Below are 56301 nucleotides of genomic sequence, written 5' to 3' on the forward strand. Positions count from 1 at the left end.
GGCCTACCAGCAAGGTTTTGAGATATGTCAAAACTGCGTGCAGATAATTCGGGACCTCGATCTGTTCGAGATCAACGAAGCATTCGCATCCGTCGCACTGTCCTGGGCTCAGGTTCACGAACCTGACTTCGACAACGTCAATGTCAACGGCGGCGCGCTCGCTCTCGGCCATCCGGTCGGCAGTACGGGCTCTCGACTGATCACCACCGCACTGCACGAATTGGAGCGTCGCAACGGCTCGACGGCTCTGATCACGATGTGCGCCGGCGGCGCGCTGGCCACCGGAACCATCATCGAGCGTATCTGAGATGACTACTCCCCCAGCTAAACCCAAGGGACTCGACGCTCCGGCGACGGTCAAGATCATCAAGTGGATGTCGAAGGCAAACGTCGCCATGTATCGCGCCACCGACGGGCGGCTGGGTAGCAAGTGGCGGGTCGGCAGCGCGTTCCCACGCGGGCTGCCGATCTGCCTGCTCACCACCACCGGTCGCAAATCCGGCGAGGAGCGGATCAGTCCGTTGCTGTTCCTCGAGGACGGCGAGAACGTGATTCTGGTGGCGTCGCAAGGTGGTCTTCCGAAGAACCCGATGTGGTACCTCAACATCAAGGCGGATCCGGTGGTGACGGTGCAGATCAAGTCTCGGATCCGATCGATGAAAGCCCGCGTCTCCACCGAGGACGAGCGTGCTCGGCTGTGGCCGATGTTGACGGCGATGTATCCGGATTTCGACAACTATCAGGCCTGGACCGACCGGGTCATTCCCGTCATCGTGTGCGAGCCGCTGAAGAAATAAACGGACTGTTTACAACAAAACGTTTACATTGACCCGGGTTCGTGCCAGCCTGGGTTCATGACCGATGACCAGTTCAGACCGATCGATTCCGGCCGCGAACGCGCACATCGCGAGTACGCCGGACTCTTTCGGATCAGCGAGCGCCACGGCGCGACCCAAAGCCAGCGCGCGCGGCAATCTCATCCGGAGATGCTCGAGCCCTACGGCGCGGTGCGCGTCGTGGCTCGTCTTGCCGGCGGCACCGACACACCGCAGGCGAACGAACCCGAGGTCGACGACGCCGATGTCATGGCTGCGTTGACTCTGATTCCCAAGGCCCGAGCCGAAATGGAACAGCTGGAAGCACTGTTCCTCGGAATTGCCCGCGAACGGGGCATGACCTGGCAAGATATTGCCTTCGGACTCGGGCTCGGCAGCACTCAAGCTGCCCGCCAGCGCTACGAACGGCTCGTTCGCCGCACCGGAGGCTGAACACGTGCCATAACGAGCGAGTTGGAGCACTATTGACTCGTACGGTCCGCACGGCGTTTCGACAGAGCCTCGAACACAGCAAGGAGTCGCATATATGACGACGCATATTCAAGATCAAATCCTGGACCGACGCGAGATCACCTCAGCCCTCGTGCGTGCGCTGGAGCGTCGCCACGAGGTGCTGGACGCAGTGGTCGACAGCAAGGACCACCAGGAGGCACTGACCACCGTCGCGGAACTCCTCGGCACGTCGGAAGCAAATGCCGAAGCAGTTCTGAGCCTCAAGTTCAGTGCACTCACCAAGGCTGCGCGCGATCGCATCCAGGGCGAGCTGGAGAATCTCGACGCCACTCTCGAATGGACGACGCTCGATCGTCCCGCGAGCAGCGGGCAGAACTTCACCCTGCGTCCGTTCAGCGACAGCGCAGAAGACAAGTCGCTGTTCACGATTCGTTCGGGCGAGCAGCTCGGCGAAGACGGCAAGCCGTGGAGCGAGGATCGGATCGAAGCTGAGCGCGTCGGTGGCCTCGGCCGGATCGACGACGAGACCGCTGCCTGGTTCGTCGCCGAGGACGTGTCCGGTGACGGCGCGAAGAGCGTCGGCCTGGTATTCGGCGAACTCGACGGCCAAGAGGTCAACGTGGCGATCTGGATCGCGCCGGAATCTCGCAAGAAGGGCTACGGCACAGCCTGCGTGAAGCATTCTCGGCGCGAGCTCGCCGCAGAGTTCCCCGGCACCGTGTTGGTGGTTCGGGCGCCTGCGTAGGCGGCACACCGCCTGTGAGTGGTTAAGGAGTCCCTGCACTCCTTAACCACTCACAGGGCCGGAGGCCCTACGCTCCGTACACCGGCGTCGGAATCTCCGCCTTCTCCAACAGCGTTGCCACGACGGGCCCGATCTCCTTCGGGTCCCAACGGTCACCCTTGTCCTCGCTCGGGCCGTGACGCCAGCCCTCCGCGACGGTGATCTTTCCGCCCTCGACCTCGAACACCCGCCCCGTGACGTCCTTGGACTCGGCGCTACCGAGCCAGACGACCAGCGGCGAGATGTTCTCGGGCGCCATGGCATCGAAGCCCTCTTCGGGAGCTGCCATCGACTCGGCCATCGCCCCACCCGCGCCGACGGTCATGCGCGTGCGCGCAGCAGGCGCGATCGCGTTGACACTGACGCCGTAATTCTTGAGCTCGGCTGCGGCCTGGATGGTCATCTCGGCGATACCGGCCTTCGCGGCAGCGTAGTTACCCTGGCCGATCGAACCTTGCAGTCCTGCACCCGAACTGGTGTTGATGATGCGTGCGTCGACGGTCTTGCCCGCCTTGGCCTCAGCGCGCCAGTAGGCAGCAGCGTGACGCAGCGGCGCGAAGTGCCCCTTGAGGTGCACGCGAATCACCGCGTCCCACTCGCCTTCGCTCATGCCGACCAGCATGCGGTCCCGCAGGAAGCCCGCGTTGTTCACGAGTACGTCCAGGCCACCGAAGGTGTCGATCGCGGTCTTGATCAGATTCTCGGCGCCCGCCCAGTCGGCGACGTCGTCTCCGTTGACCACTGCTTGGCCACCGGCGGCGATGATCTCCGCGACAACCTGCTCGGCCGGACTCTCACCGGTCTCGGAACCGTCGGCACCCGCACCGATGTCGTTGACGACGACCTTGGCGCCCTCGGCAGCAAACGCCAATGCATGCGCACGCCCGATCCCGCGACCAGCCCCGGTGATGATGACTACGCGTCCGTCGACCAATCCACTCATATTTGTCTCCTAATGCACTCTGCTCGGGCTTGTCGGCTCCGCTTGTGTGCTAACTTACCAAGCAATCGCTTGGTTTGGTACACAGACGTAAGGAATCCCGATATGGGCATCAGCACCTCCTCCGACGGAACCGGCATCACCACGGTCACCATCGACTACGCGCCGGTCAATGCAATCCCGTCCAAGGGATGGTTCGAGCTTGCCGACGCCATCCTCGACGCGGGCAAGGATCTCAACACTCACGTGGTGATCCTGCGAGCCGAGGGACGCGGATTCAACGCCGGCGTCGACATCAAGGAGATGCAGGCGACCGAGGGATTCGACGCGCTGGTCGCCGCCAACCGCGGTTGCGCCGCGGCCTTCGCAGCCGTCTACGACTGCGCTGTACCCGTCGTCGTGGCCGTCAACGGATTCTGTGTCGGCGGTGGCATCGGACTGGTCGGCAACGCGGACGTGATCGTCGCTTCCGACGACGCGATCTTCTCCCTCCCCGAGGTCGACCGCGGCGCACTCGGCGCTGCCACACACCTCTCACGACTGGTGCCGCAGCACATGATGCGCACGCTCTACTACACCGCACAGAGCGTCGACGCCCACACACTCAAACAGTTCGGCAGCGTCTACGACGTGGTCCCGCGCGAGAAGCTCGACGAGTGCGCTCGCGAGATCGCCGCAAAGATCGCCGCGAAGGACACCCGCATCATCCGGTGCGCCAAGGAAGCCATCAACGGCATCGACCCGGTCGACGTCAAGGGCAGCTACCGCCTCGAGCAGGGCTACACCTTCGAACTCAACCTCCTCGGTGTGTCCGACGAACACCGCGACGAGTTCGTCGCCACCGGCAAGCCGCGCGAGAACGCAACCCAGAAGGAAGGCTGAGACAAACATGGCTAGCAAGCGTGACAAGACGAAGTCGCTCGACGAGGTAGTCGGCGAGCTCCGCAGCGGAATGACGATCGGCTTGGGCGGCTGGGGATCTCGCCGCAAGCCGATGGCCTTCGTGCGTGCGATTCTGCGTTCGGACATCAAGGACCTGACCGTGGTCACTTACGGCGGACCGGATCTCGGGCTGCTGTGCTCGGCCGGCAAGGTCAAGAAGGCGTACTACGGTTTCGTGTCCCTGGACTCCGCACCGTTCTACGATCCGTGGTTTGCCAAGGCGCGCACCGCCGGTGAGATCGAAGTCCGCGAGATGGACGAGGGAATGGTCAAGTGCGGCCTCGAAGCCGCTGCCGCTCGCCTCCCTTTCCTCCCGATCCGCGCAGGCCTGGGTTCGGACGTTCGCAACTTCTGGGGCGACGAACTCAAGACCGTCACCTCCCCGTACCCCGAGGCCGACGGCCGTTCCGAGACCTTGATCGCGATGCCTGCACTCAACCTCGATGCGTCGTTCGTTCACCTCAATCTCGGTGACAAGCACGGCAATGCCGCGTACAACGGTGTCGACCCGTACTTCGACGACCTGTACTGCATGGCCGCCGAAAAGCGTTACGTCTCCGTCGAACGCATTGTCGAGACCGAGGAACTGGTCAAATCCGTTCCACTGCAGAATCTTCTGCTCAACCGCATGATGGTCGACGCCGTCGTCGAGGCCCCGAACGGTGCCCACTTCACGTTGGCCGGCGAAAGCTACGGCCGCGACGAGAAGTTCCAGCGTCACTACGCCGAGGCCGCCAAGACCCCCGAGTCGTGGCAGACGTTCGTCGACACCTTCCTCTCCGGCAGCGAAGAGGACTACCAAGCCGCAGTAAAGAAGTTTGCCGATTCATCAAAGGCAGGGGAGCAGGCAAAATGAGCGAATCCACCGTCACCCGCGCAGAGTACGTTGTTCTCGCGTGCGCTGAAATCTTCTCCGGTGCAGGCGAAATCATGGCCAGCCCGATGTCGACGTCGTCCACCATCGGCGCTCGCCTGGCTCGGCTCACCACCGAACCCGACCTGCTGATCACCGATGGTGAAGCCCTCATTCTCGAGGACACCCCGGCAGTCGGAACGAAGGGCCCCATCGAAGGATGGATGCCTTTCCGCAAGGTGTTCGACGTCGTCGCTTCGGGCCGTCGCCACGTAGTCATGGGCGCCAATCAGCTCGATCGCCACGGCAACCAGAACCTCTCCGCCTTCGGCCCGCTTCAGCAGCCGACGCGTCAGATGTTCGGTGTGCGCGGCGCCCCGGGCAACACCATCAACCACGCGACGAGCTACTTCGTCCCCAAGCACTCCAAGCGAGTGTTCGTCGACAAGGTCGACGTGGTGTGCGGTGTCGGCTACGACCAGATCGATCCCGAGAACCCGGCATACAAGTACCTGAACATCCCCCGCGTTGTCACCAACCTCGGTGTCTTCGACTTCGGTGGACCGGGAAACACCTTCCGCGCGCTGAGCCTCCATCCCGGCGTCACCGCCGAAGAGGTAGCCGAGAACACCTCGTTCGAGGTAGCCGGACTCGCCGAGGCCGGTATCACCCGTGACCCCACCGCCGAAGAGCTCCACCTCATTCGCGAGACCCTCGATCCGCGCAACCTCCGGGACCGTGAGGTCTCGGCATGACCCCCACTCTGAAGACAGCACTGACCGAACTGGTCGGTGTCGAGTACCCGATCGTGCAGACAGGCATGGGCTGGGTTTCCGGGCCAGCACTGACGTCGGCGACGGCCAACGCGGGCGGTCTCGGCATCCTGGCTTCGGCCACGATGACCTACGACGAGCTCGAGCACGCGATCAAGAAGACGAAACAGCTCACGGACAAGCCGTTCGGCGTCAACATGCGTGCCGACGCCACCGACGCGCCGCAGCGCGCGGACCTGCTGATCCGTGAGGGCGTCAAGGTCGCGTCGTTTGCCTTGGCTCCCAAGAAGGAACTGATCGCCAAGCTCAAGGACCACGGCATCGTCGTCGTACCGTCGATCGGTGCCGCGAAGCATGCGGTCAAGGTTGCATCTTGGGGCGCGGACGCCGTCATCGTCCAGGGCGGCGAAGGTGGTGGTCACACCGGCGGTGTGGCAACGACATTGCTTCTCCCCTCGGTTCTCGACGCGGTCGATATTCCGGTCATCGCCGGTGGCGGATTCTTCGACGGCCGCGGGCTGGCCGCAGCGTTGGCGTACGGCGCTGCCGGTGTCGCCATGGGGACGCGTTTCTTGCTCACCAGTGACTCTTCGGTGCCGGACTCCGTCAAGCAGGAATACCTCAAGCGAGGACTGACGGATACGACGGTCTCACGCAAGGTCGACGGCATGCCTCATCGTGTGCTCAACACCGACCTGGTCAACAGCCTCGAAGGTTCCAGCTATGCAACCGGTTTGATCGCTGCTGCCAAGAACGCCACCAAGTTCAAGGCAATGACAGGTATGAAGTGGTCGACTCTCGCCAAGGACGGCCTCGCGATGAAGCGCTCGGGTGACCGCACGCTGATGCAAATCATCATGGCGGCGAATACCCCGATGTTGCTCAAGGCCGGTCTGGTCGAGGGCAATACGGAAGCCGGCGTGCTTGCCTCGGGTCAGGTTGTCGGAATGATCAACGATCTGCCCAGCTGCAAGGAACTGATCGAGAACATCATGGAGGACGCGGCCAAGCGTATCGACGCGCTTGCGGCTCTTCGCTGACGCAGATTCATCCGAGTGCGTCTCCCCCACTGCGCTTTACGCGGAGTCGGAGGAGGCGCACTCTGCGCATTGCCGAGCTAACCGGTCTGCTGGTGACGACCACCCGGCACCTCGAAATACTGGGAGATTGCCACCGCGGCCATCTGTACCGGTGCAACGTGTCGATCGTCGATCTTGCCTCGAACGAGTGGGCCGCTGATCGACAGACCGACTTCCGCTTCGCCCAGCACACCCACCCGCACACCGATGCAGCCGAGACCCGAAGTACACGTACCGAATACGACACCGTACCGATGGTTGGCTATTGCGGAATGTTGCGCGACCGTCGAACGGCGGCCCGCTGCCAAGAGTGCCTTGCCGATTGCCGAGGATCGCGCCGGGATGCGAGAGCCAACGCCTGTCTGGAGGTCAGGTATCGCCTGGCTGCCGATCTTCTGAAGGTATCGCACGTTGCTTCCCTCGAGGACCCCGAGATGTACGGCCTGATTGGTGACGAGGTGCAGGTTGTACAACAACGGCACCACCACCCTCTCGAACTTGTTTCGATACAACGAGATTGCCCCAAGATCGCCGAGTTTGTCGCCGATTTCGTACTCGAGGCCTTCTCTGCGAAGCCAATCCATCCTCACTAGCTTCAGAAGCATCCTGTGCACGGACGATCGCGGAATCCCGGTTCGACGGGCCACCTCGCCCAGCGTCAACCGCGGCGTGTCTCGAAAGCAATCCACTACCATCGCCAACCTGTCGAGGGTTGACATAGGGATGGGCTCTTCTGTGATCGGTCCGACCGACATGGCGTCTCCGTTTCGGTGATCCGCCCGTCGAGAGGACAGCGCTGGGCGTGCTCTGCTGACTGCAAATCTGGGCCTTCACCGGACGAACCGCCAGGGCGTTTCCCACCGTGCGGGAGACAAACCTGCCTGGCCACTCCACCTGCAGCTATACCGATCACCGGTTACCCCCGTTGAACCTGGACCAACTCCTCACCACAGTGGCCAACACAGATCACTGAACAAAGGACGACGTTTTGACCACAGACGTGACGACCACAACGGACCTCGGCGAAGTCGACGACATCCGCATGATCGACGAGGGCGCTGCTCCCGAACGTTTTGCCCGCGGATGGCACTGCCTCGGACTTGCAACGGATTTCCACGACGGGAACCCACATCCGATCGAGGCCTTCGGCACCAAGCTTGTCGTATTTGCCGACAGCCAGGGCGAATTGAAGGTCCTCGATGCCTACTGCCGTCACATGGGCGGCGACCTCAGTCAGGGCACGGTCAAGGGCGATTCAGTCGCCTGCCCCTTCCACGACTGGCGTTGGGGCGGCAACGGCAAATGCACCGCGATCCCCTATGCACGCCGCGTTCCACCGCTTGCCAAAACTCGCGCCTGGACCACCCTCGAACAAGACGGACTGCTCTTCGTCTGGCATGACCCCGAAGGCAATCCGCCTCCGGCCGAAGTCGCCATACCGGTAATCAAAACTCCGGACCACGAATGGACCGATTGGGTATGGAAGTCAATCGTCATCGACACCAACTGTCGAGAAATCGTCGACAACGTCGTGGACATGGCGCACTTCTTCTACGTGCACTTTTCGTTTCCCACTTACTTCAAGAACGTCTTCGAGGGGCATGTCGCCATCCAGGAGCAGAGCGGTATCAACCGCGACGACATCGTGACCTGGACGGATCCCGACGTGCCGAAGTTGGTCTCGAACTTCTCGGTGGCCGCCTATCACGGACCGTCGTTCATGATCGACGATCTGGTGTACCAGTACGAAACGTTCAAGGTGGATTCGGTTTTGATCAACTGCCACTATCCGGTCAGCCCGAACAAGTTTGTCCTGATGTACGGCATCACCGTCAAGAAGACCGAGGAACTTCCCGCCGGGATAGCGGACCAAACCGTTGACGCGATGATCGGTTACATCGGCGTCGGATTCGAGCAGGACATCGAGATCTGGAAGAACAAGACCCGCATCGACAACCCACTACTCTGCACCGAGGACGGTCCGGTCTACCAACTGAGGCGGTGGTACGAGCAGTTCTACGTCGACGTCGCCGACGTCACGCCCGAGATGATCGATCGCTTCGAATTCGAGATGGACACAAGCAAACCCATCGAGGTGTGGAAACAGGAGGTTGCAGACAACCTCGCACGCCGTGCAGGAGCAGCGCAGTGACCATGGAACCAGTGGACTGCGAGAGGTGTGGAACATATGTCCTCGTCGAGAAGAACAGCTGGCAACATACCTCGACTCAATGGCGATCGGATCCGCACAACGTGTGTTCGGAGTATCGCGAAGACAAGGCGTCGCCGAAAATTCGCACCGGAACTTGTTCGGCATTAAGAGATTCCATCAACCGAGCTGCAGTCGACGGGAGACTCACCGTTCCAGATTGACCTAGCGCGCGCCCACCGCAGCCACCTCGTCGCCGGCCATCACAGCGGCCAGCTCTGATGCCAATGTTCCATTGTTCTCCACGACTACGGTGTCGCAGCCTTGCCACATTGCGGTTCTACGAAGGAGCTCAGCCAGACGCGGTGCAGTGTCGGCATCGGCGGTGGGCTCGGCCCAAGCAGCGCGCACGAGTAGCCGACGGCTCTGTCGGTCGTTCTTGAGATCGACTCGCGCGCAGATATTGTCGTCGATCAACACGGGGAGCACATAGTAGCCGTGAACCCGCTTGTGTGCGGGAGTATAGATCTCGATCCGGTAGTGAAAGTCGAAGAGCCGCAACGCTCGATCGCGCGCCCACACTACCGGATCGAAGGGCGACAACAGAGCCTCGGTTCGGATCGACCTTGGACGCTTTGCCTGTGGGTCAATCCATACCTCGCGAGGCTTGCCGCGACGCTCCCAGCCCTCGACGGAAATACTGCGTACATTGCCGGCGTCTTCGAGCTCACGCAAGGCAATTCGTGCCTCAGCGCTCGGCAGCCGAAAGTAGTCGGCGATATCGTCGAGCGTACCGAGTCCGTGGGCCTTCACACCGCGCAGCACCAGCTCACGGATCGCGTCCGATCGATCGATCCTCGCATCGAGGATCTCGGGCGCGAGCATGTGTTCGGCAAGGCCGTATCGACGTTCGAATCCTGCGCGACCCGCCGATACCACTTCGCCCCACCGGAACAGAGTCTCCAGCCCGACTTTCACGTCCGACCACCCCCACCACGGGCCGCGGCGTGTATTCGCTTCATGCTCGACTTCGCTCGCCGCCATCGGACCGTTTTCACGCAGTTCGTTGCGCAACCAGTCGAGGAAGTGGCGCCGATCAGACGCCCATCCGTTCTTGTCGCTCAACGCTTTGTCACGAAACTGGTCCATGCGCCAACGAAAGAGCGGCCACATGTCCACGGGCAGGAACGTCGCTTCGTGTCCCCAGTATTCGAGGTACCCCGACTCCGGGGAGAAGGTCAGCTGATCAAGCCTGGACTTGTCGTACGCGCCCAGTCGCGCATAAACGGGCAGGTAGTGACTGCGTTCGAAAACGTTGACCGAGTCGATCTGCAAGACCTGCAGCCGGTCCATCACGCTGACCAGATTGCGCCGCGTCACCGTTGCCGGGTGTGATTTGCCGAACCCTTGAGCGGCGAGCGCTATTCGGCGGGCAGCTGCCAGAGACACGACTTCGCTCATAGCCGACCACACTACGCACGCCGTCCGACAAGTTTCAGGGCGGCGAGAAGTTCAGGGCGGCGAGAAGTTCAGGGCGGCGGAGCCGGGCGGCCGAAGAGAACTGCTGACATGAACGTCTGAAGTGTGGAGGCGTTTTCTGCTGCAACATCGAACTTCATCAAGCGTCCGATGTCGGGGACCAGGTTCAAAGCAGCGTGAACCAGGAACTTCGCCTCTATCGCCGAAAGGTCGGGGCGAATTTCGCGAAGTATCCGCGCCCACTCGACCACGTACAGCTTCTGGCGATTCTTCAGATCGCTTCGATGTCCCGGCAGAAGGTTGTTCATCTCGGAAAAATAGACCGACATCAATTCATGTTGTGCAAACGACAACTCCACGTACATCGCCGACAGTGCGCGCAGCGCTTCCTCCGGCGACGTCGCAGACTCGAATACTGCTGCCGTCGCAAGGTCCAGACGGTCCGCCGCTCGATAGAACACCGCCCCGAGAAGTTCCGCTTTGCTCGGAAAGTAGCGGTACATCCCGGAAGCGTTCAAACCCGCAGCGGCTGCGATCTCTTCGATACTGACATCGTGGTAACCGCGAGAATCGAAGAGCCGCACGGCTTCCTGCAGCAGACGTTCACGCTTGTTCGTCGTCACCGACCGCGTCAACACAGTTTGCTCCGACCGCCGCGATGTAATTGCACTCCCACCGTGTTCGATCGACAGACAAGCGTCGAGAAGAACTTGCTCCATCCGACGTTGGGGCAGTATCAGATTGTGAGCGGTGATGCTGCCGATCACGCTGAACATCGCTGAGGTGAGGATGGTTTCGGCACGAGCATTCGCCGGCGGTTCGGAGCGTGAAAGATGCAGTGCAACTCGGCGATTGACAGCAGCTGCCTGAGCTCGGACCGATTTCCGATCGGCAGCGTCGAGAAACCGACTCTCCCACCGGTAGATCCCGGCTGTGCGCCGATTACGCACCGTCGTTCGGATCACAGCCAGCAAATCCTCGCGTAGGCGCTCCCGGTCAGTTGCATCGGCGGCGACGGAGACCGCATCGAGTGCACTCTCGAGCGCGTCGGTCAATTCCAGTGCCGCGTGGCGGAACATCGCATACTTGTTCGGAAAATGCCGATAGAGTGCCGAACCCGAAATACCGACGGACGACGCAATATCCTCGACGCCTACGGCAGGATATCCCCGTTCGCTGAACGCAATTGCAGCCGCAGCGGCGATCTTCGCCTTGCGGTCCTTCGGACGTCGCTTGACCGACTCCGATCCCGCCGCTCGAAGGATTACACGCGAGGTCTGTTCGTCAACTGTCTGCGCATCGACAGACTGCTGTCTCGGGCTCACTCGTGCACCCCTCTCTCAGCCCCACCAGACATCAAACCAATCCTTTTGCGAATAAGCATAATCATAATCGGTGCACGCCATCGGAAACTTTCGAGATTTCCACTGTATCAACGTTCCATATACGCAGCTAGCTGCCCTAACTCCAGGTTGCCATCAACTGCATCGCCCCGATCATCGATGCTGAAGCTCGAGAGAATTCTTGTTAACAAAGCCTTGCCCTGTGGTCGAAACCAGGGGTAGGGTCACCGCTCGAAGCGGCCCCCTCTCCCCGACCGGGACATCGGACGACGGCTTCCGGAATTTCGATGAACTTAAGCCGAGGACACCACCCGACGGAACTCATATTGGCACGTCAACACGCTGACCGTCGCTGTTACACCGAAAACTCCCCCGAGAATTTTCGTTCACATAATGCTTGCCACGTCACATATATGTGTGAGATGCTTCACAAGCAGTTCGCTCGACCGCCAGCGTCCGAACAGTTCGACTTTCGTGCTGAACCATGTTGATCTGCAAAGGAATTCAATTAGATGACGTACGAGCTACCAGCCCCGAAAGGCCCGGTACGAGACGTAGCGTTGCAGGGGGGCTATCTGATCGGATTCTCGGTGCAGGCACTGTTCGGCCTGTTCACGGCAATCCTCCGCAGGCGACTCTCGTTGCACGAGACGATCACTCAGACGCTCTTCATCGGTCGCGTCAGCACTGGTCCGTCGCTGCTCCTCATGATTCCGATCGGTGTCTTCATCGCGGTGTCGGTCGGTGAACTGGCCGGCCGCATCGGTGCCGGTGGCTACTCGGGCGCCGTCGTGGCATTCATCATCGTCGGACAGGCCGCAGCACTGGTGTGCGCGTTGATGATGGCCGGTGTTGCCGGGTCGGCGATCTGCACCGATCTTGGTTCGCGAAAGATTCGCGAAGAGATCGATGCCATGGAAGTGATGGGCATCGATGTGATCGAACGCCTGGTAGCTCCGAGATTGGTTGCGGCAGTGATCGTCTCCCTCGCACTGTGCTCGATGGTGACCTTCGGCGGAGTGATCGCATGCTATCTGTACCACATCTACGTGCAGCATCTTCCGGCCGGAACGTTCATGGCAACGTTCAGCCAATACGGTCGATCGTCCGACTTCGTCATGGCTTTGGTGAAAGCCGCGATCTTCGGTCTCGCTTCGACTTTGGTGGCCACTTTCAAAGGTCTCCATGCAAAAGGCGGCCCCCGCGGCGTTGCCGACGCAGTCAACGAGGCCGTCGTCATTGCGTTCGCGCTCGTCTTCATCGTGAACACAGTGTTGTCCGCGCTGTACACCGTAATCGTCCCGGCAGTCGGTGAATTCTGATGTCGCTCGTCGATCTCCGTGTTCGAGCCCGTCAAGCGAGCAGACCCCTGCGAACCGCAGGTGACGGCCTCGTCTCCCTCGGTCAGCACGTCACTTTCTACGTCCGAACCATCGCATCGATCCCTTTTGCGCTCACCAAGTACCGCAAGCACGTACTCGGTCAGATCAGCGAGGTCAGCTTCGGCACGAACTCCTTGCTGTCCGGCGGCGGCACCATCGGGATCGTCTTCGCGATGTCGCTCGCCGCGGCAATGATGTTGGGCGTCGAGACTCACCGGGGCCTCGAACTCGTCGGGATGACCTCGCTCTCGGGCATGCTGTCTGCGGTCGCGAACACCCGTGAGCTGGCCCCTGTTGTCGTCGCTATCGCGTTGGCCGCCAAGGTCGGAACGGGTTTCACTGCCCAGATCGGGGCTATGCGCATCTCGGACGAGATCGACGCACTCGACTCGATGGCGATCCGATCCATCCCCTTCCTCGCGGGTACGCGGGTGATCGCTGCCATGATCTGCGTCATCCCGATCTACATGATCGGACTGCTCGCCAGCTACCTGTCGACCCGACTGGTCGTCGTGTTCTTCAACGGTGCATCGGCAGGTACTTACGACTACTTCTTCCATCTGGCGATCTCGCCGCAGGATCTCCTGTACTCGGGCCTCAAGGCCGTGGTGTTCGCCGCTGTTGTCGCGCTGGTTCACTGCGCGTACGGCTACTATGCCTCCGGTGGTCCGGCCGGCGTCGGGCAGGCTGCCGGGCGCGCGCTTCGGACTGCGATCCTCGCGATCGGAATCCTCGACGTACTGATGACTTTCGCGCTGTGGGGCCTCGTGCCCCAGATCCCGGGAATGGGGGTCTGAGCCGTGGACAGACTCACTACACACACAAAGATCGTGTACGCCCTTCGCGGCGCGATCGCCGTAGTGGTAGCCGTCGCCGCCGCTGTGACAATGGTTCTACGCGGTTCGGGAAACCTCGAGCAGAGCACCGACATCTTCGTCGCTGTTCCAGCCACAGCCGGTCTCATCAGCGGTGAAGCTCCGGTTCGGTACCACGGCGTCAACGTCGGCCGAATCGGCGAAATCGAATCAGGCACCGCCGAATCCGTTGTGCAGTTGCAGATTCAGACCGATGACGCGTCGAAGATTCCCGCCGACGTGGTAGCCCGCGTCGTTCCGCGCACGTTCTTCGGCGACATCTACATGCAGCTCGTGGACAGTCCGAATGGGCAGGGCCAGACGACTCTGTCGGACGGAGACGAGATCCACATGGACGACGGTCCCGAAGCCGTTGCGCTCTACGACGTGTACACCAAATTGGTGGGAGTCCTCACGGCGATGCAGCCCGAGAAGTTGCAGACAGCCCTGACTGCGCTGGGCCAGGCACTCGACGGAAACGGAGCCGAGATCGGTACCACGATAGACAATCTCAGTGCCGCGTCCGGCGTACTGACACCCGCCGCACACCAATTCCTCGAATCGACACCCGAATTCAAGTCGGTCGTCGACGCGTTGGACCGCGCGACCCCCGACATTCTCGATACCTTGGCAGCCGCCACAACCGTCTCGAACAACATGGTCGCCAACAGAGCGAATCTCGAGTCCTCGATCGGCGCGGCCGCAGTCTTCGCCGCTACCGTCGACGATTTTGTCGTGGAGAACAACCGAAACATCATCACTGTGATCGATTCCGCCGGAAAGATACTCGCAACCACCGCGGCCAATCCCGGAGGACTGCGTTCCACCCTCGCCAATGCCAGTACGTTCGGCGCCGCGGGCGCGCGGGTCTTCGCCACCGGTAAGTTCGACATCACAGCAGTTGCCACGTTCGCCGAACCGCTCCCATACACCGGCGATGATTGCCCGCAGTACGGGGACTCGCGCGGCGCGCAGTGTTCAGGCTCCAACCTGACGCCTGCACAACCCGTCAGTGCCCCGGTCGTGGGCGGCGAAGCCGAAGCGGCCACGCTGCGCTACCTCGAAGATCAGCTACTGGGCGGATCGCCGGAACGCTCGGACACCCCCAACCCGGCAACAACACTGATGTTGGGGCCGATGGTCAGAGGCAATGAGGTGACCGTCCCGTGAAGGTCCGTCCTGGCCAGGTAATTCGGTTGTCACTCTTCTGTCTCACCGGCGTCGCTTGTGCGTCGTTCGTGGCGAACACGTTGTCGGTCCCGGTTCGCGGAAGCACCGATTCGTATTCGTTCGAGTTCACCGATGTCGAAGGCCTCAACCCGGGTAACCCGGTCACGATGTCCGGTGTGCGTATCGGCCGCGTGGACTCGGTTGCGTTTGCCGACAACGGCGGCGGCACGAGCAAGGCGATCGTCGACGTCGAAATCGAGTCGCAATATTCCCTCGAGTCGGATGTCCGTGCCGCCGTGCGCTACGGCGACATGCTCGGTGCTCGATATCTGGCACTGACGCAGGACGACAGCGCGACAACGGTATCCGCAAGACAGCTCGAACCAGGTGACACGATACCGCTGGCGCAGACAACACCGCCGATCAACTTGACGGCACTGATGAACGGGTTCAAACCGTTGTTCGCCGCGCTGCAACCCGAGCAGGTGAACACGCTCACGCGAAGTTTTGTCGAAACCTTCAACGGCCAGGGCCAGGCGATGACCACCCTCCTCGACCAGATCGCGACCATGAGCTCCGGCCTTGTCGACCGTCAGGACGTCTTCGCACAACTACTCACGAACATGAACACTCTTCTCACCTCCGTCGACGAACGCCAACCCGAATTGGTCGGTCTGTTGGACGGTTTGAACGATCTGAGTACTTCCGTCGTCGGGCAGAACGATCAACTGGTCTCGCTCTTGGATCAGGGAAACCGAACTGTCTCGTCGTTGGCTCAGATCATGGCCGGGTCGAACGGCGCATTCGGTCAGACCGTGCAACAACTCGAAAGTATCACCGGGAGTTGGATTGCGAGCACCGACGAGTTCAACAAACTTCTCGCCAACCTTCCCCAGTTCGCCGACGCCGCCAACCGGATCGGAAGTTACGGAAGTTTCATCAGCCTGTATCTGTGCAATTTCACTCTGAAGGCAGGCGACATGGAAGCCAACATCTTCGGTCCGACACATTCGCCGGTGTGCTCATGATGTTCCTGGTCAAGCTGATCGACGTGTTCGTCGGCATCATGCTCTTCCTGTTCAAAGGGGATCGCCGTCGCAGCGGTAGCGGCACCGCTCTCGCCCTGGGTAGTCTCGGAATCTTCGTTCTGGTGGTGGGACTCGGCGCCGCCTTGGGCATTCCGAAGCTCTGGTACAACGTACGCACGTCGGCATACACAGCGGAGTTGGCCAATGCCAGCGGGCTTTCCGACACCGATCCGGTTTACGTGGCCGGGGTTCCCGCGGGCCGAGTGGATTCGATCGACCTTGCCGGCGACCACGTCGTCGTCAACTTCCGCTTGGACAAGGACCAGCCTTTGGGAAACCAGAGCACGGCGACTGTCAGGCTCAAGACGGTCCTTGGCAAGCGCTACCTGGAGATCGTGCCGGCCGGAGTCGTCGACGACTCCGATGCGCGGGTCATCCCGCTCTCCCGCACAACCGTGCCGTACAGCCTCGACGACGTCAGCAGTGATGCCACCACTGCGGCCACCGGCGTCGACCTACAGGCGATGGAGTCCATGATGAACACCCTTTCGCAGGTGATTCCAACTGATTCCGATCAGGTGGGCCGGGCTCTGGCCGGAATCAGCGGCGCCTCGGCGGCTTTCGCGCAGAACAGTGAACAGATCGACCAGATTCTCATCATGTCCCGCGAGCTGTCGGACATGGCTGCGGCACAAACCGATTCGATAGTCGGTACTGCGGCCAATGCTCAGACGATCGTTCGTACTCTTGCGATGCGCAAGGACGCACTGACTCAGCTGGTCGACAACCTGACAATCATCATCTCGAAGCTCTCCACCACTTTCGTCGATCGTCAGGACGAGTTCGGAGCCATGACCGACAACCTCGTCGAGGTCACCACCACGCTGAAGAACAACGCAGATCAGATCGACCTGCTGTTGACTCGTCTTCCTTCCGCGCTGCGTTCGGTCACCGATTCCACCGGCACCGGCAATTGGACCGACGTCAACGCGCCGGCCGCCGTGATCCCGGACAATCTGCTCTGCGCGCTCGGCATCATGGAGGGCTGCAAGTGAATACACGAAAAGCCGTCACGGCCATGCTGGTCGTGACCCTGGCGATTGCACTCCCCGGTTGGTACATCTTCGGACGAACGGATCAGTCCAAGACCGTCTACGCCGATTTCAGCTACGTCGGCGGAATCTACGAGGGAAGCAAGGTCACCGTCCTCGGAGTCGGCGTCGGGACGGTCACGTCGGTGGAACCTCGCGGAACTTCTGTTCGAGTAGCGATGTCGATGCCCAACTCCGTGGACCTGCCCGCCGACGCCTCGGCCTATGTCCTTAATCCATCGGTGATCAGCGATCGCCACATCGAACTCGGCCCGGCTTACACCGGCGGAGAGACGCTGAAAGACGGCGACCAGATTCCGATCGAACGTGCCCACTCCCCCATAGATTTCGACGGCTTGATGGGAAGCGTCAGCACTTTGGCCGACGCATTTGCCGGGGATGGGGGCAATCTCGGCGATCTCGTGAGCCGCGGCGCTGCCGGATGGCAGGGTCAGGGCGATCAATTCAACACCGCAATTCGCAACCTCAGCACGGCAACCGGAGTTGTCGGCGCTCGGTCGGAAGACATCGGTGCCCTTGTCGACAATCTCAATACCTTGATGAATGCTCTGGACGCGAGGCAGGTCAGCCTCGACGAACTTGTCGGTGACCTCGGCACATTGGGCGATCAGTGGGCGAACCAGAACATGGACATCTCACAGCCTCTGCAGGATCTGCAGGTGGTCTTCGACCAGTTGAACAGTTTCATGACAACTCACGGCGATGATGTCGGTGCCATAGCCGACAACGTGCGAGTTCTCGGTGACACTCTGGCTGCCAAACAACCCGGCCTCGCAGAGTTCATGGACCTTGTGCCGTTGATGATGCAGAACCTTTCCCAAACAATCGGTCCTGATCAGCGCGGGCGCATTCGGCTCAACGTCTCGACTGCATTGACTCAGTTCGCGGTTGCGAAACCGCTGTGCGACACCTACAAGTTGCCGATCTGCACCGGAGCCGGGTTCACGAATCCGATTTCCTTCCCCCTCAGCACTTCTGATCCGCTCGGAATCGCCTCCGCGATTTCCGGCGGAGCCGTCCCCGGAGGTGGCAATTGACGCGGCAATCGGTTCGAATAGTCGCCGGTATCGTGATCATCGGTGTGGGTTCTGCGGCCGTGTTCGCCTTCGGCGGCTGTAGCGCAGGCATTCAAGACCTACCCCTGGGTCGTTCGGCCGACGGTGATGCGTACAACGTGGCGCTGCAGCTGGCCGGCGCCGACGGCCTGGTGTTGGGGGCAGACGTCCGCAGCGGCCAGAAAGTCATCGGTCGAGTATCCGCGCTGTCCGCCGACGTCGTCGGAGCCGATGTGACGCTGAGTCTGGACGCCGCGACGCCGTTGCCGAACAACGTCGAAGCATCCGTCGAACTCCCGTCCGCACTGGGCAACCCGTTCATCAGACTATTGGTGCCGGAGGTTCCGTCCGGCTCGATGCTCAGCGACGGCGACACAATTCCGGAGTCTCGCACCGAGATCGGTCCGCAAGTCGAAAGTGCGCTTGCCACGCTCGGTACGGTTCTGACCGGAAGCGGCATCGATCAACTCGATACCGTGGTGCGCGAGCTGAACACCGCGTTTTCCGGGCGCTCCGGTGAAGTTCGTTCTCTGACCGACACCCTGACCTCGCTCATGGCAGAGGCAAGCAGTCACCGCAGCGAGTTCGACGAGGCCGTCGACCTCGCTGCCCGGGTCTCCTCCCAACTGGCCGGCCAACGCGTAGTTGTCGACAACTACCTCGATTCCGTTCCACAGGTGGTGTCGATTCTCGTGGGACAGAAGGATCAGATTGCAAGCCTGTTGAACTCGACCGTTCAGCTCGCCACCAACGCAAACACCATCCTCGACTCGTCAACCGACGGCCTCGACGCGATGCTGCACGATGCGTCGACCGTTGTCGGGACTCTGGATTCGTTCAACTCGGAGATCGGTCAGACACTGGCGAATATGAACGGATTGCTCGAGAACTTCACCAGTGCAGTCCAAGGTGACTACCTCGTTTTCGACGGCGCCCTGGATATTCCGGGAACGATCGACAAGCTCTGGAGCGGCGGGATGGCCGGCCAATCGATCGCACCGGCGGGAACTCTCACCGATCTACTTCAGGGAGGTCTGCGTTGAGTCGCCTTGCGCTTGTTCAACTTGTCCTGTTCGCTCTGATCGCTGCTGTGGTAATCCCTTTCGGAATTGTCTACGTGGTCGGCCCTCAGGGTTTCGGTGGCCAAATCCGGCTGCACGCCAACATGTCCGACGCCTTCGGGCTGACCAAGGGCACGGTCGTCACGTATCGCGGCGTACAGGTGGGGAAAGTGAGTGAAGTCGAACTCGACGCAGGCACCCGCTCGGCTCGGGTGGAACTCTCACTCAACGACAACACCGAGATACCTACCGACAGCGTCGCCAAGGTGACGATGGGGACCGCAGCCGGAATTCAGAATGTCGACATCTATCCCAACACAGACCACGGCCCGTATCTTCGGGACGGCGACGAAATCGCCATGCCCGCGGATCAGCAACCGGTCCAGATGAGCCAGTTGATGCTTCAGGCGTCCGGTGTCCTGGAAGGGATTGATCCGCAAGCGATCAGCGACATCGGGACCGAACTGGGAAATTCGTTCAACGGGCTCGGCCCGAGCTTGGCGACGATGATCGACAACGGTGGGACCATGTCCGCGCAGTTGAACGACCAGTCTGCCGAACTCGCCGCGCTGCTGTCGCGAACCTCCACGTTGGTGGACTCCATGGCGACACAATCGGATTCGTTCGTCCGAGGAATGGCAGCTGCCAAGAACTTCACCGAACAACTCGAATCCAACGCTCCGGTGCTGATCTACCTCACCGATCATTCGCCCGCCGCCCTGAACAGCGCTCAACAGTTGTTCGACAAGTACCACAACACTTTCGGAGCGGTCCTGGCCAATCTCGTCACTGTCGCACCGATCATCTCCGACCGCACAGACGCCCTCGAAACCGGACTTGTCACGATTCCTGAAGGTCTCGCCAAACTGGCATCCATCGTCAAAGGCGATCGCGCCGACTTTGCCTTGGTTGCCACACAGGGGCCGGTCTGTAACTACGACACCCCTAGGCGTGAGGTCGGCGATCTGTCTCCCACCAGTCCAAGTCTGGCGATGTACTGTCCCCCCGCCGACGACCTCGTCCAACGCGGAGCACAGAATGCTCCCCGCCCGAACGACCTCGGATTGCAGAACTCGACGGTCCCCGGTACGCCGATCGGACCGCCCGTCGTCGCAGATCCGATTCTCGTCCCCACCGGAGTCGACGCCCTGAACTACTGGAGATTGATGTTGGAAGGACTGGGAAATGGCACACGGTGACAACGCACTACTCGACGAGGCTGAAGCCGAGGTGGCCGAACATCCGACTTCTCCGTCGCTACTTCGCCGCCTCAAGGAGCCACGCAACGCACTGATCTCACTCATAGCGGTAGCGCTGGTCGCAGCATTGGTGGTGCTCGGATTCCAGATGTACTCGGCGAATCAGGAAGACACGCTGCGGCAGGAGGCTTTGGACACCGCGCGGGATTACTCGACCATCATGTCCTCCTTCGACTATCAGAACCTCGATGCCAACAAAGACAGCATCGCCTCGATGTCGACCGACGAGTTTGCCGGCACCTACCGAACGATGGTCGATTCACTGCGCGAAGTCGTCGCCGGGGGGCAAGGCCAGGCGAGCGCAACGGCGACAGACGTCGGCATCGAATCGCTGGACAATTCGTCGGCCAAGGTGCTCGTGTTCGTCGACCAACAAGCGAAGAATGTCGCAGCGCCAGAGGGAAACACACAGAAGTACCGCATGGTCGTGTCCCTGGTCCGCTCGGACGACCGGTGGCTCGTGAGCAACGTCGAGACCAAGTAACTCACCACGCGCGGAGGAAGATCCATGCCCACTCACTACCTGGATTCGGAAAAGTCCGAGTCGTCTCTTCGGACCGATCAGACACGCATCACCATCACGGCGGAGCGTAGGCGGTGGGCACGTAAACCCGCACACATCACCGACGCACTCGATTTCTGGTCGTTCGCCGGAGCCGCTGCCAACGTCATCCTGCAACTCGGTTGGCCCGAGGTGGCGTACGGCGTCATGGAGAGCAAGGTCGAATCTGGTGCTCTGACAGCGCATCCGTGGAAGCGCGCACGAACCACAACGCAGTACCTGACGGTCGCGATCCTGGGCAACGCGGAAGAGCGAAAGGCCTACCGCGAGGCCGTGAATTCGGTACACCGACATGTGAAGTCGGATGCGAACAGCCCGGTCAAGTACAACGCCTTCAATCGCGAACTCCAATTATGGGTTGCTGCTTGCCTGTTCATCGGTTTCGAAGACAGTCATCAGTTGTTGCACGGCAAGATGTCGGAAGAACAGGCGGAGTCGTTCTATCAGTCCGCATCAACTTTGGGAACGACACTGCAGGTCACCGAAGAGATGTGGCCGGCCACACGCGCAGATTTCGAGCGCTACTGGAACCTCGGTTGCGAACGCGTCGTGATCGACGAACGCACCAAGCAGTATCTGATCGACCTGGTCAATCTACAGATGATCGCTTGGCCGATACGCCTGGTGTTCCGAAACTTGTTGCGGTTCCTGACGGTCGGATTCCTTCCACCGATCTACCGCGACCAACTCGACCTCGAGTGGACCGAAGACGACCGCCGCCGGTTCGAACACCTCTTCATTTTCGTGTCGTTCGTCAACAGGTTCATTCCACGCTCCGTTCGTCGGGCCGGCAACACCATTCAGATGCGCGACATCCGTCGTCGGATCAAGGCGAGCAAGAATCTCGTCTGAGCCAGCAGCGCGTAATTCGTTTTCAATTCTGCTGCCCCACAGGTAAATCGGGGCGGTCGGTCGACAACAGATCGCGGTTCGACACAGCCTCCTGTGTGACCAGAACTGGGGCCGGAACATCGACAAAACCGGCCGATCGAGCGCCACATTCGCCACATATCGACGCCATCAAGACGCTTTTCCAGTGACTTGCATCACACTTTATCTCGATTATGTAACGCCGAGCGAGGTGGCATATCGCCACGCGACCTGGGAAAACACTCTTTGATGCATTTCTGTTGCACAAACATGCGTCGACACGCCGACCCGTGACCAATCCGTAATCATCTCTTATGGTTGGTGACAGCCCGATCAACCGGGCATTACCGAATCGCCACCGCCCGTCCCACCCCGCGGTTCGGACTCGACAACATTCCTAGTGGTGGGAGCGGAGCTGAGACGGTCACCGTCCTCCGTCGGCGGGACTCGAGAGGATTTACCAAAAATGACCAAGACCACCGTTACCCGTGCCCTTGCCTCTGTCGCCGCAGCCGGAGCCCTCGCAGCCGGAGCCCTCGGACTGAGCGCCGGCACCGCATCCGCAGCCACCCACGACTGGTCGGGTGTCGCAGAATGCGAATCTTCGGGCAACTGGGCCGCGAACACCGGAAACGGCTACTACGGCGGGCTCCAGTTCAGCCAGAGCACGTGGGAAGCCTACGGCGGAGCCGGCAGTGCCGCCAACGCCAGCCAGGCAGAACAGGTCCGCGTCGCGGAAAACGTCCTTGCCGGTCAGGGTGCCGGCGCGTGGCCGGTTTGCGGACAGTACCTCCGCTGAGCCCAGCCCAAGTAGTGCGTCGCTGCCCGGTGTTCGTCGAGAATTCGACGGACCCCGGGCAGCGTCGTACCAGCGACCTTCATGCCCCGCCCGATCCAGCCCCTCCGCCGCTGCTGTTGAAAGACATTACGGCGGTACGTGATCCGTCGGGATGACGCGGTGCGAGCGAGGTGTACTGACTCGCCTTCCGATCACGCATCAGCCCTCGGAGAGCCATCCACAGTTTTTGGGCCGTCCTTGCCAACCGGTTGTGAGAACTGACCGGCGCAGCCGTAGACGCGTACGGGATGGGCTCCTTGCGCACGTAGTGCTCCATAACCCCAGTTTAGCCGTGTTTCGATGCCGAAATGCTCGAATACGGCGATGCCTCGCGGCCCTCATGGTGCCCGAACAAAATGTTCCAGCTAACTCGATGATCCATCCTTGACCAGGCGTGCAAACCGGTCGGGTAAATCGCGTGGCCCGAACACTTCTCGACCATTGTGCGGCCGCCACCGGCACGAGGAAGTAGTCGTTGATCGCACCGTCCCAACCCGGCAATATCGTCAGATCACGGATCTCCTCATGCCACACATGGGTGGCGGCGCCGCAGTCACGCAAGCCGATCTCCTCGTCCAATTCGCGCGCGAGCGCCTCGGGCGGGGTTTCGTCTCCTTCCAAGCCTCCGCCCGGAGGACACCAGACCATCAGCCCGCCCCCGGTGCGATGAATCGTTAGAGCAAGGCAGCAGGTCAGGCCACAACGGCCAACTCCGGCAGTCCGGCAACCACAACCGCGAGGTTGTAACCCGACATCCGCAGTTCTCCGTTGTCCCCGGTTCTCGCGTACTCCGCATGACCGAAAGCCCGCTCGTGCTTGACACCGTCCGGGGTGATCCCCTCGGCCGTGGACAATCGGTGGAACTCGGTGCGTGTCGGATCGCCACCGAAACGGCCGAACCCCGCGATACTGTCGCCTTCCGCTTTCATGACGTAGACGTGGCGGTCGGCGATACCGAGGTCCGACTCCACCTTGGCCCGCACGCCGGGTGAACCGTAGAACACCACGTCGTCGACCGCTGCGCTTGCCCCGCGTTGCAGCGCAAGAGAAGTCGCAAGCGATCCGTAGGAGTGGCCCAACGCGGTGATATGGACTCGGTCGTTGACCGACGCAGCACGAAGACCGTGAAAGAAGCTACCCAATGCGTCGGCGGCTATGCCTGCCTTGGACGATCGACTTACGTCGAAGCTGGCCCGACCGATGTCGAACTTTCCCGGCCCGATCACCTGTGGCGCGTCGTATCCGATCCAGGCGATGGTGGCCACGCTCTCCTTTCGGCCGGCCAGTTCGAGTTGGCGCATCGCCTCGGCTCGCAATCGTGTTGCCTCGCCGACCATTCCGCGCATCGAGTCCTTGACGTTGGTGTTCAGTCCGGGAATCGTCACGGAGATGTGATCCGCTGTGTCCGGATCACCGATCGCGATTGCCGCGAAGCCGCGTTCACCCGAGCGCATGTCCATGAGCAGTAACCGTCGACAAGTTTCGGTGCGAAACAACTCGTCGAGCGCGTCCAGATCCTCGAGTTTGCGTTCGGCGTACCACTGGCCCGCCCCTGTGTTACTCAGTCTGCCGCCGAAGAACTCACGGTGGAGTTCTTGCGAGATTCGGACTGAATCATCTTGCAGCCGTGCTCGTTCCGATTGAATTCGATCGAGATTGGCAGGACTGCGAACCGCAGAAGGAATTCCATCGAGGTTGGCGATCAGGCCGGGTGCATGACGCAACATCTGACGCTGCCGATCAGGGCTGAACGCTCGCCACTCCTCCCCCACACGCACAGCTTTGTCACGGAGGTCGGTGCCGACCTGAGACCGCAGAGACAACGCATGATGAAGATCCGCGCTGACCAGCAGTGCCTCACCGATCAGTTCTCGCACCGCGACCTCGAGCAACTGGGCATGCACGTGGAGCGGGTGACCGTCGGCGATGGGCGCAACGGCAGAAACGGTTCCGTCCTGACGAATATGCAAGTCGTCGGCGACGGCCTCTTTGCGCAGCGTATCCAGCCGTCGCCGGATGTCGCGGACACGATGAGCGACCAGAACGCCCTCCAGCCCAGCTGACAGCTGATCCAACGGTTCGACGTCCCATATGTCGATATCTGTGAGATCCACTCGGGTCAGGACGAACGAGCAGCGATCCGCGCCTGCACTTCCGGACGACGCAACGGCGGGACGGTCTGAGGTGGCTGTCTGCGAGGCGGCAATGCGCTGAGCAGGCGCGTCGTCGTTTCGGTCACCTCACGCACCGCCTGTTCGAAAGCGTCTCGGTTCGCGTCGGACACCTTGGCTATTCCACTCACCTTACGTACGTATTGGCGAGAGGCGGCCTCGATCTCCTCGGGCGTAGCAGCGGGCTCGAGTCCACGAAGTTCAGTGATGTTTCTGCACATAATTCGACGATAACCCTGCTCACCGACGCCGTCACGGTTCGATACACCAATGTATCCAAACTGCCACGCAGATCCGGGCATCACGGTAGTTTCAGTGAAATTCCCCCAGTGACTGGAAGTAGCCACTAACTCATGGACTCTGCACTCACCTCCGTCGGCCTACCCGCCGCACTCGCCATCATCATGTTCGGCCTCGGGCTTTCCCTGACGGTCGGAGATTTCGCCCGCGTGGCAAAAGCGCCGAAGGCCGTTTCGATCGCCCTGATCTGTCAGTTGTTGTTGCTCCCGGCCGCGGCCTTCGGATTGGTCACATTGTTCGACCTCGACCCACTGCTCGCGGTCGGCATGATGCTCCTCGCCGCATCACCGGGCGGCACGACGGCAAACCTGTTCAGCCATCTGTTCCGCGGCGATGTTGCTCTCAATGTGACACTGACTGCGGTCAATTCGGTGATAGCGGTGGTCACTCTCCCCCTGATCACCAACTTCGCGTTGGGTTACTTCGAACCCGAGGACGCGGACGGCACTCTCGGGCTTCAGTTCACGAAGGTGCTTCAGGTCTTTGCGGTCGTATTGATTCCTGTCGCCCTCGGAATGTGGGTTCGGTTGCGCTCGAGCGCCTTTGCCGAGCGGATGGACAAGCCCGTCCGCATCGGATCCGCGGTGGTTCTGGCACTGGTGATCGTCGGAACGGTTGTTTCCGAGCGCGAGAACATCGCGGACTATCTCGTCGACATCGGCGTCGTCGCTGCCTTGTTCTGCCTACTGAGCCTATCGATCGGTTACGTCGTTCCCCGGATATTCGGCATCGAGGATCGTCAGGCAATCGCCAGTTCCATGGAAATCGGCATCCACAACAGCACGTTGGCGATCACCATCGCCGTCAGTCTCCTGAACAACGTGCAATTGGCAGTGCCGGCTGCGGTGTACGGCGTTCTCATGTTCCCGCTCGCCGCTGCCTTCGGCGCAACGATCACCCGCAAGTCACGGACAATGGCCGAAATCGACTAATATCAGGCGGTTTTCGATATAGGTGATCTGGTATCGCCGACCCTACGATCGATACGGACTCAGACCGAAGGGTATCGAAAAATGCTGACCACCACACCTACCGTGCTGGACGAACGCGCCTGGCAAGAGCTAGTCGACGCACTGACCCGCCGCCAATTCGGCATCGGAGCCGGGATGGCAGCAGTAGCAACAATTCTGTCGTCCTGCAGTTCCAGTGACGGTTCGGGTACAACTGACGACACTCAAATGCGCACCGTCACCACACCGTTGGGAACTTACGACATACCGACCAACCCCAAGCGGGTCTTGGCCGTCGACGCCCGCACCGACCTCGAGCTCGCCATTGCCCTGGAACTACCGGTCTTCGGATACAACATCTCGCCCGCCACCGAGTGGGTCCCCGTCGACGGCTCGGCCGAATACCTCAGCGACAAGCCCAATCTGGAGCAGATCCTCGGACTCGCACCCGATCTCATCATCTGCGTCAACGCCGACAACGAGTACTGGCCCGCTGCAAAACTCCAAGCCATCGCTCCTGTCCTGACAACCGAATCAAAGCAGACGTGGCGAGAAAATCTCACGCGACTCTCCGATTGGTTGGGCCGAACACCCACCATGGATCGCCTGATCACCGACTATGACGCTCTGATCACCGACATCCGCTCTCGACACGCTTCGGCGATCGCGGAAAAGACCGTCGCGAGTTTGTCCTACAGTCCGGACAAGGCCACGATCTACATCGACAGCCTGCCCGTGTCGGAGGAAACCGGTAAGAAGAATCGCCAACCCACCGACATGACGCTCGCCGACATCGGTGGAAGAACATTGAACACAACCGGTTTCGACAATCAGGGGCGACTGAGCATCGAGGAGATGGATTGCCTTCGCGATTGCGACGCGTTCATGGTATCCGTCACCGACAGCAGCGACACCACCTTCGATCAGCTCTCGGACAACAAGTTGTGGCAACGACTTCCGGCTGTGCAGGCCGGGAACGTCACCGTTCTGCACGGCAGTACGTACTACGGATCCATCTACACCAACATGTACGTAGCCAAGGGCTGGGACGATCTCTATTCGACGCTCGACTGATCAGACTTGTCCGTGAAATGCCGGCCGCTCCCGCGCGGTCGGCATTTCACGTTTCGAGGTCGATGCCCAACGCTCCGGAGAGGGTCCGCAGACAAATCACTCTCAACTCTTCCTGCGGTATCGAAGGTTGATCGAGCCAGTCGAGGCAGACAGCCCGGACGAATGCGATCCATCCCCGAACTGCAACGGCAGCGAGCTGTCTTCTTTCGCCCTCGAATTCCAGTGCGTCGAGGATTCGAATCTGCTGCTGTTCGAGTTCGCGTTCGACAATCGCTCGAATACCGGCCTCGGCCGAGAGCGTCCCGACGTTGATGGCGCGCACTCCCCTGCTGTGCGACTTCACGTACGCGAAGTAGGCGTCCAACCCGGCCGCCACCTGTTCGCGCACCGGTAGCGTCGCGTCCGGTGCGGTCACCTCGAGCAGGTGCTGCGATTCGCGCTCGACGATTGCGGCGAAGAAGTCTCGCTTGGTCGGGAAGTAGTGGTACATCAACCCACGCGAGACGCCCGCAATCTCGGCGACCTCTTCGATCCAGACGTCCTCGTACGAACGATCGGCAAAAAGTTGCGCGCCGATGTCGAGCAACTGCGTGCGCCGCCGCTCTCGGTCCAGGCGTTTTCGTGGTGCGACCATAGACAAGTCAGATTACTACTTGACACCGATTCAGTAAGGCGTACTTTGCGTACTAGACACCAATTCAGTAAGCGATCTCACCCGGGGGACACACCATGAGCGTCGACACCACTCCAGAGGCGACGACCGATGCTCGGATTCCGCATCCGGCATGGCGCCTGCCAGTCCTCGGGGACGTCCTCGGGATCAATATCCGGACGCCGCTGCAGAACTCCGTGAGCATCGGGCGCGAACTCGGCCCGATCTTCGAGAGAAATGTCCTGGGAAATCGCTTCGTCTTCGCCTCGGGCGCGGACATGGTGGCAGAACTGTCCGACGAGTCCCGGTTCGCGAAGCACCTTGCGCCTGGAGTCAAAGCACTCCGCGGAATCGGCGGCGACGGACTGTTCACTGCGTACAACCACGAACCCAACTGGGGCAAGGCGCACAATCTCCTGGCCCCGGCGTTCAGCCAGACTGCGATGCGCTCGTACCACCGCACCATGCTCGACGTGGCCGGCGAGCTGGTCGATCATTGGGACAGTCGTGACAGCGACTCCCCCATCGACGTCTCGGCAGACATGACCAAGCTGACGTTGGAGACCATCGGACGCACTGGATTCAGCTACTCGTTCGACTCTTTCGAACGTGAAGAGCAGCACCCGTTCGTCAAGGCGATGGTCGGCGCTCTCTCCCATTCACAACGCACGACGTTCTTGAAGTCGACGGCCCTGGGGCGAGTCCTCGCACGTCGGGCCGATCAACGTGACGAGGTCCGCAAGGCGTACATGGCCGAGGTTGTGGACGAGGTGATCCGTGCCCGGCGGACAAGTACCGAACCGGGGCCGGAAGATCTTCTCGAACTGATGCTGCGGGCGGCACGCGAAAACGATCCCAACCGTATCGACGAACTGAACATCCGCCATCAGGTCGTGACCTTCCTCGTCGCGGGACACGAAACCACCTCCGGCGCGCTGTCGTTCGCGCTGTACTACCTGTCACGAAACCCTGACGTGCTGGCCAAGGCCCAAGCCGAGGTCGACAAGGTCTGGGAGGGCGAAGAGCCCGCCTTCGAGAAGATCGCGAAACTTCGATACGTACGACGCGTCCTCGACGAATCATTGCGTCTGTGGCCGACCGCTCCCGCCTACGGCCGTGCGGCGCTCGAAGACACCACGCTCGTCGGCAAGTATCCGATGAAAAAGGGCGATTGGATGCTCGTGCTCATCCCGTCACTTCATCGCGATCCCGTGTGGGGCAACGATCCCGAGGCTTTCGATCCGGATCGCTTCCTGCCTGCCAACATCAAGGCCAGGCCGGCGCACGTGTACAAGCCGTTCGGAACAGGTGAACGCGCCTGCATCGGAAGACAATTCGCCATTCACGAAGCGGTCCTCGTGTTGGGCACCATCTTGCAAAAATATACGATCGAAGCCGATCCGGACTACGAGTTGAAGGTGGCCGAACGGCTCACCCTGATGCCCGAAGGCTTCAACTTGACGGTCCGCCGACGCTGAGCTCGGCAAACGGCGTCGAGTAAGTCGGTTGAACAGTCCCGAATGCGGTAATCCCTGAGGTGGCAGCAGCGAGCACCGGCGCACCCTGGGAGTTCACATGACAAAGAGGCCTGCAGTTGGAATCGTCTTGCTCTCGGCGGCATTGGCCACGGGAGCTTGCTCGGCAAGCGTCGGGACGCCGCAAGTGGACAAGTCCGAAGTCGCAAGTCAGATCTCCACTCAACTCGCCGAGAAGATCGGCGAGCCACCTGACGACGTGACGTGTCCGGAGAACCTCGACGCAGAAGTCGGCGCATCGATCACGTGCATCCTGACCGAGCAGGGCACCGAATACGACGTCACAGCTACCGTGACCAGCGTTGACGGTGAAAGTGCGAACTTCGATATCAAGGTTGCGGATGCGCCGAACAACTAACTGCTGTGCGCCTTTATTAACCGCCGGCGGTTAATAAAGGCGCACAGCAAGGCGTCAGAGCCGCTCGATAATCGTCGCGTTTGCGGTGCCGCCACCTTCACAGATGGTCAGCAGGCCGTAACGGCCGCCCGTGCGCTCGAGTTCGTTGAGCAGTGTCGCCATCAGCTTGGTGCCGGTCGCGCCGAGCGGGTGACCGAGTGCGATCGCGCCGCCGTTGACGTTGACCTTGGCCGGATCTGCGCCGATCTCCTTGATCCAGGCCAGGACGACCGGGGCAAAAGCTTCGTTGATCTCGACGATGTCGATGTCCTCGATGCTCAGACCGGCCTTCGCGAGAGCATGCTTCGTGGCCGGGATCGGCGCACTGAGCATGAAGATCGGGTCGTCGCCGCGAGCGCTGAGGTGATGAATCCGGGCGCGGGGCTTGAGGTTGTACTTCTCCACCGCTTCCGCCGACGCCAGCAGCAGCGCACTCGCACCGTCGGAGATCTGGCTGGCCACCGCTGCGGTCATGCGGCCGTCTTCGACGAGAACCTTGAGCGTCGCCATCTTTTCGAGGCTGGTCTCGCGGGGTCCTTCGTCGACGGTCGCGTCGCCCATGGCGACGATCTCGTTGTCGAAGCGACCCGCGGCGATTGCAGCCTTGGCACGCTCATGGCTCTGCAGGGCCCACTTCTCGAGCTCTTCGCGGCTGATGTCCCACTTCTCGGCGATCATTTCGGCGCCCTTGAACTGCGACACTTCCTGGTCACCGTAACGCTCGGTCCAACCGACCGAACCCGAAGTCGGCGTGTCGAATCCGTACTGCTGACCGACGATCATCGCTGCCGAGATCGGAATCTGGCTCATGTTCTGAACGCCGCCGGCAACGATCAGATCCGCGGTGCCCGACAGGATGGCCTGAGCGCCGAAGTGCACTGCCTGCTGGCTCGAACCACACTGACGGTCGACCGTCACACCCGGAACGTGCTCCGGGAATCCCGCTGCGAGCCAGGACATACGGGCGATGTTGCCGGCCTGGCCGCCGATGGCGTCGACGCAACCGAAGATCACGTCGTCGACGTCACTGGGGTCGATACCGGTGCGCTCGACCAGTGCCTTGACGACGTGCGCACCGAGATCGATGGGGTGCACGCCGGACAGCGCGCCGCCCCTCTTGCCGATCGGTGTGCGAATGGCGTCGACGATGTAAACCTCGGACATAGCGTTAGCTCCTAGTTTCGTTGTGCAGCAATAGTTCTTGAAGTTGATTCAGCAATAGCGTCTGAAGTTGTAGCCGGATCGGAGAGCCCGTCGAGCACGATCGCGAGATATTGAGCCGCGACGGCGTGAGCCGACAGGGATCCACCCGGGCGGTACCAGCGAACCGCGACCCACACGGTGTCTCTCATGAATCGGAAGACCAATTCGACGTCGATGTCGGAACGGAAGGTCCCGTCCGCGACGCCGGCTTCGAGGACGCCGACCCACAGGTCCCGGAATTCGGTGTTGCGCTCGGCCAGGTAAGCGAAGCGCTCGTTCCCGACGAGGTGTTTGACCTCGTCCTGGTAGATCGCCACAGCCGAATGTGAGGCGTCGATGGCCTCGTAGGAAGTCACCACCAGCGCTTCGAGCGTCGCGCGACTGTCCAACCCCGCCGCGACGATCTCGCGGTATTTTCCGAAGAGTTCGTCGAGGAACTGGTGCAGGATCTCGTCGACCATCGACTCTTTGGAATCGAAATGGTGATACAGGCTGCCGGACAGGATCCCGGCGGCGTCGGCGATGTCGCGGACGGTCGTCGCGCGCACTCCGCGATCGGCGAACAGCCCCGCCGCGATCTCGAGCAGCTCGTCGCGGCGCCCGGACTTGCCGTTTGATTCGTCGGAATTTCGAGGTGGCGTCATGTATTCAATCCTATCCAGGGCCTTCCCCTGTGCGCGGTCAGCGAGTCCGGGGACTCCTTAACCGCGCACGGGGACGCTAGGCCCTCTGCGAAGAAACGGAGACGATCTCGCCGGTCATGTAGGTGGAGTAATCGCTGGCGAGCATCGCGATGACCGTTGCGATCTCCCAGACCTCCGCGGCGCGGCCGTAGGCCTCACCGGAAGCCAACTGGTCGAGCAGTTCCTCACTGGTGACCTTCGCCAAAAACGCGTGACGCGCGATGGAGGGCGAGACCGCGTTGATACGAACCCCGTACTCCGCGGCTTCGATAGCGCTGCACCGAGTCAGTGCCATGACGCCCGCCTTGGCTGCGGCGTAGTGAGCCTGGGAATGCTGCGCCCGCCAACCGAGAACGGACGCGTTGTTCACCAGAACACCGCCGTGCGGAACGCTCTTGAAGTACCGCAGCGCGGCACGCGTCGAACGGAAGGTGCTGTTGAGGGTGATGTCGAGAACGCGATCCCACTGATCGTCCGTCATGTCGACGACGGGTGTCTCGCCGCCCAGGCCCGCGTTGTTGACGACGATGTCGATGCGTCCCAACTTCTCGGCCGCGCCGACGAACAACGCGTCGACCTGCTCGGTGCTGGAGACGTCGCAGATGATGGACTCGACCTGCTGGCCGGGAAACTCGGCCTTCAGCTTCTCCACCGTCTCGCCGAGCCGACGCTCGTGGAAGTCGGAGACGAGAACGTCGCCGCCCTCGAGAAGCACCCGGCGCGCGGTAGAGAAGCCGATGCCGGTTCCGGCTGCGGCGGTGATGATCGCCTTCTTGCCCGCGAGCAGTCCGTGGCCCGGGGTTTCCTCGGGCGCAACGGAAAGCGGGGACGCGGCTTTGGTGTCAGACATTAACGAGCCTCTCGGGGAAGACCGAGCACGCGCTCGGAAATGATGTTGCGCTGAATTTCGTTGGAGCCGCCGTAAATCGTGTCGGCGCGGGTGAAGAGGAAGAGGCGCTGCCACTCGTCGAGTTCGAGATGCTCGGGGTCGGTGATGTCCGAGGCATTGCCTTCGGAATCCGCCCACGGTGCAACCAACGACGACGCACCCTGCACGTCCATCGCCAGCTGTCCCAGGTCACGATGCCAGTTGGCCCACAACAGTTTTGCGACGGACGCTTCTCCGCCACCGGTTCCGGCGTCGACCGCGTCGAGAGTACGCATCGCGTGGGCGCGCATCACGCGCAGTCCGACCCAGGCGCGAGCGATCTTCTCGCGAATGTGCGGATCCTGGTCACTGCCATTGGCCTTCGCCAGGTCGACGACGCCCTGGAGCTCGCGAGCGAATCCGATCTGCTGTCCGAGCGTCGATACCCCGCGCTCGAAGGTGAGCAGCCCCATCGCGATCTTCCAGCCCTCGCCAGGTTCCCCGACCACCAGATCGGCGTCGGTGACGGCGTCGTCGAAGAAGACCTCGTTGAACTCCGACGTACCGGTGAGCTGCTGGATGGGCCGAACTGTCACACCAGGCTGATCCAACGGGACCAGCAGGAAGCTCAAGCCCTGATGACGCTTGGAGCCCACCTCGGTGCGGCAGACCACGAAGCACCACTGCGCGACGTGAGCCAGTGAGGTCCACACCTTCTGGCCGTTGATGATCCACTTGCCGTCTTCGAGGCGTGCGGTGGTGGAGACGTTCGCGAGGTCTGAACCGGCGCCAGGCTCGGAGTAGCCCTGCGACCACAGTTCGCTGACCGTGTTGATGCCAGGAAGGAATCGGCGCTTCTGCTCGTCGGTTCCGTACGCGATCAGCGTCGGGCCGAGCAGCTCTTCACCGATGTGGCTGACGCGAGCGGGCGCACCGGCCTTCGCGTACTCCTGATGGAAGATGACCTGCTGAGAGATGCTTGCTCCCCGCCCGCCGAACTCCTTCGGCCACCCGAGGCACGTCCACCCTGCGGCTGCGAGGTGCTTGTCCCACTCGAGTCGTTGCTCGAAGAACTCGTGCTCACTGCCGGGGCCGCCCTTACCCTTGAGCTGGGCAAATTTGCCCGTCAAGTTCTCGGCCAACCACTGCGCGACCGTGGCCGCAAACTCGTCGTCCGTCATCTGCCCGTCCGGGCTCTCGCTCTGGTCCACATATGTAAGATAACCTACCAAGCACTTGCTAGGTAGCGTGTCAGGTAGGAGTCCAGTGACCGAACAACCGAGAACCATCCCATCAGCCCTCATCCGGGCCGCCGAGGAGTTCGGTGAGCGCGCGGCTATCGCCGATGGCGACACCCGACTGACCTTCGCACAGCTACATCAACGTGTCCGCGATTTCGCCGGCGCGCTGATCAACCGTGGGGTGAAGGCAGGCGATCGCGTCGTCATCTGGTCGCCCAACACGTACCACTGGGTGATCGCCCTGCTCGGCGCTCAATATGCCGGCGCGGCCATCATCCCGATCAACACTCGATACACCGGCACCGAAGCTCTCGACATCATCGAGCGCGTCGACGCCGCGGCCTTGGTGGTCGTCGGCACGTTCCTCAAGGCCGATCGCTATCAGCAGTTGCTCGACGCCAACCCGGACCTGTCGATCCCGACCGTCATCCAGGTACCGATCGACGGGGACGACGACCGTGACGGCGTCATCGAGTTCGAGGACTTCCTCGCGCTCGCCACCGACGCCGCCCGCACCGAAGCCGATGCGCGTGCTGCGAAGGTGCAGCCAGACGACGTCAGCGACATCCTCTTCACCTCCGGCACCACGGGACGCAGCAAGGGTGCGATCACCGCTCATCGTCAGTCCATCGCTGTCGCGAAGTCGTGGGGTGAATGCGCCGAGGTCACCGCCGACGACAACTTCCTCATCATCAGCCCGTTCTTCCACACTTTCGGGTACAAGGCCGGAATCCTGGTCTGCCTGCTGAATGGTGCGACGATCGTGCCGGTGTCCGTCTTCAACATCGACGACACTCTTGCCCTGGTCAACAGCGAAAAGATCAGCATCCTGCCTGGCGCCCCGACGATCTACCAGACCATCCTCGATCACCCCCGCCGCAGCGAATACGATCTGTCCTCGCTCCGCATCGCGATCACCGGCGCAGCACCCGTGCCGGTTGCTCTCGTCGAGCGCATGCAGGCAGAGCTTTTCGACGCCGTCCTCACGGCATACGGTCTGACCGAGGCAGTGGTCGCGACCATGTGCCGCACCGACGACGACCCGGTCACCGTCTCCACCAGTTCCGGCCGCGCGACAGCCGATTTCGAGGTCAAGATCGGCGACCAGGGTGAGATCCTGCTTCGTGGACCGAACGTCATGCTCGGATACCTCGACGACCCCGAATCCACCGCCAAGGCAATCGACGCCGACGGCTGGCTGCACACCGGAGACGTCGGAACCCTCGACGAGCGTGGCTATCTCGACATCACCGACCGCCTGAAAGACATGTACGTCAGCGGCGGATTCAACGTCTACCCCGCCGAGATCGAGGGTATGTTGGCTCGCCTGCCCGGCGTCCACGAGTCTGCTGCCATCGGCATCCCCGATCACCGGATGGGAGAGGTGGGCCGCGTCTACATCGCCCAGCTCGACGGTGCCGGCCTCACCGAAGAGTCGGTGATCGCTTTCCTCAAGGAGAAGATCGCAGGCTTCAAGGTGCCCCGCGAGGTGCGCTTCGTAGATCACCTGCCCCGTAACCCTTCGGGCAAGGTCCTCAAAACGGTTCTGCGCGAGGAACAATCATGACCGTTCCCTTCGAAGCCGACGTCGTGACCTACGAGGTTCGTGACTCGGTCGCCGTCGTGACCTTGAATCGACCCGACTACCGCAACGCCCAGAACTCGGTGGTCACGTACGCCCTCGACGCGGCATTCCAGCGCGCCGTCGAGGACGACGACGTGAAGGTGATCGTCCTGGCAGGCAACGGACCTCACTTCAGCGCCGGACACGACCTGGGAACTCCTGGACGCGACCATCACGTCGAGTACGAGAACAAGGCCACCATGTGGTGGGATCACGTCGACAAGCCAGGCGGTGACCAGCGTTTCGCCCGCGAGATGGAGGTCTACCTGGGCATGTGCCGCCGTTGGCGGGAGATCCCCAAGCCCACCATCGCGATGGTCCAAGGCGCCTGCATTGCCGGTGGGCTCATGCTCGCATGGGTCTGCGACATGATCGTCGCGGCCGACGACGCCTTCTTCTCCGATCCCGTTGTCCGCATGGGCATCCCCGGCGTCGAATACTTCGCGCACCCGTGGATGGTCGGTTCACGTTTCGCGAAGGAAATGCTCTTCACCGGCGATCGATTCACCGCGCAACGCGCCTACGAAATCGGCATGGTCAATCGCGTCGTCGCCCGCAAGGATCTCGAAAAGGAGACGTTCGAGCTCGCCGGGCGTATCGCCGAGATGCCGCGCTTCGGACTGGCTTTGACCAAAAAGGCCGTCAACCAGTGCGAGGATCAGATGGGGATGCGCAACGGCATCGACTCCGTCTTCGGTCTGCATCACTTCGCTCACGCTCACAACGCCGAGGTCGGCAAAGACTCGCTTGGTGGTCTCGACGCCAAAGCCATGGCTGCCAGTGCTCGCGCACCGCAGGAAGGAACAAACTAGTGGATCTCGTATTCGACGACGCCACAACCGCATTCCGTGACGAGGTTCGCTCGTTCCTGGAGGCGAATGTGCCCGCCACTCCCCTGAAGTCGATGGATACCGCCGAAGGCTTCGAAGAGCACCGTCAGTGGGAGCACACTCTCGCCGACGCCGGCTACGCCGTCGTCTCCTGGCCCAAGGAACTCGGCGGACGCGATGCGTCCCTGCTCGAATGGGTCATCTTCGAGGAGGAGTACTACCGCTCGGGCGCGCCCGGGCGCGTAAGCCAGAACGGCATCTTCTTGTTGGCTCCCACACTGTTCGAGCATGCAAATGCCGAGCAGTTGGCTCGGATCATGCCGCGCATGGCTCGTGCCGACGACATCTGGGCCCAAGCCTGGTCCGAGCCCGAATCCGGTTCCGACCTCGCTAGCCTGCGTTCGAGTGCGAAGAAGGTCGACGGGGGCTGGCTGCTCAACGGTCAGAAGACGTGGAGCTCACGCGCAAGCTACGCAGACTGGGGCTTCGGCTTGTTCCGCTCCGATCCGGATGCGCAGCGCCACAAGGGCATCACGTATTTCATGTTCGACCTGCGCTCGAAGGGCGTCACCGTTCGCCCGATCGATCAACTCGACGGCGAGCCCGGCTTCGCCGAGATCTTCCTCGAAGACGTCTTCGTGCCGGACGACCCGGCCAACCCTGGTGAGTCGGGTGTGATCGGCAACGTCAACGAAGGTTGGCGCGTCGCGATGAGCACCGCGAGCAACGAGCGTGGTCTCTCGCTGCGCAGCCCCGGCCGCTTCCTCGCCACCGTCGACCGACTGCTCGAGCTGTACAAGTCCAGCGGACGAACCGACGACAGCGCTCTGCGTAACCAGGTTGCCGACGCCTGGATCGGCGCTCGCGCCTACCAGCTCAACACATTCGGTACCGTCACCCGTCTCGCTGACGGAGGGCAACTCGGCGCCGAGTCCTCGATCAACAAGGTCTTCTGGTCCGAGTGGGATATCGCCACTCACGAGACTGCTCTCGAACTGCAGGGCCCTGAAGCCGAGCTGGCCGACAACTGGATGGACGGATACCTGTTCTCCCTGTCCGGCCCGATCTACGCAGGCACCAACGAGATTCAGAAAAACGTCATCGCTGAGCGTCTGCTCGGCCTACCGAAGGCGGACCGATGAGATTCGCGCTCGACTCCTCCCACCAGGACTTCGCTGCAAGCATCGATGCACTGCTGACCAAGTCCGACATGCCCTCCGTCATCCGTTCGTGGAACGACGGTGACACCGAGCCGGGCAAGAAGCTCTGGCAGCGCCTTGCCGAGACCGGCGTCAACGGCCTCGTCATATCCGAAGAACACGACGGACTCGGCGCCGACGCCGTGGACCTGGTCGTTGCACTCGAACAGCTCGGTCGGCACGCAGTACCCGGACCGGTCGTCGAGACCATCGCAGTAGCACCGACGCTCCTGGCTTCCGTTGCACCGGAACGTCTCTCTGCTCTCGCCGAGGGTTCGCTGGCAACCGTCGCCGCTCCCCCGCGCACACCGTTCGCGCTCGACGCCAATGCGGTCGATCTGGTTCTACTCGCGCAGGACGGCACCGTCTCACTCGGCGTCCCTGGCGAAGCCAAGGCATCGGTGGATCTCTCCCGCAAGCTCTACGAGGTTTCCGCCGGCGAATCGCTGGGCTCCGCCGACTTCTCCGCAGCCTTCGACATGGGCGCTCTTGCCACTGCCGCGCAGTTGCAAGGTCTCGGCCAGACACTGCTCGAGGTCACCACCGAATACGCGAAGCAGCGCAAGCAGTTCGGCAAGGTCATCGGACAGTTCCAGGCAATGAAGCACCACCTGGCAGAAGTTGCCGTTTCGCTCGAAATGGCTCGACCCCTGCTCCACGGTGCCGCTCTGTCGGTTCGCGATCAGTCGGCCGACGCCTCGCGTGACATTTCCGCCGCCAAGGTCGCGTGCGGGGATGCTGCTTACAAGGCCGCCCGCGTCGGACTCCAGGTTCACGGCGCCATCGGCTACACGATGGAACACGATCTCTCACTGTGGCTCACCAAGGTACGAGCATTGCTCACCGCCTGGGGCACACCGTCCGAGCATCGTGCGCGCGTCGTCGAAGCGCTGGTTGCATCATGAGCATCGACACCGAAGACCAGGCAGCGCTACGTGCGTCGGTACGCGATCTGCTGAGCAAGCATTCCGACTCCGCGGCCGTCCGCGCTGCCATCACCACAGAGATCGGCTACGACGCCGCGTTGTGGAGCAAGCTGTGCGAGCAGATCGGCGTCGCCGCGCTGGCGATTCCGGAGGAGTTCGACGGCGTCGGAGCAGGTTTGGGCGAGGTACATGTGGTCCAGGAGGAACTGGGCCGCACGCTGACCCCCTCACCGATGCTGGGTTCGGCGATTCTTGCCGCACAGGCACTGCTGCTTGCCGGTGACAACGACGCATGCTCGCGACTGCTGCCCGGTGTCGCGTCCGGCGAGAGCACGCTCGCCCTGTGCTGGGCAGGGGCTGCGGGTTGGAGCACCTTCGGCGTCGAGGCAACCGAGGATGCGTTGACCGGCACGGCGTCGTACGTCCTCGACGGACACGTCGCTGACACCCTGCTCGTTCTCACGGCCGACGGCTTCTACGAAGTAGATCCCGCGGCCGAGGGCGTCTCCCGCCGACGCGTCCCCACCATGGATCCGACGCGAACGCTGGCGGAGGTCACGTTCTCCGGTGTTCGTGGTCGGCCACTGGAGTGGTCCGAAGATCTGGTCGATCGCATCCGAACCGTCGTTCTGATCGCGTTGTCCGCTGAACAGGTCGGAGCGGCCGCAGCGATCGTCGAACAGACCGTGGAATACACCAAGTCGCGCAAGCAGTTCGGTCGCGCGATCGGTTCTTTCCAAGCCCTCAAGCACCGGATGGCCGACATGTACACGTTGGTCGAGACGGCGCGGTCGATGACGTACGCCGCCGTGGCGACGCAGTCGGCGGACGACGCGGCAGTGGCGAAGGTCTACTGCTCGGAAGCTTTGCAGCAGATCACCTCCGAAGCAGTTCAGTTGCACGGCGGAATCGCAATCACCTGGGAGCACGACGCTCAGCTGTACTTCAAGCGTGCACACGGCAGCGCTCAGCTCTTCGGACAGCCGAGCACCTACCTGCCGAGCCTCGCTCAGGCCGCGGGTCTCTAAGACACATCGGTGCTTGTTCGCTCGCAATCCCGGGCGAACAAGCACCGATGCTGCCCAGTCAGTGGAATGAACCGCAGATTTATGCGGCTGGATCACGCAGAATCGGTCACCAGACAGCTGTCCATCTCACAGACCGGAGTTTTCTCGTGAATCGATTCGACGACAAGCGCGTCCTCATCAGCGGCGCAGGGTCCGGAATCGGCCAGGCCACCGTTGCCCGCATCCTGGCAGAAGGAGGCACCGTCGTCGCCGCCGACATTTCCGAGACCGGCCTCGAACAGACGCTGAACGCCGCGAAGGACGCCGGCCACTCCGATCGCCTCACCACGGTGAAGGTCGACATCTCCAGCGAAGAGTCTGTTCGCGAACAGGTCGGCGCTGCGATCAAGGCTCTGGGCGGGCTCGACGTGCTGGTCAATGCGGCGGGCATTCTGCGCTCCGCACACACCCACGAGATGACACTCGATTTCTGGAACACCGTCATCGGGGTCAACCTCACCGGAACATTCCTCATGACGAGGGAGTCCCTGCCGGCACTGCTCGAAAGCGGAGCAGGCGTCGTGGTCAACTTCAGTTCCACCTCGGCGACCTTCGCCCACCCGTACATGACGGCATATGCGGCGTCGAAGGGTGGAATCCAATCCTTTACGCACGCACTTGCACTCGAGTACAGCAAGCAGGGTCTTCGCGCCGTGGCCGTCGCACCCGGCAGCATCGCGTCGGGCATGACGTCCGATCCCGGTTTCCCGGCCGACATCGACTTCACGCTGCTCGGCAAGCTGGCCCCGGCAATCGGTGAGGGTTTCGCGCCCCCGTCCGCGGTCGCCGGTGTGATCGCGATGCTCGCTTCCGAGGACGGCTCGTTTGTCACCGGAACGGAAATCCGCATCGACGGCGGCACGCATATGTGATCCCCTGCTGTGCGCCTTTATTAACCCCCGGCGGTTAATAAAGGCGCACAGCAGCGAGGCGGCATACTTGTCTGGCCGCCCGGAACCCGTCCGACGGTACGACGTGCGGTGGGGAGCCAGCGGTGAGCGAATCAACAGGCAGTACAAACCTCGAGCCCGTGCTGATCAGTCCTGTCGTCGACGGAATGATTCGCACCTGGTCCGAGGACGAGACCCGCTTGTGGAGCGTCGACGATCCCGCCGCGCTCGGCGCCCTGCTTGGACGCGGCCTCGTAGCTCGTACTGCTCTGCCGGACAACAAGTTCCGAGAAGTTGCGTTTTTGGATACTCAGACCCAGGCCCTCACTGTGCAGCCGCGCTTCACTTCCCCGGACAGCACTGCCCTCGCCGCACCGTTCAAGCTCACCGAGGCGTCGGCCCCGACCGGCGACGCTTGGGAAGATCTCGAATCGGTACTCGCCTCCATCGCGATCTCCGCTGCTGGACGCGGCGAATTCTGGCTCGCGGAACTCGGCGGGTGGGATTCTCCGCACGAGCCGAACTGCCTCTTCACGACCGTCGACGAATCGGGCCTGGCCAACGCAGTCATGGAGGCAAACCCCGCACCCGTGGGCACAGGCGTCTGGCCGGAGGTTCCGAGCGACCAAACCGGCGTTTCGGTGTCGGCACCAGCCTCACAGGACACCATCGAGGCTGCCGGAATCTTCGCGGTTTCAGCGATCGAGACGTGGGGCGTCACACCGTGGGACATCAACCTCACCTTCGGCAAACTGGTCGATTTCACCTGATCAACGGCACCGACACGCGGCGGTGAGTTGTACGTCTCCCCTCAGCCGACGGCTCACGGTTCGTCACAACACGCCCGATGGCCACGACATCGACCCCCTCGATGGGCATACTGAGGGAACTGGGGTTACTCCCGGTCACAAATACCCGTGGATCCGCGTCGGGGCGGGTGCGGTCCGACAACACGCGAGCAGCCACAGACACTGGCGGCTCCGAAAGGTTCAATCATGGCAACCGACCAATTACAGACGGTTGTATTGCACGGCGACCAGCTCAAATACGTCGACCAAGGCAGTGGCCCCGTCGTGGTGCTCATTCACGGCCTGCTGGGCGCGCACTCCAACTGGGAACCGCAGATCGAGACGCTCTCGCGTCATTACCGCGTGATCGCCCCTGATCTCTTCGGACACGGTGCGTCGGACAAGCCTGCCGGCGACTATTCACTCAGTGCTCACGCCGCCACTGTGCGTGACCTCCTCGAAGCCCTCGACATTCCGTCGGCCACCCTGGTCGGCCACTCCCTCGGTGGTGGGATCGCGATGCAGACGCTGTATCTGTTCCCCGACCGGGTGGAGCGGCTGTGCCTGGTAGCCAGCGGTGGACTCGGCCCCGAGGTGAGCCCACTCCTACGCGCGGCGACACTGCCCGGCAGCGAACTGGTACTTCCCGTCCTCGCGTCGAGGACGCTGACCGACGTGACCGACAAAGCGCTCGGACTTTTCAACAAGATCGGCCTGTTCAAGCTCGGTGCCAGCGCGAGCGAGGCTCGTAAGAGCTTCGCTTCGGTATCGGACGCGTCGACACGTCAGGCATTTCTGGCGACGGCACGATCGGTCATCAATTACAACGGTCAAACCGTCAATGCCACTCCGCATTTCGCCAACTTCAAGAATCTGCAGGCACTACTGGTGTGGGGTGAGGAGGACACCATCATCCCCAACGCCCACACCGAGAACGCTCGCGCCGAACTACCGCTGGGGCGGGTGGAGATCTTCAAGCGCGCCGGACATTTCCCGCACCTTGACTACCCGGATCGCTTCGACCGCGTCTTCTCCGAATTCATGACGGACTGCGGAGTCGGTATCGGCACCGGACCCAAGGCCGTCAGCAGCTGAACTAGCGCCCCGCAACCAACTCTTCGAGGTAGCTCGCCACGCCGTCCTCGTCGTTCGTGGGCAAAATTCGGTCGGCGAGCTCAATGACCTCAGTTCTGGCGTTGGCTGGCACCAGAGCCGTTCCAGCCCAGGTCAGCATGGCAACATCGTTGAAGGCGTCACCGGCTGCGGCGACTTCCAACGCGTCGATGCCGTCGATCGCGCACAACTGCGCGAGAGCGCTGGCCTTCGAGACGCCCGCCGCGGCCATTTCCATGTACGGGGCGCCGGAGTGGGTCAACTCCACGCCCTCGATGCCCGCAGCGACCGCTGTTCGGTACAGGTCGGCGCTGGGAACTTCCGCATGCCGGGCCACGATCTTGACCATCGGCTCCACGTCCAGCGGCAGGGTATCGGCGAGCACCATCTCGTGCAGGTGCCGGTGATGGTCCGCGAATTCGCACAGAGCGGCGTACTCCGGCTCGGCAAAGAATTGCGTGGGTCCGACATTCGCGAACACGACGCCCGGAACCAGCGCCCGAACTTGCTCCATAGCCGTTGCAGCCAAGGACATCTCGATCGAGACGGTGTCGACGATCTCCGGAGTCCCGTCGGCGAGGTCGAGAATCACAGCTCCGTTGGCACACACAGCTTTACCGCGAAATCCGCACGAGTTCGCCAAAGTGTGTACCGAATGCCGGGCGCGGGCCGTCGCCCACACAACTTCGATACCCGCCAGCCGCGCGTTCTCCATGGCCTGCGCGGTGCGCGTCGAAATCGTTCGGTCGGAGCGCAGCAGGGTGCCGTCGAGGTCGGTTGCGAACATACGAATGCGGGTCACCAGACCATGATGGCAGTCCGTTCGCAGCCCTCACCAACTACATGACATGGACAGTTGCTCTGTCAATTACCTGACTGGGCATCGAGAAGGTGCCGACGCATCTCGCCGAAGACCACACTCAGCCGCTCGACATCTCGCGGGCTCAGCAGATCGAACATGCTCTCCCGTACTGCGGCTACATGCGCCGGGCTTGCCGACGCCAATTTCTCGGCACCCTGGTCGGTCAGCTCCGCATTAGCGCCCCTCTTGTCGTCGACACACTCGACCCTGCGCACCCAACCGGCACCGACCAGCCGATTGACGGCCCTGGTCACACCACTTCGGGTCGCCATCACAGCATCGGCGAGCTCACTCATGCGCAGTTGCCGCCCAGGCGCTTCGGATAGAGCAACCAACAGTTCGAAGTCCTTGAACGAAATATCGGAGTCTCGCACCAACTGCTGATCGAGAACACGCTGGAGCAGTCGGGTCGAGTCCAGGTAAGCCCGCCAGGCCGTTTGCTCCGTGTCGCTCAACCACCGCGTCGATTCCATGACACCAGCATATCCGAAGTAGTTGACAACGAAATCAAATGATCTATTCTCAATGTAGTTGATCAGTCAACTACCTGTTCGAAGAGAAGGTTCAACCGAGAGGCGGGCGCCATGAGCGACAACAACGCAGTGCAGTTCGACAACGCAGTGCAGTTCGAGGAACGCCGGGCCGAGATCAGGGATCGACATCTGCTCCCCGCCGACAAACGACCCGCATCGACCGCACGCGGCCTGCACCATACGGCCCTGATCAGCAGTGACGTCGAACGAACCGTGAAGTTCTACCAGGATCTCCTCGGATTCCCACTCACCGAGTTGATCGAGAACCGTGACTATCCCGGGTCGTCGCACTTCTTCTTCGACATCGGCAATGGCAACCTTCTGGCCTTCTTCGACTTCCCGGGTCTCGACGTGGGCCCGTACCAAGAAGTACTCGGCGGCCTCCACCACATCGCGATCAGCGTCGAACCTGCCAAGTGGGCGAAGCTGCGCACCCAACTGACCGAGGCCGGCGTCGAACTGATCGAGCACAGCGAGGTCTCGTTGTACTTCCGCGATCCCGACGGCGCTCGACTCGAGCTGATCGCCGACCCTCTCGGCGAGATGTACGGCAATCACGTCCTCTGAAAACTTGCTCTCCCCCACACCATTCGGAAGGCACACCATGACCTCCACTCTGTCGCAGCCGAACCTCGATATCCGTCGATCCGGGGATCGCTTCAAGTCCAATGCCGGCTGGCTGGACTCGAAGCACTCGTTCTCGTTCAGCAATCACTACGACCCGAAGAACACTCACCACGGTCTTCTCCTGGTCAACAACGACGACATCGTCACGCCCGGAATGGGATTCGACACCCACCCGCACCAGGACATGGAGATCGTCACCTGGGTACTGAGAGGTTCTCTCGTACATCAGGATTCGATGGGGCATTCGGGCGTCATCTACCCCGGTCTCGCCCAGCGGATGAGCGCTGGAACGGGAATCCTGCATTCGGAGAAGAACGATTCGTGGCGACTCGGTGACGTGGCGGGTGCGCATTCCGACAAGCACAGCGACCCGGTTCACTTCATCCAGATGTGGGTCGTCCCCGACGAGGCCGGAATCACGCCCGGATACGAGCAGTTGGAGATCGACGCCGAATTGCTTGCCGGTGGACTGGTTCCCGTCGCGTCGGGCATGGACGCGTACGCCGATCACTCGGCAATCCGGATCAAGAACAAGTACGCCGCGATGCACGTTGCGCGTCTGCAACCCGGACAACCTGTGACCCTGCCGGACGCACCGTTCCTGCATGTTTTTGTCGCCGACGGTCAGGCCGCCATGGAAGGCGTCGGAGTGCTCGAACAAGGTGACGCGGTGCGAGTATCCGGCGGTGGAGGTCAGCAGCTCAGCTCCGATACCGGGGCAGAGGTCATCGTCTGGGAAATGCACGCCACCGTTTCGCAGGGATGACATGAAGCCCTTCTCGTACGACGCTTCACCGGCTCGAATTGTCTTCGGCCAAGGGATGATCGATACGATCGCCGAAGAAGTGCGGCGGCTCGGCCGTAGCCGAGTGATGGTGCTGGCAAGTCGTCGACTCGACGCGGTTGCCGCCGCCGTGACCGAATCTCTCGGCGACATGGCGGTGGTCCGCTTCGACGGCGCTGTGATGCATACTCCGATCGAAGTCACGACAGCCGCGCTGAGACTTGCCGAGAACCATCACGTCGACACGGTCGTCGCGATCGGCGGCGGTTCGGCAACCGGGTTGTCCAAGGCACTGGCACTACGAGCGGGGTTCGATCAGATCGTCGTTCCGACAACGTACGCGGGATCAGAAGTCACTCCGGTGTTGGGTGAAACAGAGAACGGACGCAAGACAACTCGCTCCTCTCCCCACATCAGACCCGAAACCGTCATCTACGACGTCGACCTCACTCTCGATCTGCCGCTGGATACCACCGTCACCAGCGCCGTCAACGCGATGGCGCATGCGGTTGAAGCTTTGTACTCCATCGAGTCCAACCCGATCACGGACTTGATGGCGATCGAGGCGATCTCCGGGATCGCCCGTGCGCTGCCGAGCATTGTCGATGATCCGAAAAATCTGGAAGGTAGGGCCGAACTACTACAAGCGGCCTGGTTGGCCGGAACTTGCTTGGGCACAGTCGGTATGGGGCTTCATCACAAGTTGTGCCACACCCTCGGTGGCAGCTTCGGTTTGCCGCATGCTCCCACCCACACCGTTGTCCTCCCCCACGCGATGGCATTCAACGCGCCTGCTGTCCCGGATGTGATGTCGCGAATAGCGACTGCTCTGGGCGCATCCGATGCCGCTACCGGCGTTTTCGACCTCGTCACCGCGTGCGGCGGACCGACCACTCTGCGAGAACTGGGAATGAGTCACGATCAAATCGAAAATGCAGTCGAACTCGCCACCTCCGCCGCGTATCCGAACCCGCGTGAGATCACCCCGCCGGGCCTGAGCGAACTCCTCGAGAACGCCTGGTCCGGGCGTCGACCCGCCATCAGGTGAGAACTAATCAGGCAGTACCGCCTCGAGGCCTGACGTGTTCGAAGATCAGAATCGTCTCGGTCGCAGCAACCGCTGGATGTGCCGAGAGATTGTTGACGACGAAGTCACGCAACTGCGCCGAATCCGTCGTTGCGACGTGCAGCATGTAGTCGTCGACACCGGCAACGAAGTACACGTTGAGCACCGAGTCCAGCTTGGCGAAATCGTCGCCGAGCCGGTTGAGGTGCGACCGTGCGTTGGCCTGCAGTCGAACTGCGATCATCGCCTGCAGATCCATTCCGAGAGCGGCGGGGTCGATGTCCGCGTGAAATCCCCTGATCACGCCGTTGTCCACCAAGGCGCGCACACGGCCGAGGCATGTCGACGGCGCAATTCCCGCGATCGCGGCCAGCGCATTGTTCGGAATCCTCGCGTCTTTCGCCAGCTCTTCGAGCAGAACCCGGTCGACCTCGTCCAACTTCACGGCAGCCCGAACATGCTTCGGCGAGGCGGCCGTCTGAATACCGATTTTTGAACTTTCGCGCACCATGAATACAGCCTAGAGAATTATCTTCACTTCTCTTCACTATCTGACGACGAAACTTCATGCTTGGCACCTGCCATTCGAAGAAACAACAGACTCAGTTCGGAGCCGTGTCATGAAGGTCGGAATCCCCCGCGAAATCAAAAACCACGAGTACCGCGTGGCTATCAGCCCAGCAGGCGTCCACGAACTGGTCGGCCGAGGGCACGAGGTCGTCATCGAAACGGGCGCAGGCGTCGGCTCCTCGTTCAGTGACGAGGATTTCAAGGCCGCGGGCGCGCAGATCCTCGGGTCCGCCGATCAGGTCTGGACAGACGCAGATCTGCTCCTGAAGGTCAAAGAACCTATTGCAGAAGAGTATTCGCGACTCCGTAAGGATCAGGTGCTCTTCACCTACCTGCACCTGGCGGCGTCGAAGGAATGCACCGACGCACTCCTGGCTTCGAAGACCACTTCCATCGCCTACGAAACCGTTGTCGGTTCCGACGGTTCACTGCCCCTTCTCGCACCGATGAGCGAAGTAGCCGGACGCCTTGCGCCGCAGGCCGGCGCCTACCACTTGATGCGTCACGGCGGCGGACGCGGAGTGCTGATGGGCGGCGTCCCCGGAGTGCGCCCCGCCAAGGTCGTGGTGATCGGTGCGGGAGTCTCCGGCAAAAACGCCATCGCCGTGGCCTACGGCATGCAGGCCGACGTCACCGTTCTCGATCTGTCGATCGCGCGCCTGCGGGAAATCGACGAGCTGTACCACGGCCAGGTCAAGACCATCACGTCCAACAGCCTCGAACTGGAACAGGCAGTACTCGACGCCGACCTCGTCATCGACGCAGTGCTGGTCCCCGGGGCGAAGGCGCCGACCCTCGTCTCCAACAGCCTGGTTGCGCGCATGAAGCCGGGATCTGTACTGGTCGACATCGCCATCGACCAGGGCGGCTGCTTCGAGGATTCGCACGCGACCACGCACGCCGACCCGACGTACCAGGTTCACGGTTCCGTCTTCTACTGCGTTGCGAACATGCCCGGAGCCGTCCCCCGGACGTCGACGTACGCGCTCACCAACGCGACGCTTCCGTACGTCGTCGCATTGGCAGACAAGGGGTGGAAGGACGCGGTCGCGACAGTTCCCGGCCTGGGGTCAGGACTGAGCACACACGACGGCCTGCTCCTGTCCGACAGTGTTGCAGCGGCGCATGGGTACTCGGCTACGACTCTCTGACCCAGGCGGCTCTGACCCAGGCAAGGAAAGCTCGAGATCGCTAGCCTTGATCCATGAGCAATCCTGACATCACGCTGAATTCCGGAACCACGATCCCGCAACTCGGCCTCGGAGTCTGGCAGGCCACCAACGACGAAACCGAGCATGCAGTGCGGTTCGCTCTCGACGACGCCGGCTACCGGCACATCGACACCGCTGCCGCATATGGGAACGAAGAGGGCGTCGGACGAGGTATCGCCAACTCGTCCGTCGCGCGAGAGGACATATTCCTCACCACGAAGCTGTGGAATGCAGATCAGGGCTACGAGCCGGCGTTGAAGGCTTTCGACAGCAGCATCGACAAGCTGGGCGTCGATTACGTCGATCTGTATCTGATCCACTGGCCACTGCAGGACAACGACCGACTCCTCCGCACTTGGGACGCGCTCGAAAAGATCGCGGAATCGGGCCGCGCGAAGGCAATCGGGGTGTGCAACTTCGAGCCGCATCATCTGCAGCTTCTCGTCGATCGCGGCGGATTGTTGCCGGCAGTCGATCAAGTGGAACTGCATCCGCACCTCACGCAGCACGCGATCCGCGACAAGGCCGCCGAGCACGGAATCAAGGTCGAATCGTGGAGCCCACTCGGCGGTACCAGCAACGCGGGTTGGGGTAAGGCATCGAAGCCCAACACGCTGCTCACCGATCCGATCATCACTCGAATCGGTGACCGCCACAGCAAGACTGCCGCGCAGGTCCTGATCCGTTGGCACCTGCAGAACGGCCTGATCGTCATCCCGAAATCAGTGCATGACGCCCGGATCGCTCAGAACATCGACGTATTCGACTTCGAACTCACTGATCTCGATCTGAGCGAAATCGACACTCTCGACGACGGTACCCGCGTCGGCGCGCATCCCGATGAACTCAACATCGGTGCACCGAACTGATCAAGCCGCTCGTTTGGTGGGGCGAAGCGCATCGATTCCGTTTCGCCTCACCATGGTCCCGAGGGTTTTCCACCACGGCCGAGCCGGATCCGGCTCGTTACCGTCGCCCATTCGATGCAACTGATCGGTGTGCCACTGCAGGTCGAGTGCACCGTCGAGCATCGAGATGTCGGCAACCTTCCCCAACAACTTCCGCGCTCCGAACTCCACAGTCGGGACGATCAATCGTTCCCGATTCGATTCCAGGAGAACGGTTGCCGCGTCGGGAATCGTGATCGTCGGCCGGCCGAGGCCGATCACGTCGCAGGCGCCGGAAGCGAGTGCCTCGACCATCGCCGATCGCGAGCGGAAGCCGCCGGTGACCGCCAAGGGAATGTCGCCGGCAATCGCTCGAACCGTCTCGGCATACTCGAGGAAATATGCCTCTCGATCGCGAGTGCTCTGCTTCTGCGCTTTACCCATCATGGCCGGCGATTCATAACTGCCACCGCTGATCTCGATGAGATCGACCGACTCTTCGGTCAACGCGCGTACTACTTCTCGCGATTCGTCTTCCGAGAATCCGCCGCGCTGGAAATCAGCCGAGTTGAGTTTGACCGACACCGCGAATCCGGGAGCAACGGTCGAGCGTATGCGCCGAACGATTTCGATCAGAAAGCGTCGTCGACGCTCGGGATCTCCACCCCACTCGTCCGTCCGCTGATTGGACAACGGCGAAAGGAACTGCGCAACAAGATAACCGTGGGCGGCATGTATCTGCACGCCTCCGAAGCCGGAGGACTCGGCGACGCGAGCGGTTTCCGCGAACTTGTCGATGATCTCTTCGATCTCAGCAGTCGAGAGTTCTCGCGGCGTCGCCATTCCCGGAATCTTCAGAGCAATCGCGCTCGGTGCGACCGGTCGACCTCTGCTGGCGATCGGGTTGGATTGCCGCCCTGGGTGGTTCAGCTGCATCCAGATCTCGGCGCCGCCGTTCTTGGCAGTCTTGGCCCAGGCAGTCAGCGCTTCGGCATCACGATCGTCGTCGACGACGACGTTGCCCGGTTCGGCGATCTGCGATCGATCGACCATGACATTGCCGGTGACGAGCAATCCGAACCCGCCACTGCCCCAACGGCCGTACAGCGTTTCCAAGCGGGTGGACGGTCCATGAGTCCGGTCCCCCAGAGCCTCACTGAGCGCAGCTTTCATCGTGCGATTCCGCAGTATCTGCCCACAGGGCAAAGTCAACGATTCTCCGAGTGTGGTCATGGATACCTCTCGCATGAAGGGAAGAAAGTCAATGGCGTGGCGCAGAACCGAAGTGCCGCTTGGTATCGCGCACGAAGCTCGAGAAGATCAGTGAGTTGACCGGTAGCCCGCCGCGCACCGCGAGCGACAGCTTCGGACGCGGCGAGAATGCAAAATTCCACTGCAGTCTCGAACCCACTGCGAGCTCGTCGACGCGGTAGTCCTCCGCGAAGGATTGGAACAGCGGGACATTGGACTGTTCGACGTAAAACGAGTGCCGACGCGTTTCGTCGTCCCAGGTGATGAACTTTTCGCGCATCTGCATCGCACCACCGCCCACCTCCGCGATTCGGCGCGTGCCGACGCCGTAGGGGCGCGGCGAGGTGTAGTGCACTTTTGTGAGCAGTCGGCACCACGACAAAGGCTCGTCGGCGGTCAGACCGGCCCAGACGGCATCAGGTTCGGCGGCGAGGTCGATCGAGTACGTGAAGATATGCGGTGCCGTGTCGAAGAAATCGACACCGACCGGTTCGAGGTCGAACCAATGTGTCATCGCCTACTCCTGCCCAATTAGCCGTTACATGAAGTTACGGATACTTGATGGCCGAAGTCAACCCCCGAAGGCTCAGCGGGACCAAGCCTCAGAACGAGAGAGCCCCTGCAGTGAAGCGATGACCTGTTCGAGCGGCTCGATACTTCGAGTCGTCTGGCACACCGCCACTGCACCTTCGACCGACGTGATCGTCAGGTTTGCCATCGACTTTGCTTGCACTGCAGGATAACCCGCAGTTTCAAGTTGCGATTCGATCAACTTCTGCCATCCCAGCATGACCTCAGCCGATACTTCCGCGACTTCTGGCTCACTGGCGCGTGCCAACCCGCCGGCAATCACCGGGCAGCCGATCGCGAAGTCCGAGCGCGTGAGATTGAGTCGCCAGATGTCTCCGACCGCTTCGATCACGTCGGCAGTGGAACCGGTGGCCGCAGCCGAGCTGATTCGTCTGGTGATGATCGCACCAGCCGCGCGCACGGCTTCGACCATCAGCTCGGTCTTGCCGCCGGGGAAGTGATGGTAAATCGACCCACGGGGCGCGCCGCTGTGCTTGATGACGTCGCTGAAGGACGTCGCATCGACACCGTTGCGGCTGATCAGTTCGACCGCACTACGAATCATGCGATCACGTGAGCTCAGCTCTGCCATGTCACAGATCCTTCGGCCGTCGGTACACCTGTCGACTCATACGCTACGTTATGTATGACGACCTACATAGTGATGGGATGAAACAATGAGTGACGAGACAACCGCAACCGTCGATCCGGCGCAGATGACAGGCCTCGAACTTCTCCGCTGGATGGGAACGCAGGTCAACGACCGACCCAGCATCGGACGCCTCCTCGGCATGGAGATGCGCGAGGTCAACGAGGGATCCGTCAGCTTCGCACTGACCCCGCGTGCCGATTTCAGCAACCCGCTCGGCACCGTGCACGGCGGCATCTGCGCAACGCTGCTCGACTCGGTCATGGGCTGCGCGGTACACACGATGCTTCCGGCCGGCGTCGGCTACACGACCCTCGAACTCAAGCTCAACTACATCCGCACGGTGCCTCTCGACGGTGACGAACTGACAGCCCACGGCAGCGTCATTCACGTGGGCGGGCGTACCGCGACGGCAGAGGGCAAGGTCCTCGACAAGAACGGCAAGTTGGTGGCGCACGGAACTACGACGTGCATGATTTTCCGCTAAGCCCGACGTGAGCAGGGCGCGAGTACCGATGTACGATCGGCTCGTGACCCTGCTCACTGCGCACCTCTGGTGGCCCGACCGCTGACGGTCAGCCGCAACTGCGTGCTGCCCGGACCGATATCGGGTGGTCCAGCAGGCTCCTCTCCAGGATCCCCGATCCGGCAAATGCCGTACGCGTCGTCGCTACGACCGCCAAGATCAGGTACCGAATCCACGAAGGAGAGTTAGTTGACCACCACCCCACTCAACCGTTCGCTCGAGCCTTTGGGCGTCTCCATCCCGTCGAAAGTGCCGACGCACTGGTACAACCTGGCGGCTGACCTCCCCGAGCCTGTTCCCCCGCACCTGCATCCGGGCACTCGTGAGCCGCTCGGCCCCGAGGACTTGGCGCCGCTGTTCCCGATGAACCTCATCGCGCAGGAAGTCGCAACCGAGCGCTACATCGAGATCCCGGAGACGGTTCGCGAGATCTACGGCATGTGGAGGCCCTCTCCCCTGTTCCGTGCGCACCGACTCGAGCGCGCTCTGGGCACACCTGCTCGCATCTACTACAAGTACGAAGGCGTGAGCCCGGTCGGTTCACACAAGCCGAATACTGCTGTCGCGCAGGCGTACTACAACGCGATCGAAGGAACCACCAAGCTCACCACCGAAACCGGTGCAGGCCAGTGGGGTGCGTCGCTGTCGTTCGCGGGCGCACTGCTCGGACTCGACGTCGAGGTGTGGCAGGTTCGCTCCTCCTTCGATTCGAAGCCGTACCGACGCATCCAGATGGAGGCGTACGGCGGAATCTGTCACCCGTCGCCTTCCGACCTGACGGAAGCCGGACGCGCACTGTTGAAGTCGCATCCCGACACCACCGGCTCGCTTGGTATGGCGATCAGTGAGGCCGTCGAGGTCGCTGCGCAGGATCCGAACACGCACTACTCACTCGGTAGCGTGCTGAACCACGTCATGCTTCACCAGACCGTGATCGGTCAGGAAGCAATGGTCCAGCTCGAAGAAGCCGGCGACGCCGTCCCCGACACCGTGTTCGGTTGCGCCGGTGGCGGTTCCAACCTCGCCGGACTCACCTTCCCGTTCCTGGGACGAAACCTTCGCGAAGGCACCAAGACTCGTCTGGTCGCCTGCGAGCCTTCGGCATGCCCGTCCCTCACCCAGGGCGAGTACCGCTACGACTTCGGTGACGTCGCCGGCCTCACCCCGCTGCTCAAGATGCACACTCTGGGTAAGGACTTCGTTCCCCCGGCGATCCATGCCGGTGGCCTTCGCTACCACGGCATGTCGCCGATGGTCTCGCATGCGGTCAACCTCGGACTCATGGATGCGATTGCCGTCGATCAGGACGACGCGCTCCAGGCCGGTCTGATTTTCGCCCGCGCCGAAGGGATCATCCCGGCTCCGGAATCAACCCACGCGGTTGCCGGCGCCATCGCTCACGCTCGCGCCGTCACCGAACCCGAGGTGATTGTGATCGGACTGTCGGGCAACGGTCAGTTGGATCTCCCGGCGTACTCGCCTTACGTCTGACGCCGTCGGTGTGGTGGTCTCGTGTGTGCGAGGCCACCACACTTCGTCACACCGAGCACGTTCCCTATTCGGATCCCAATTCGTCGACCGGCCGGACAGTGATCGAACTTGTCCCCAACACGGTGCCGGGGGCTATCCAAGGATCTTCCGGAGCTGCGCCCGCGACCCGTCGTTCACCGATGAACTCACCGGTTCCCGGATCGATGATCAAGTCGCGACGCTCGTGAACACCACTGAGCCCGAGTGCGATTCCGGATCGACCGTCGAGCGTGGTCTGTTCCACGGTCTCCACACCATCGATTCCGGCGATCGCGCGATACCACTGTGCTTTGACGTCAGGCGGCATCATGCAGGCTCTCAGTATTTCAATCGCGATGTGGAACATCGCTTCCGGCGTCGAACCGCGCGGCGCCGTGTAGTCGCGGAGCCATCGAAGCAACCCCTCGGGGTCAGCGGGCAGCGACCGATAGAAGTTGGGATCGTCCCAGTCGTCCGGAACGCAGTTGATGTTGTCGCGATTGTCGTCGAAGAATCTGCCGCAGCGGGCACGCCATTCCCCGTTTCGGGTTTCGTCGATGTACAGAGCTGATTCACTCTCCGGCGTCGTGCCGCCGAGCCACCGCGACTGGCCAGTTGACCGCCGCTCGAGCCATTCTTGTGTTTCGTCTGCCGGAATCCATAGCTGCGAACGGGTTTCGAGCAGGTAGGTGTAGCCGTTGCGTTGAGCGTCGGGCCCTGCTTCGTAGGGAGATCCGTACTCCATCTCTTGTTGGACCCACGCGTGCTCCTCGACGAGTCGAAACGGTCCCTGTTGAACGGAGATCATCTCGATCGATTCGAGAGAGCGCGCGGCTTGCTGTAGGACGTGTTCGGCGGAGGCGAGTTCGATGGAAGGCACCGGCAGCGACACACCACCCGTAGTGCCTGTCTGCTCTGAAGGTGCGAACTGCACCAGCACCGCAGCCAAGCAGACGGCCATGAGCACCGCGGCACCGGCGTAGACCGAAGCGGGCACGCGCCGCAGAGCAAACCTGCGACTGGGTACCGGCGGAGAACTTTCGGCCGCTTCCGCGTCGGCGAGGACCCGATTCCGGATCGCTGCCAAGGCGTCGACGTCCGGCTTGTCGAGCGCATCGCGGAGTTCGAGCAACGTGTCGTCCAGGGGATCGGTCCGACGATTCGGCATCAGTTCTCTCCCGAGGCTTGTTGGAGGTTTTCGGAGTCGAGCAGCAAAGTCCGCAGGCGAGTGCGTGTGCGGTGCAGCCTGGACCGGACGGTGCTGGCCGGCACGGACAGGATCTCCGCGATCTCAGCCGGCTCGAGATGGGCCCAGGACGAGAGGAGCAGCACGTCGCGTTCGTCCTCCGTCAGCTCGGCGAGTGCCGACGCGATCACCTCGAGGCGGCGGGACGCGTCCACCCGAGCCGTGACAAGGTCTTCCGGCGCAGTCTCGGACACGGCACGTTCGCCATGTACCCGCGCGAGTGCGCGTTCGGCGCGATCCTGGGAGCGAAAGTGTGCCCTGAGCAGGGTGTGGGTGATGCCGAACAACCAAGCGCGAACGGGAGCCCGGCTAGGGTCGTAGGTGGATCGACGATCGATCGCGACGGCAAAAGCCTCGGCGACGAGGTCGTCGGCATGATGTTCGCCGGCTCGGGCACACACGTAGCGACGAAGATCGGCGGCATGGGCGTCGAAGAGTTGAGCGAAGACCTCCGCCACGCGCGGGCTGTGCAGGTCCGGGTCCGGTGTGCCGCGATCACCGGGTGGGCTCGAAGATGTCACGGTGATACTTGGTCGGTGCGGCCCACAGCGTCCCCGGAGTGCCTGAGCGGGCGGCGATAACGAGGGACGATCCGCAATTTCCCCCCGAGTTTCACTACGCAGCGACGGTTCTCAGTCTCTTGGTCGGAGACAAACGCTACCCGGCCCTGACGCGGTAGGCCGTGGGATCGATTTCGAGGTCGGCATCGAGCCGGCCGTCCGCGAAACGAACCGATCAGTTTGCTCGATCGGTTACGGTCTTTCGATGCAGCTTCGGTTGAAGGAACACTGGAAACTGGTCGCCCTCGGACTGGCGTTGATCGTGGCGATCGCGTTCATCGTCGTATCGGCACTCTCCGACTCCAGTGAGGCGGCCTCGCCGAAGCAGAAGACAGGCGGTCCGATCGTCGAGCAGGGCGTTGTCGACGTGGACCTCTCCGATCCTCCGCAACAAGCTTGGGAACTCGATGTTCGAACGCTCACGGACAACTCCGGCGACGTACTGCTGTCGATGCCTTCCGGCCTCGATCGCTACTACGGCTACGGCAACACGTACCAAGTCGGTGACGTGCTGGTGGCCGCGACTGCTTATCCCCTTCCCAAGACCGACGAGTCTTCGTCGAGTCAGGGAGTCGGTGCCGTCACACTGGTCGGTGTGAATCCCGACGACGGAAGTCCGCTGTGGAAAACGCGAATCGGCGGAGTCATCGGCCAGTGCAGTCAGCAGAACGAATCCACGATCATCGCGTGCTGGGGCGATCGACGGATGATCTTTGTAGATACCGCGACCGGAACTCTTATGTCCGACCTCGGAACCGACTTCGATCTCAATGGCGCCGTCATCACCGGAGACACCGTGTACACGTCCGGCGAAAGGATGGACGGAACGATTCGAACACGAATTCTCGCCAGCGGCAACACAACCAACTTAACGGCCAACTTCGTTCGCACCTTCGAACCAAGTGAGAAGTTCGGGGCCGTCTACACGGTCCCTCACACCGACACTGTCATTGCGATGGAACAGGGCGATGGCGGGGACCCACAGTACCGCTATCGAATCTACGATCTGGATTCCGGCACAGAACGATTCAGATTCGAGGGTGATTCGCTTGCCCCGGCCGGGAACGGATTGTTCCTCACCAGTGTCGGAGGCAGATCAGGCTATGTAGGAACCCAA

Annotated in this window: 58 protein-coding genes and 2 pseudogenes (1 of these 60 only partly in view); 40 read left to right on the forward strand and 20 right to left on the reverse strand. The window is 61.8% G+C overall.

What is annotated here, in order from left to right; translation table 11 throughout:
* The 4 genes and pseudogenes from H7C86_RS05955 to H7C86_RS05970 form a co-directional block, all read left to right on the forward strand.
* Positions 1 to 307, forward strand: a pseudogene (locus H7C86_RS05955) (hypothetical protein); the annotation flags it as partial.
* A 1-nt stretch (position 308) separates the two neighbouring features.
* Complete coding sequence (locus tag H7C86_RS05960; RefSeq protein WP_030534715.1) at positions 309 to 797, forward strand: nitroreductase family deazaflavin-dependent oxidoreductase; 489 nt, start codon at positions 309 to 311, stop codon at positions 795 to 797.
* Positions 798 to 854: 57 nt separating this feature from the next.
* Positions 855 to 1268 carry a hypothetical protein gene (locus H7C86_RS05965; RefSeq protein WP_019746973.1) on the forward strand — a complete coding sequence of 138 codons (414 nt, stop codon included), beginning with the start codon at positions 855 to 857 and terminating at the stop codon, positions 1266 to 1268.
* A gap of 94 nt (positions 1269 to 1362) precedes the next feature.
* Positions 1363 to 2034, forward strand: coding sequence for a GNAT family N-acetyltransferase (locus H7C86_RS05970; RefSeq protein ID WP_182261236.1), 672 nt, complete (start codon positions 1363 to 1365; stop codon positions 2032 to 2034).
* 67 nt (positions 2035 to 2101) lie between these two features.
* On the opposite strand, the gene H7C86_RS05975 is transcribed toward H7C86_RS05970, so the two are convergent.
* On the reverse strand, positions 2102 to 3016 hold the full coding sequence (locus H7C86_RS05975) for an SDR family oxidoreductase (RefSeq protein WP_020906294.1): 915 nt from the start codon (positions 3014 to 3016) through the stop codon (positions 2102 to 2104).
* A 102-nt stretch (positions 3017 to 3118) separates the two neighbouring features.
* Between H7C86_RS05975 and echA20 the strand changes: the two genes are divergently transcribed.
* The 4 genes from echA20 to H7C86_RS05995 are packed head-to-tail and all read left to right on the forward strand — an operon-like array spanning position 3119 to position 6621.
* Positions 3119 to 3895, forward strand: a complete 777-nt coding sequence (gene echA20, locus H7C86_RS05980; protein WP_003945611.1) for a (7aS)-7a-methyl-1,5-dioxo-2,3,5,6,7,7a-hexahydro-1H-indene-carboxyl-CoA hydrolase — start codon at positions 3119 to 3121, stop codon at positions 3893 to 3895.
* Between the two features lie 7 nt (positions 3896 to 3902).
* A complete protein-coding gene (gene ipdA / locus H7C86_RS05985) occupies positions 3903 to 4811 on the forward strand; it encodes a cholesterol ring-cleaving hydrolase subunit IpdA (RefSeq protein ID WP_019746969.1) in 909 nt (302 codons plus the stop codon).
* Positions 4808 to 5563 (forward strand): CoA-transferase subunit beta, encoded by a 756-nt coding sequence (locus H7C86_RS05990; protein ID WP_019746968.1) that lies wholly within the window; start codon positions 4808 to 4810, stop codon positions 5561 to 5563. The genes ipdA and H7C86_RS05990 overlap by 4 nt, the downstream gene beginning before the upstream one ends.
* Complete coding sequence (locus H7C86_RS05995; RefSeq protein ID WP_019746967.1) at positions 5560 to 6621, forward strand: nitronate monooxygenase family protein; 1062 nt, start codon at positions 5560 to 5562, stop codon at positions 6619 to 6621. The genes H7C86_RS05990 and H7C86_RS05995 overlap by 4 nt, the downstream gene beginning before the upstream one ends.
* A 77-nt stretch (positions 6622 to 6698) precedes the next feature.
* On the opposite strand, the gene H7C86_RS06000 is transcribed toward H7C86_RS05995, so the two are convergent.
* Entirely contained in the window at positions 6699 to 7415 is a 717-nt protein-coding gene (locus H7C86_RS06000) for an IclR family transcriptional regulator (RefSeq protein WP_182261237.1), read from the reverse strand.
* A 287-nt stretch (positions 7416 to 7702) separates the two neighbouring features.
* Here H7C86_RS06000 and H7C86_RS06005 point away from each other — a divergent pair, with 287 nt between their 5' ends.
* A complete protein-coding gene (locus tag H7C86_RS06005; RefSeq protein ID WP_051295962.1) occupies positions 7703 to 8812 on the forward strand; it encodes a Rieske 2Fe-2S domain-containing protein in 1110 nt (369 codons plus the stop codon).
* A gap of 222 nt (positions 8813 to 9034) precedes the next feature.
* Here H7C86_RS06005 and H7C86_RS06010 read toward each other — a convergent pair whose 3' ends face one another.
* Positions 9035 to 10270: a winged helix-turn-helix domain-containing protein gene (locus H7C86_RS06010; RefSeq protein ID WP_182261238.1), complete on the reverse strand. Its 1236-nt coding sequence runs from the start codon at positions 10268 to 10270 to the stop codon at positions 9035 to 9037.
* A 68-nt stretch (positions 10271 to 10338) separates the two neighbouring features.
* A complete protein-coding gene (locus tag H7C86_RS06015) occupies positions 10339 to 11613 on the reverse strand; it encodes a TetR/AcrR family transcriptional regulator (RefSeq protein WP_182261239.1) in 1275 nt (424 codons plus the stop codon).
* 530 nt (positions 11614 to 12143) lie between these two features.
* Here H7C86_RS06015 and H7C86_RS06020 point away from each other — a divergent pair.
* The 11 genes and pseudogenes from H7C86_RS06020 to H7C86_RS06070 form a co-directional block, all read left to right on the forward strand.
* The gene (locus H7C86_RS06020) at positions 12144 to 12953 is read left to right on the forward strand and encodes an ABC transporter permease (RefSeq protein ID WP_046377962.1); all 810 of its coding nucleotides are present in this window, start codon (positions 12144 to 12146) and stop codon (positions 12951 to 12953) included.
* On the forward strand, positions 12953 to 13810 hold the full coding sequence (locus tag H7C86_RS06025; protein ID WP_003945491.1) for an ABC transporter permease: 858 nt from the start codon (positions 12953 to 12955) through the stop codon (positions 13808 to 13810). The genes H7C86_RS06020 and H7C86_RS06025 overlap by 1 nt, the downstream gene beginning before the upstream one ends.
* A 33-nt stretch (positions 13811 to 13843) precedes the next feature.
* Positions 13844 to 15037 (forward strand): MCE family protein, encoded by a 1194-nt coding sequence (locus H7C86_RS06030; protein ID WP_259349043.1) that lies wholly within the window; start codon positions 13844 to 13846, stop codon positions 15035 to 15037.
* The gene (locus tag H7C86_RS06035) at positions 15034 to 16065 is read left to right on the forward strand and encodes an MCE family protein (protein ID WP_182261241.1); all 1032 of its coding nucleotides are present in this window, start codon (positions 15034 to 15036) and stop codon (positions 16063 to 16065) included. The genes H7C86_RS06030 and H7C86_RS06035 overlap by 4 nt, the downstream gene beginning before the upstream one ends.
* Positions 16065 to 17120 carry an MCE family protein gene (locus H7C86_RS06040; RefSeq protein ID WP_029537558.1) on the forward strand — a complete coding sequence of 352 codons (1056 nt, stop codon included), beginning with the start codon at positions 16065 to 16067 and terminating at the stop codon, positions 17118 to 17120. Before H7C86_RS06035 ends, H7C86_RS06040 begins: the two co-directional genes overlap by 1 nt.
* Complete coding sequence (locus H7C86_RS06045; RefSeq protein WP_182261242.1) at positions 17117 to 18214, forward strand: MCE family protein; 1098 nt, start codon at positions 17117 to 17119, stop codon at positions 18212 to 18214. Before H7C86_RS06040 ends, H7C86_RS06045 begins: the two co-directional genes overlap by 4 nt.
* Positions 18211 to 19275 (forward strand): MCE family protein, encoded by a 1065-nt coding sequence (locus H7C86_RS06050; protein ID WP_182261243.1) that lies wholly within the window; start codon positions 18211 to 18213, stop codon positions 19273 to 19275. Before H7C86_RS06045 ends, H7C86_RS06050 begins: the two co-directional genes overlap by 4 nt.
* Positions 19272 to 20492, forward strand: coding sequence for an MlaD family protein (locus H7C86_RS06055; protein ID WP_021342906.1), 1221 nt, complete (start codon positions 19272 to 19274; stop codon positions 20490 to 20492). Before H7C86_RS06050 ends, H7C86_RS06055 begins: the two co-directional genes overlap by 4 nt.
* Positions 20479 to 21036: a hypothetical protein gene (locus tag H7C86_RS06060; protein WP_019746957.1), complete on the forward strand. Its 558-nt coding sequence runs from the start codon at positions 20479 to 20481 to the stop codon at positions 21034 to 21036. Before H7C86_RS06055 ends, H7C86_RS06060 begins: the two co-directional genes overlap by 14 nt.
* A 24-nt stretch (positions 21037 to 21060) precedes the next feature.
* Positions 21061 to 21966 carry an oxygenase MpaB family protein gene (locus tag H7C86_RS06065; RefSeq protein WP_182261244.1) on the forward strand — a complete coding sequence of 302 codons (906 nt, stop codon included), beginning with the start codon at positions 21061 to 21063 and terminating at the stop codon, positions 21964 to 21966.
* A gap of 484 nt (positions 21967 to 22450) precedes the next feature.
* A pseudogene (locus H7C86_RS06070) lies at positions 22451 to 22777 on the forward strand (transglycosylase family protein); the annotation flags it as partial.
* Between the two features lie 204 nt (positions 22778 to 22981).
* Here H7C86_RS06070 and H7C86_RS37155 read toward each other — a convergent pair.
* Genes H7C86_RS37155 through H7C86_RS06085 form a run of 3 tightly spaced genes read right to left on the reverse strand, consistent with a single transcriptional unit; the run spans position 22982 to position 25214 of the window.
* The gene (locus tag H7C86_RS37155) at positions 22982 to 23470 is read right to left on the reverse strand and encodes an NUDIX domain-containing protein (protein WP_259349044.1); all 489 of its coding nucleotides are present in this window, start codon (positions 23468 to 23470) and stop codon (positions 22982 to 22984) included.
* Positions 23471 to 23514: 44 nt separating this feature from the next.
* Positions 23515 to 24936, reverse strand: a complete 1422-nt coding sequence (locus tag H7C86_RS06080; RefSeq protein WP_182261245.1) for an alpha/beta hydrolase — start codon at positions 24934 to 24936, stop codon at positions 23515 to 23517.
* 5 nt (positions 24937 to 24941) lie between these two features.
* Complete coding sequence (locus tag H7C86_RS06085; RefSeq protein WP_003945457.1) at positions 24942 to 25214, reverse strand: DUF2277 domain-containing protein; 273 nt, start codon at positions 25212 to 25214, stop codon at positions 24942 to 24944.
* Positions 25215 to 25346: 132 nt separating this feature from the next.
* Between H7C86_RS06085 and H7C86_RS06090 the strand changes: the two genes are divergently transcribed.
* A complete protein-coding gene (locus tag H7C86_RS06090; protein WP_020968475.1) occupies positions 25347 to 26225 on the forward strand; it encodes a bile acid:sodium symporter family protein in 879 nt (292 codons plus the stop codon).
* A gap of 81 nt (positions 26226 to 26306) precedes the next feature.
* The gene (locus H7C86_RS06095; protein WP_182261246.1) at positions 26307 to 27317 is read left to right on the forward strand and encodes an ABC transporter substrate-binding protein; all 1011 of its coding nucleotides are present in this window, start codon (positions 26307 to 26309) and stop codon (positions 27315 to 27317) included.
* Between the two features lie 46 nt (positions 27318 to 27363).
* Here the strand turns inward: H7C86_RS06095 and H7C86_RS06100 are convergent, their stop codons facing one another.
* Positions 27364 to 27951 carry a TetR/AcrR family transcriptional regulator gene (locus H7C86_RS06100; RefSeq protein ID WP_182261247.1) on the reverse strand — a complete coding sequence of 196 codons (588 nt, stop codon included), beginning with the start codon at positions 27949 to 27951 and terminating at the stop codon, positions 27364 to 27366.
* 95 nt (positions 27952 to 28046) lie between these two features.
* Here H7C86_RS06100 and H7C86_RS06105 point away from each other — a divergent pair, with 95 nt between their 5' ends.
* The gene (locus H7C86_RS06105; protein WP_020906278.1) at positions 28047 to 29447 is read left to right on the forward strand and encodes a cytochrome P450; all 1401 of its coding nucleotides are present in this window, start codon (positions 28047 to 28049) and stop codon (positions 29445 to 29447) included.
* 97 nt (positions 29448 to 29544) lie between these two features.
* The gene (locus tag H7C86_RS06110) at positions 29545 to 29862 is read left to right on the forward strand and encodes a DUF4333 domain-containing protein (RefSeq protein WP_073512010.1); all 318 of its coding nucleotides are present in this window, start codon (positions 29545 to 29547) and stop codon (positions 29860 to 29862) included.
* A 54-nt stretch (positions 29863 to 29916) separates the two neighbouring features.
* Here H7C86_RS06110 and H7C86_RS06115 read toward each other — a convergent pair whose 3' ends face one another.
* From H7C86_RS06115 to H7C86_RS06130, 4 genes are all read right to left on the reverse strand, one after another.
* Complete coding sequence (locus tag H7C86_RS06115; RefSeq protein WP_003945727.1) at positions 29917 to 31065, reverse strand: acetyl-CoA C-acetyltransferase; 1149 nt, start codon at positions 31063 to 31065, stop codon at positions 29917 to 29919.
* An 11-nt stretch (positions 31066 to 31076) separates the two neighbouring features.
* The gene (locus H7C86_RS06120; RefSeq protein ID WP_003945807.1) at positions 31077 to 31748 is read right to left on the reverse strand and encodes a TetR/AcrR family transcriptional regulator; all 672 of its coding nucleotides are present in this window, start codon (positions 31746 to 31748) and stop codon (positions 31077 to 31079) included.
* Positions 31749 to 31824: 76 nt separating this feature from the next.
* On the reverse strand, positions 31825 to 32637 hold the full coding sequence (locus H7C86_RS06125; protein ID WP_003945582.1) for an SDR family oxidoreductase: 813 nt from the start codon (positions 32635 to 32637) through the stop codon (positions 31825 to 31827).
* Positions 32637 to 33866, reverse strand: coding sequence for an acyl-CoA dehydrogenase family protein (locus H7C86_RS06130; protein ID WP_019746947.1), 1230 nt, complete (start codon positions 33864 to 33866; stop codon positions 32637 to 32639). Before H7C86_RS06130 ends, H7C86_RS06125 begins: the two co-directional genes overlap by 1 nt.
* Positions 33867 to 33921: 55 nt before the next feature.
* Here H7C86_RS06130 and H7C86_RS06135 point away from each other — a divergent pair, with 55 nt between their 5' ends.
* The 8 genes from H7C86_RS06135 (at position 33922) to H7C86_RS06170 (ending at position 42315) form a co-directional block, all read left to right on the forward strand.
* Complete coding sequence (locus H7C86_RS06135; RefSeq protein ID WP_019746946.1) at positions 33922 to 35463, forward strand: FadD3 family acyl-CoA ligase; 1542 nt, start codon at positions 33922 to 33924, stop codon at positions 35461 to 35463.
* A complete protein-coding gene (locus H7C86_RS06140) occupies positions 35460 to 36332 on the forward strand; it encodes an enoyl-CoA hydratase (protein ID WP_019746945.1) in 873 nt (290 codons plus the stop codon). The genes H7C86_RS06135 and H7C86_RS06140 overlap by 4 nt, the downstream gene beginning before the upstream one ends.
* The gene (locus tag H7C86_RS06145) at positions 36332 to 37492 is read left to right on the forward strand and encodes an acyl-CoA dehydrogenase family protein (RefSeq protein ID WP_007734181.1); all 1161 of its coding nucleotides are present in this window, start codon (positions 36332 to 36334) and stop codon (positions 37490 to 37492) included. The genes H7C86_RS06140 and H7C86_RS06145 overlap by 1 nt, the downstream gene beginning before the upstream one ends.
* On the forward strand, positions 37489 to 38454 hold the full coding sequence (locus H7C86_RS06150) for an acyl-CoA dehydrogenase family protein (RefSeq protein ID WP_020906274.1): 966 nt from the start codon (positions 37489 to 37491) through the stop codon (positions 38452 to 38454). Before H7C86_RS06145 ends, H7C86_RS06150 begins: the two co-directional genes overlap by 4 nt.
* Positions 38451 to 39503, forward strand: coding sequence for an acyl-CoA dehydrogenase family protein (locus H7C86_RS06155; RefSeq protein WP_020968468.1), 1053 nt, complete (start codon positions 38451 to 38453; stop codon positions 39501 to 39503). Before H7C86_RS06150 ends, H7C86_RS06155 begins: the two co-directional genes overlap by 4 nt.
* 146 nt (positions 39504 to 39649) lie before the next feature.
* Positions 39650 to 40414 carry an SDR family NAD(P)-dependent oxidoreductase gene (locus tag H7C86_RS06160; RefSeq protein ID WP_003945543.1) on the forward strand — a complete coding sequence of 255 codons (765 nt, stop codon included), beginning with the start codon at positions 39650 to 39652 and terminating at the stop codon, positions 40412 to 40414.
* A 122-nt stretch (positions 40415 to 40536) separates the two neighbouring features.
* Positions 40537 to 41202, forward strand: a complete 666-nt coding sequence (locus H7C86_RS06165; RefSeq protein WP_182261248.1) for a hypothetical protein — start codon at positions 40537 to 40539, stop codon at positions 41200 to 41202.
* A gap of 225 nt (positions 41203 to 41427) precedes the next feature.
* Positions 41428 to 42315: an alpha/beta fold hydrolase gene (locus H7C86_RS06170; protein WP_003945464.1), complete on the forward strand. Its 888-nt coding sequence runs from the start codon at positions 41428 to 41430 to the stop codon at positions 42313 to 42315.
* Between the two features lies 1 nt (position 42316).
* Here H7C86_RS06170 and H7C86_RS06175 read toward each other — a convergent pair whose 3' ends face one another.
* Positions 42317 to 43135, reverse strand: coding sequence for an HAD family hydrolase (locus H7C86_RS06175; protein ID WP_182261249.1), 819 nt, complete (start codon positions 43133 to 43135; stop codon positions 42317 to 42319).
* A gap of 62 nt (positions 43136 to 43197) precedes the next feature.
* Entirely contained in the window at positions 43198 to 43668 is a 471-nt protein-coding gene (locus H7C86_RS06180; RefSeq protein ID WP_182261250.1) for a MarR family winged helix-turn-helix transcriptional regulator, read from the reverse strand.
* A 111-nt stretch (positions 43669 to 43779) separates the two neighbouring features.
* Here H7C86_RS06180 and H7C86_RS06185 point away from each other — a divergent pair, with 111 nt between their 5' ends.
* From H7C86_RS06185 to H7C86_RS06195, 3 genes are read left to right on the forward strand one after another with little or no spacing between them, the layout of a single operon-like run.
* Complete coding sequence (locus H7C86_RS06185) at positions 43780 to 44295, forward strand: VOC family protein (protein ID WP_020906268.1); 516 nt, start codon at positions 43780 to 43782, stop codon at positions 44293 to 44295.
* A 37-nt stretch (positions 44296 to 44332) separates the two neighbouring features.
* Positions 44333 to 45121, forward strand: a complete 789-nt coding sequence (locus H7C86_RS06190) for a pirin-like bicupin family protein (protein ID WP_020906267.1) — start codon at positions 44333 to 44335, stop codon at positions 45119 to 45121.
* A 1-nt stretch (position 45122) separates the two neighbouring features.
* Entirely contained in the window at positions 45123 to 46187 is a 1065-nt protein-coding gene (locus H7C86_RS06195; RefSeq protein WP_182261251.1) for a maleylacetate reductase, read from the forward strand.
* Between the two features lie 7 nt (positions 46188 to 46194).
* Here the strand turns inward: H7C86_RS06195 and H7C86_RS06200 are convergent, their stop codons facing one another.
* Positions 46195 to 46716 (reverse strand): Lrp/AsnC family transcriptional regulator, encoded by a 522-nt coding sequence (locus H7C86_RS06200; protein ID WP_019746936.1) that lies wholly within the window; start codon positions 46714 to 46716, stop codon positions 46195 to 46197.
* Between the two features lie 109 nt (positions 46717 to 46825).
* Between H7C86_RS06200 and ald the strand changes: the two genes are divergently transcribed.
* A complete protein-coding gene (ald, locus tag H7C86_RS06205) occupies positions 46826 to 47926 on the forward strand; it encodes an alanine dehydrogenase (RefSeq protein WP_182261252.1) in 1101 nt (366 codons plus the stop codon).
* Positions 47927 to 47979: 53 nt separating this feature from the next.
* Entirely contained in the window at positions 47980 to 48855 is an 876-nt protein-coding gene (locus tag H7C86_RS06210; RefSeq protein ID WP_019746934.1) for an aldo/keto reductase, read from the forward strand.
* Here the strand turns inward: H7C86_RS06210 and H7C86_RS06215 are convergent, their stop codons facing one another.
* The 3 genes from H7C86_RS06215 to H7C86_RS06225 form a co-directional block, all read right to left on the reverse strand.
* The gene (locus H7C86_RS06215) at positions 48856 to 50106 is read right to left on the reverse strand and encodes an NADH:flavin oxidoreductase/NADH oxidase family protein (protein WP_070385833.1); all 1251 of its coding nucleotides are present in this window, start codon (positions 50104 to 50106) and stop codon (positions 48856 to 48858) included.
* A gap of 28 nt (positions 50107 to 50134) precedes the next feature.
* The gene (locus tag H7C86_RS06220) at positions 50135 to 50638 is read right to left on the reverse strand and encodes an SRPBCC family protein (protein WP_019746932.1); all 504 of its coding nucleotides are present in this window, start codon (positions 50636 to 50638) and stop codon (positions 50135 to 50137) included.
* A gap of 72 nt (positions 50639 to 50710) precedes the next feature.
* Positions 50711 to 51286 (reverse strand): TetR/AcrR family transcriptional regulator, encoded by a 576-nt coding sequence (locus H7C86_RS06225; RefSeq protein WP_007734151.1) that lies wholly within the window; start codon positions 51284 to 51286, stop codon positions 50711 to 50713.
* An 85-nt stretch (positions 51287 to 51371) separates the two neighbouring features.
* Between H7C86_RS06225 and H7C86_RS06230 the strand changes: the two genes are divergently transcribed.
* Both H7C86_RS06230 and H7C86_RS06235 read left to right on the forward strand, forming a co-directional pair.
* Positions 51372 to 51830 (forward strand): PaaI family thioesterase, encoded by a 459-nt coding sequence (locus tag H7C86_RS06230; protein ID WP_003945940.1) that lies wholly within the window; start codon positions 51372 to 51374, stop codon positions 51828 to 51830.
* 228 nt (positions 51831 to 52058) lie between these two features.
* Positions 52059 to 53360, forward strand: a complete 1302-nt coding sequence (locus H7C86_RS06235; protein WP_003945451.1) for a TrpB-like pyridoxal phosphate-dependent enzyme — start codon at positions 52059 to 52061, stop codon at positions 53358 to 53360.
* Between the two features lie 64 nt (positions 53361 to 53424).
* Here the strand turns inward: H7C86_RS06235 and H7C86_RS06240 are convergent, their stop codons facing one another.
* Together H7C86_RS06240 and H7C86_RS06245 are read right to left on the reverse strand one after the other, a co-directional pair.
* Complete coding sequence (locus H7C86_RS06240) at positions 53425 to 54546, reverse strand: CU044_5270 family protein (protein ID WP_182261253.1); 1122 nt, start codon at positions 54544 to 54546, stop codon at positions 53425 to 53427.
* Positions 54546 to 55145, reverse strand: coding sequence for an RNA polymerase sigma factor (locus H7C86_RS06245; RefSeq protein WP_019746930.1), 600 nt, complete (start codon positions 55143 to 55145; stop codon positions 54546 to 54548). The genes H7C86_RS06240 and H7C86_RS06245 overlap by 1 nt, the downstream gene beginning before the upstream one ends.
* A gap of 244 nt (positions 55146 to 55389) precedes the next feature.
* Between H7C86_RS06245 and H7C86_RS06250 the strand changes: the two genes are divergently transcribed.
* A protein-coding gene (locus tag H7C86_RS06250; RefSeq protein ID WP_182261254.1) for a PQQ-binding-like beta-propeller repeat protein crosses the window boundary here: on the forward strand, positions 55390 to 56301 show its 5' portion. It continues 513 nt past the right edge of the window; only the first 912 of its 1425 coding nucleotides appear in the window; the start codon lies at positions 55390 to 55392; its stop codon lies beyond the right edge, outside the window.

Origin of the sequence: Rhodococcus sp. UFZ-B548 (assembly GCF_903819475.1) — a bacterium.
GTDB lineage: Bacteria > Actinomycetota > Actinomycetes > Mycobacteriales > Mycobacteriaceae > Rhodococcus_F > Rhodococcus_F erythropolis.

Bases quoted from the DNA above. Each gene is read 5' to 3' on its own strand.
- H7C86_RS05960 (WP_030534715.1), top strand. From the start codon at position 309: ATGACTACTCCCCCAGCTAAACCCAAGGGACTCGACGCTCCGGCGACG.
- H7C86_RS05965 (WP_019746973.1), top strand. From the start codon at position 855: ATGACCGATGACCAGTTCAGACCGATCGATTCCGGCCGCGAACGCGCA.
- H7C86_RS05970 (WP_182261236.1), top strand. From the start codon at position 1,363: ATGACGACGCATATTCAAGATCAAATCCTGGACCGACGCGAGATCACC.
- H7C86_RS05975 (WP_020906294.1), bottom strand. From the start codon at position 3,016: ATGAGTGGATTGGTCGACGGACGCGTAGTCATCATCACCGGGGCTGGT.
- echA20 (WP_003945611.1), top strand. From the start codon at position 3,119: ATGGGCATCAGCACCTCCTCCGACGGAACCGGCATCACCACGGTCACC.
- ipdA (WP_019746969.1), top strand. From the start codon at position 3,903: ATGGCTAGCAAGCGTGACAAGACGAAGTCGCTCGACGAGGTAGTCGGC.
- H7C86_RS05990 (WP_019746968.1), top strand. From the start codon at position 4,808: ATGAGCGAATCCACCGTCACCCGCGCAGAGTACGTTGTTCTCGCGTGC.
- H7C86_RS05995 (WP_019746967.1), top strand. From the start codon at position 5,560: ATGACCCCCACTCTGAAGACAGCACTGACCGAACTGGTCGGTGTCGAG.
- H7C86_RS06000 (WP_182261237.1), bottom strand. From the start codon at position 7,415: ATGTCGGTCGGACCGATCACAGAAGAGCCCATCCCTATGTCAACCCTC.
- H7C86_RS06005 (WP_051295962.1), top strand. From the start codon at position 7,703: ATGATCGACGAGGGCGCTGCTCCCGAACGTTTTGCCCGCGGATGGCAC.
- H7C86_RS06010 (WP_182261238.1), bottom strand. From the start codon at position 10,270: ATGAGCGAAGTCGTGTCTCTGGCAGCTGCCCGCCGAATAGCGCTCGCC.
- H7C86_RS06020 (WP_046377962.1), top strand. From the start codon at position 12,144: ATGACGTACGAGCTACCAGCCCCGAAAGGCCCGGTACGAGACGTAGCG.
- H7C86_RS06025 (WP_003945491.1), top strand. From the start codon at position 12,953: ATGTCGCTCGTCGATCTCCGTGTTCGAGCCCGTCAAGCGAGCAGACCC.
- H7C86_RS06040 (WP_029537558.1), top strand. From the start codon at position 16,065: ATGTTCCTGGTCAAGCTGATCGACGTGTTCGTCGGCATCATGCTCTTC.
- H7C86_RS06060 (WP_019746957.1), top strand. From the start codon at position 20,479: ATGGCACACGGTGACAACGCACTACTCGACGAGGCTGAAGCCGAGGTG.
- H7C86_RS06065 (WP_182261244.1), top strand. From the start codon at position 21,061: ATGCCCACTCACTACCTGGATTCGGAAAAGTCCGAGTCGTCTCTTCGG.
- H7C86_RS37155 (WP_259349044.1), bottom strand. From the start codon at position 23,470: ATGGTCTGGTGTCCTCCGGGCGGAGGCTTGGAAGGAGACGAAACCCCG.
- H7C86_RS06085 (WP_003945457.1), bottom strand. From the start codon at position 25,214: ATGTGCAGAAACATCACTGAACTTCGTGGACTCGAGCCCGCTGCTACG.
- H7C86_RS06090 (WP_020968475.1), top strand. From the start codon at position 25,347: ATGGACTCTGCACTCACCTCCGTCGGCCTACCCGCCGCACTCGCCATC.
- H7C86_RS06095 (WP_182261246.1), top strand. From the start codon at position 26,307: ATGCTGACCACCACACCTACCGTGCTGGACGAACGCGCCTGGCAAGAG.
- H7C86_RS06100 (WP_182261247.1), bottom strand. From the start codon at position 27,951: ATGGTCGCACCACGAAAACGCCTGGACCGAGAGCGGCGGCGCACGCAG.
- H7C86_RS06105 (WP_020906278.1), top strand. From the start codon at position 28,047: ATGAGCGTCGACACCACTCCAGAGGCGACGACCGATGCTCGGATTCCG.
- H7C86_RS06110 (WP_073512010.1), top strand. From the start codon at position 29,545: ATGACAAAGAGGCCTGCAGTTGGAATCGTCTTGCTCTCGGCGGCATTG.
- H7C86_RS06115 (WP_003945727.1), bottom strand. From the start codon at position 31,065: ATGTCCGAGGTTTACATCGTCGACGCCATTCGCACACCGATCGGCAAG.
- H7C86_RS06120 (WP_003945807.1), bottom strand. From the start codon at position 31,748: ATGACGCCACCTCGAAATTCCGACGAATCAAACGGCAAGTCCGGGCGC.
- H7C86_RS06125 (WP_003945582.1), bottom strand. From the start codon at position 32,637: ATGTCTGACACCAAAGCCGCGTCCCCGCTTTCCGTTGCGCCCGAGGAA.
- H7C86_RS06140 (WP_019746945.1), top strand. From the start codon at position 35,460: ATGACCGTTCCCTTCGAAGCCGACGTCGTGACCTACGAGGTTCGTGAC.
- H7C86_RS06150 (WP_020906274.1), top strand. From the start codon at position 37,489: ATGAGATTCGCGCTCGACTCCTCCCACCAGGACTTCGCTGCAAGCATC.
- H7C86_RS06155 (WP_020968468.1), top strand. From the start codon at position 38,451: ATGAGCATCGACACCGAAGACCAGGCAGCGCTACGTGCGTCGGTACGC.
- H7C86_RS06170 (WP_003945464.1), top strand. From the start codon at position 41,428: ATGGCAACCGACCAATTACAGACGGTTGTATTGCACGGCGACCAGCTC.
- H7C86_RS06180 (WP_182261250.1), bottom strand. From the start codon at position 43,668: ATGGAATCGACGCGGTGGTTGAGCGACACGGAGCAAACGGCCTGGCGG.
- H7C86_RS06185 (WP_020906268.1), top strand. From the start codon at position 43,780: ATGAGCGACAACAACGCAGTGCAGTTCGACAACGCAGTGCAGTTCGAG.
- H7C86_RS06190 (WP_020906267.1), top strand. From the start codon at position 44,333: ATGACCTCCACTCTGTCGCAGCCGAACCTCGATATCCGTCGATCCGGG.
- H7C86_RS06195 (WP_182261251.1), top strand. From the start codon at position 45,123: ATGAAGCCCTTCTCGTACGACGCTTCACCGGCTCGAATTGTCTTCGGC.
- H7C86_RS06200 (WP_019746936.1), bottom strand. From the start codon at position 46,716: ATGGTGCGCGAAAGTTCAAAAATCGGTATTCAGACGGCCGCCTCGCCG.
- ald (WP_182261252.1), top strand. From the start codon at position 46,826: ATGAAGGTCGGAATCCCCCGCGAAATCAAAAACCACGAGTACCGCGTG.
- H7C86_RS06210 (WP_019746934.1), top strand. From the start codon at position 47,980: ATGAGCAATCCTGACATCACGCTGAATTCCGGAACCACGATCCCGCAA.
- H7C86_RS06215 (WP_070385833.1), bottom strand. From the start codon at position 50,106: ATGACCACACTCGGAGAATCGTTGACTTTGCCCTGTGGGCAGATACTG.
- H7C86_RS06220 (WP_019746932.1), bottom strand. From the start codon at position 50,638: ATGACACATTGGTTCGACCTCGAACCGGTCGGTGTCGATTTCTTCGAC.
- H7C86_RS06225 (WP_007734151.1), bottom strand. From the start codon at position 51,286: ATGGCAGAGCTGAGCTCACGTGATCGCATGATTCGTAGTGCGGTCGAA.
- H7C86_RS06230 (WP_003945940.1), top strand. From the start codon at position 51,372: ATGAGTGACGAGACAACCGCAACCGTCGATCCGGCGCAGATGACAGGC.
- H7C86_RS06240 (WP_182261253.1), bottom strand. From the start codon at position 54,546: ATGCCGAATCGTCGGACCGATCCCCTGGACGACACGTTGCTCGAACTC.